We start from the raw sequence: 56,563 nt of genomic DNA on the forward strand, positions 1-56,563 counted from the left end.
CGGTAAAGAACATATTAAAATGTTTCCAACCCGCCCAAGGACTTTCCGCAATCCCCTTGAATATGTTGTAATCCTTAAACGCCATGATGATTCCGTACATCGGAATATAACTAAAGATAAAGACGAAGATAATGGCAGGAATTACCATCAATTGGAGTTCCCACTGACTCATCAGTCTAAAGAAGACTGATTTCTTCTTTGGCACGATTACGACATTTTTATTTGCAACTGCCTTTTCCATAACGTCTCCCCCGATTATTTCTTGATGTTTTTGCATCTTAGCAAAATTCAAACTTAAAAACGCTTACTTTCACATATAAATAAAATGAATTGCTTGTTCAAGTTTCCTCCTTTAAAAAATTGGTGATGCATAGCGCTTACATCAAGATGTGCCAATTTTCCTATTTTATTGTTTCATAGCTTAACTTTTAAATCTTTTTTATCATCCTAGTACAAAAGACCTTTACTTACTAAAGTAATAACCTTCTTTACTTTTTTACAAAAACAAAGAAAAATACTAGCAATTGTTACTAACATTTTAAACTTGGTGTAACAAATAGTCAATATGTACTTTAAAGAATTGTAGAATTTTGTTGAAAACAAAGAAATTTTGTAAAACAAAATCAGAATGATCCAAAATAAATAGTTTCTTTAAAAAGAGCCACATCAAACAAAGAGTGTCAGTATACTGACACTCTTTGTTTGATGTGGCCCTTATTTACTATTATTTACCAGCCATTCTTTCTTTATTCTCTTGCCATCTCTTAGTTTTGAATTCTAACAATTTGTCATATCCAACAGCTTGAGCATCTTTTTCTGCTTGATCGAGGATTTTTATAACTTCATCATCGTTCTTCGCATGAATCGCTTTTGCTCTTGCTTCGTCAAAGATATCGTTCACACGTTGTTGGATTATTCCTTCTTCAGATTCTGGAAGTGGGTTAAGATAAACGAATTCGGTAGAGTTCGCTTGCGTTTTCCATGTAATACTCATTTGATATCTAGTTTCCCAGTTTTGTTGTTCTTCTGGCAATGTCATTTCAAATGCTGTTTTAGATTTATCGATATAAACAGTATTTCCGACCCATTGGAAGGCATCCGTTGTATTCATCAACTTGGAAAGGCCTTCAACATCTGATAAATATTTATCAGTAAATATTGGTGCTTCTGCAATACCTTCAACAGCCTGTGTTCCTTCCCAATATAGGCCTTCTGGGCCCCAGAAAACAGTACGTTGACCTTCTGGACCTACCATCCAGTCAAGGAAAGCAAAGATTGCTTCAGGATTTTTAGCTGCTTTTGTAATAACACTTACGTTCCAGCCAAGCTGATTCCATGTTCCAGGAGTGATATTTTCTTTGTTCAATCCTTCTTTATGGATTGGCCAAATCATTTTAAGACCTGCATCTGGATCTTGGGCTTTCAATTGTGTATGCGCAAAGCTTGCATTTTCAGTAGGACTGCTTCCTGCATAAACTGCAAATCTACCAGTAGTTACCTTCTCTTTTACTTGGTCAGACGTTTGAGTCAAAGTATCTTGGTCAATAAGTCTTTCACGATATAGCTTACTAATATATAACATTGATTCTTTGTATACAGGGTCTGCAAAGATTGATGTTAGTTTATCACCATTAGGTACAGCACGCATACCTGGGAAATTGTTAGGGTGTCCTTCTCCAAATGCGGAGTAAAGAACTTCAATTCCATCCCCTTGGCCTGCTTCAAATGGGATAATATCAGGATATTTTTCTTTTACTTGCTTCAAGTAAGCATAAAGATCATCTGTAGTTTCAAGTTTAGGTGAACCAAGTTCTTTATAAATTTTTTCATTTACGACATAACCTGTGTTACCGTTTGGTTGTGTTGTATACCAGTTAGGGATCGTATAAATATGTCCATCTTCGGCACGAAGAATGTTAAGAGTTGATTCCCCAACCCATTCCTTAATGTTTGGATATTTGTCAATATACTCATCAAGCGGAACGAGCATATCCGCTTCACGAAGTCTGTCCAAATCCGCATCACGTTCTAGCCAAATGACATCTGGAAGCTCGTTACCAACGATCATTGTATTGAACTTTTGTGCAGCGTTACCACCGGAGCTGATTGGCTTTACGTTAACCTTTTTGTTTTCTTTAATCCACTTTGTTGCTTCATCTTCGCCCCAGTTTGGCATTGTGTACCAGTCATAGTGACCGTACATTGTATATTCTAATTCATCCTCTCCAAGTACAAAGCCTTCACTACTCTTACTGCCGGAATCTTTCGATCCACCTTTGTCGTCGCCTTTACTATCGCCACCAGCACTGTTTTTTGAACAGCCGGACAGTACACTAAAGGCCATAAGCAGAGCAACTAAAGATAAAGTCAAGAACTTCATTTTGTTTCTCATTACTTTTCCCCCTTGATTATTTTTATATTTAAAGCTTGCGCTTTAAAACAATTTGATTTCCCTTCAAAGAGCCGACCAATACCCCTTTAACGAAATACTTTTTGAAGAAAAGGTACACAAAGATGATCGGAAACGTTGCGACCATCATGGTCAACATCGATAGGGATTTGCTTGAACCAGATTTTAGTTTCTGCATATGTGCTACAGTCATTGAATCTGTCTGTGCCATTTGCTCCGTCTTAATGTTGGAGCTAAGAAGTTGCTGTAGCATCGTTTGGATTGGCAATAGTTTTGTTCCGAAATGTAGATGCTCGGTGAAAACCAGTCATTCCAGTGATAAACATGTATTAGAAAAAGTCCAAATCTCCGTAGAGATCAAACCACACTAAACTTTCCCTTTTCAAAAAAATCAGTTATTAAAACGCTTTCTTTTATTCTGAAAAAATAATAGTAAAAGCTTGTCCAAATTTCCTACTCTAAAAATGAAGAGTTAAGCATGTTCATGTCGAATGTAAAATTTTTTCAAGTTTCATAGTTTCGACATGAAATCCCTTTCAAGAATCCTGACAGCAAAACTTTTACATAAATTGCAATAAAATATTCTATTTTTTGACAAGAATTCTGTAAATTACTAATAATTGTTATTATCAGTTTAAACTTGGTGTAACAAATAGTCAATATATTTTTAAAAATGAAAATACAAAAACGCAAGGACTTTAGGCATTATTGCCTAAGACCTTGCGTTATAACTAGTAATCGATATCGATATTACATTTTTTGTCTTTCTCGGAAAGCTCTCTCTATATCGCGTTTCGCTTCTTTTTGTTTTAAATCCTCACGTTTATCATATTTCTTTTTCCCTTTTCCGAGTCCTATTAATATTTTTGCAAAACCATCTTTTAAATATATTTTCAAAGGAATGATAGAGTATCCTTGCTCTTTTGATTCCCCAATCAGCTTATTGATTTCCTTACGATGTAATAATAACTTTCTTGTTCTAAGTGGGTCATGGTTGTAACGGTTTCCTTGTTCATATGGACTAATATGGGCATTATGTAAAAATAATTCACCATTTTGTATTCTTGCAAAAGAGTCCCTAATATTTGCCTTTCCCGCTCGAATAGATTTTATTTCAGTACCTTGAAGGACAATCCCTGCTTCGTACGTATCTTCAATAAAATAGTCGTGGTGTGCCTTTTTATTTTGGGCAACTAACTTTCCTGCTCCTTTTGGCATTGTTTTTCCCCCTTGGTTCACTGAATTCGTCTTATATTATACATGAAATTGAAAAAGGTTAGAAGTAACTTCCAACCTTTTAGGATTCCATTGCGCTTATTAACGCTTGCCTCTACTACGCTTTTTCCGATTTTTAGCTGGTGAATTTTCGTAGGATTTTTTCTTATTCTTTCTAGGCGGTCTTGTAGACCATTCCCCATCTTCGATTGATCCTTGAGGACCTTTAGATGGTGATTTAGAATTTTTCTCTGATTTAAGTTTAACAATTTTCGTTTGTGGAGTTTCATCATTACGTCTACGATTTTTTTTCATTCCCACAATTTCAAAATCAATATCATGTTCTTCTTTATTTACTTTGATGACACGAACTGTAATTTCATCGCCGATCCTGAAAATATTACCAGTCCGCTCGCCAATCATCGCCAAGTGGCGTTCATCGTAACGATAATAGTCATCCGTCATATAACTGACATGTACAAGACCTTCAATCGTGTTAGGAAGTTCAACAAACATACCAAAATTCGTTACAGAGCTTATGATCCCATCGAACTCTTCGCCGATTTTATCTTCCATAAATTCTGCCTTTTTCATTTCATCTGTATCACGTTCAGCATCTACAGCACGACGCTCACGCTTTGAAGAATGGTCAGCAATCTCAGAAAGCTGTGCCTGCCATTTTGCACGAGTAGCCTCGTCCAACTTTCCTTCGATTAAATAAGTGCGGATTAATCTATGCACGATTAAATCCGGATATCTACGAATTGGAGATGTAAAATGGGTATAAAATTTTGTAGATAACCCAAAGTGCCCTATACTTTCCGGATTATATTTAGCTTGTTGCATTGATCGCAACATAACAGTCGAAATTACCATTTCTTCCGGCTTACCTTCCACCGTTTCAATTATTTCTTGCAACGCTCTTGGGTGGACGGAGTTAGCTGTTCCACGAACTACTAGGCCAAAATTTGTGATAAATTCAAAAAATCGATGTAGTTTCTCTTCCTTTGGGTCTTCGTGAATTCGATAAATGAAAGGAACATCTAACCAGTGAAAATGCTCGGCTATTGTTTCGTTTGCCACTAACATGAATTCTTCAATGATTCTTTCTCCAATAGATCGTTCTCTTATTAAAACGTCTGTTGGCTTTCCCTCGTCATCCACAATTACTTTTGCCTCTTTAAAATCAAAATCAATTGCGCCACGTTTCATTCTTTTTGTTTGTAAAATTCCTTGCAATTCTTCCATCAATTCAAACATCGGTACAAGTGGTTCGTATTTCGCCCTTAGCTCCTCATCTTTATTAATCAAAATATGATTAACATCAGAGTACGTCATCCGCTCCGTTGTTTTAATAACGCTTTGGAAAATCTCATGGTTGACGACTTCTCCATGATTGTTGATTTCCATTTCACAAGAGAGTGTAAAACGGTCGACTTTTGGATTGAGTGAACAAATCCCATTAGATAAGCGATGAGGAATCATCGGTATGACGCGATCGACTAAATAAACACTTGTACCACGTTCAAACGCTTCTCGATCAATAGGAGAACCTTCTTTTACATAATGACTCACATCTGCAATATGAACACCAAGCTTGTAATTCCCATTATCCAATTTAGTTAACATCACAGCATCATCCAAATCCTTAGCATCTGCTCCGTCAATCGTTACAATGACTTCATTACGTAAATCACGCCGATTTGGTATATCATTTTCATCTACTGTATCAGGGTTACTATTAGCATGTTCCAATACTTCCTCAGGAAACGCGAGTGGAAGTCCATGCTGATGAATAATCGATAAAATATCGACGCCTGGATCATTTTTATGGCCTAAAATTTGAATGATTTCGCCTTCAGCATTTTTTCGTTCTTCAGGAAATGCCGTAATCTTGACGACTACTTTATGCCCCTCAATGGCACCCATACTTGCATTTTTCGGAATAAAAATATCATCGGCAATTTTCTTATCATCGGGAATGACAAAACCAAAATTACGACTTTCAACATATGTACCAACGACTTCCTCAGATCCACGTTTTAATATTCGAATGACTGCTCCTTCACGTCGCGAGCCAGATGTATCATTGGCAACTCTCACTAAAACACTATCACCGTGCATAGCACCATTTTTTTCATGAGGTGGAATGAAAATATCGTCGAGACCCACTTCGTCTGGTATAAGGAAAGCGAACCCTTTTGCATGTCCAGAAAGTGTACCGCGAACAAGATTCATTTTTTCTGGGAGACCATAGCGATTACTTCTCGTCCTTACAACAAGTCCCTTTTCCTCCATTTGCACAAGCGCTTTTACAAGATTTTTAAATTCACTCGCATCCGTAATTTCAAATGCTTCTTCCAATTCTTGTACTGTAAGTGGTTTATACGCTTCTTCTTTCATATATGATAAAATTTTTTCGAAATCCAGTTCTTCCATCCTTCTGTCCTCCTTGTACGACTATACAGACCAGTCAAGCCCGTCTAAAAAATGCAGTATATCTTCATGCAGCATATCTTTCTCCGGTCCAAGTGTAATGACATGCCCCGAGTGTTCGTACCATTTAATGTCTTTATGTGCAGATTCAGCTTCTTCATAAATAATATTTGCACTATTTTCGTTAATCATGTTATCGTTTCGTGCTTGAACTACGAAAAGAGGCGCATAAGTCATGTCAACGTTTTTGCGAACTCCAGCGATTAAATCTTGAAGTGATTTTAACGTATTCATCGGTGTCTTTTGGAAATGCTTCATTTCTTCAGCGATTTGTTCTTCCGACTTTCCTTCGAACCGTTTATATTCCTTAGCATAATCTAAAATACCTTCGTACATGACTTCTTCACTTTTAATATACATAGGTGCACACATTGGAATTATTCCCTTTACAGGTACAGTGTAACCTAGTTTCAAAGAAAAAACCCCGCCTAATGAAAGACCTGCGACTGCAATTTCTTCATATCCCTTTTCTTTTAAAAATTGATAGCCGTCCATCACATCTTTCCACCAATCATCTGGACCAGTATGAACTAATTGTTCTGGTGGGACTCCATGGCCTTTATATTGTGTTGCATGACTTGTGTATCCATTTTTTTCAAGAAAGCGACCGAGCATTCTCACATCTGCGCTATTTCCTGTAAATCCATGTAGTAAAAGAACTGCTCTCTTCCCTGCTTCAAACGTAAAAGGCTGAGGCGGTTTTATTTTCATTTTGTAACACCTGCTATTCTAGTTAGTTAATATAGTTTATTTTTATCAAAGTGTCGGGGAACAATCCAGAAATATGATTTTAGCTGGTTTTTAGTTTACCCTGCTCGAATTCATTCCGAGAACAAAATAAGAGATTTGGCACTTTTCTTTCCCGCATTGGACCGTTCCGAGAACGAAATCCGAGATCTGTCACAATTCTTTCCTGCATTGGACTGATTCGGGAACGAAATCCCAGGTTTGTCATTTTTCCTTCTCGTATTATCCGTATCGAGTACGAATTCCAGCTATCTGTTTTCATTTCTCGCACTTAACCCTAAAAAAAAGAAAAACCCGGCCTCATTTTAAGACCAGGTTACATTCTTTATACTGAAAGAAATGAAACAGCAATCGTTAAAAGGAAAAACAATACGGACAACACGACAGTAATACGATGGAGAATAAGATCCATTCCGCGCGCCTTTTGCTTTCCAAATAGTTGCTCCGCTCCACCGGAAATTGCTCCAGAAAGTCCAGCGCTTTTTCCTGACTGTAATAAAACAACACCAATAAGTCCAATAGAAACAATAATTAATAAAGTGATTGCTAATGTATGCAACATTTTAACGTACACCCCCTGGAACGAACATAAGAAGATACAATAAATGTATCACAAATATATACAATTGTACAAGAGCTAAAAAGAAAGAGCCAGTTTGAAAACTGGCCCTATCTCATGGATTACTTAATATTGTAGAATGTTTTAGCTCCTAAATATTGAGCTGTGTCTGCCAATTGGTCTTCAATACGAAGAAGTTGGTTATATTTCGCTACACGATCTGTACGGGAAGGAGCACCTGTTTTAATTTGTCCCGCGTTTGTTGCAACTGCAATATCCGCAATTGTGCTGTCTTCTGTTTCACCAGAACGGTGGGAGATAACCGCTGTATAGCCTGCGCGCTTCGCCATTTCGATTGCATCAAATGTTTCTGTCAACGTACCGATTTGGTTTACTTTAATAAGAATAGAGTTTCCTACTCCTTCTTCAATTCCGCGAGAAAGTTTTTCTGTATTAGTTACGAAAAGATCGTCGCCGACAAGTTGAACTTTTTTACCGATACGCTCAGTTAAAAGCTTGTGGCCAGCCCAGTCATTTTCATCTAAGCCATCTTCAATGGAAACGATTGGGTATTTGCTGACAAGCTCTTCATACCAGTCAACCATTTCTTCAGAAGTTCTTACGATTCCTTCCCCACTTAAGTGGTATTTTCCATCTTCTTTGCTGTAAAGTTCAGAAGATGCTACGTCCATCGCTAATTTCACTTCTTCACCTGGTTTGTAACCAGCTTTTTGGATAGCTTCCATGATTGTTTCAAGAGCTTCTTCATTGGATTTCAAGTTTGGAGCAAATCCACCTTCGTCACCAACAGCTGTATTAAGACCTTTGTCTTTTAATACAGATTTAAGGCTGTGGAAAATTTCCGTACCCATACGTAATGCTTCTTTAAAAGTAGGAGCTCCTACAGGCATAATCATGAATTCTTGAATATCAACGTTATTGTCTGCGTGCTCGCCGCCGTTAACAATATTCATCATTGGAACAGGAAGCTGCTTCGCATTGAATCCACCTAAGTATTGATATAATTCAAGACCTAAGAAATCTGCTGCTGCTCTTGCTACTGCCATGGACACACCTAGAATAGCATTCGCGCCTAGTTTTCCTTTATTATCTGTACCGTCAAGTTCGATCATCGTTTTATCAATACCCACTTGGTCTGTAACGTCAAATCCGATGATTTCTTCAGCAATAATATCATTAACATTGTTAACAGCTTTTTCTACACCTTTACCAAGGTAACGACCTTTGTCTCCGTCACGAAGTTCAACTGCTTCGTATTCACCTGTTGAAGCACCACTTGGAACTAAAGCGCGTCCGAACGCTCCTGATTCTGTGTATACTTCAACTTCAATTGTTGGATTACCGCGGGAGTCTAGTACTTCGCGAGCATAAACTTGAGTAATGAATGGCATGAAAATCTCTCCTTAATAATATTTTTTAGAATAATTACTTCTCAATTAGTGTAGTTCCTGTCATTTCTTTCGGCTTATCTAAATTCAATAAATCAAGTATTGTTGGAGCTAGATCGGCAAGAATCCCGCCATCTCTTACTTTTACATCATTTTGGGTGATGATAACAGGTACAGGATTAGTTGTATGAGCCGTCATTGGATTCCCTTCAAGCGTGACCACTTCATCTGAATTTCCGTGATCTGCTGTAATGATGGCAGCTCCGCCTTTTGAAAGGATTAAGTCCACAATTTTTCCAAGGCATTCGTCAACTGTTTCAATCGCTTTTATAGTCGGTTCAAGCATTCCAGAGTGACCAACCATATCTGGATTGGCAAAATTCAAGATAATCGCATCAAATCGATCATCTTCAATTTGTTCACATAGAGCCTTAGTCACTTCATACGCGCTCATTTCTGGCTGTAGGTCGTAGGTAGCAACTTTTGGAGAATTAATTAAAATTCTTTGTTCTCCAGGGAATGGTTCTTCTCTTCCACCATTCATAAAAAAGGTAACGTGTGGATATTTTTCCGTTTCAGCAATTCTTAGTTGTGATAGCCCATTGTCTGATATTACTTGACCCAAGGTTTGATCAAGATTAACCGTTCTGAATGCTACATAGCCGTCCACAGTTTCAGAAAAATGGGTCATACAAACAAAGTAGAGGTTTTTAGGATAGTTTTCTCCTCTATTAAACGCTGTAAACTCTTTGTTTGTAAAAACATTGGAAAGTTGTATCGCACGATCAGGACGGAAATTATAAAAAATGACCGCATCTTCATCATCTACAGTGGCAATAGGCTTTCCATTGTCATCAATCATCACAGAAGGAATAACGAATTCATCAAAGATTCCATGATTGTATGAGTCTTTTACCAAATCCATTGGATCTGAATAAACCGGGCCTTCTCCGTATGCCATTGTACGGTAGGCTTTTTCTACACGATCCCAACGTTTATCCCTATCCATTGAATAGAAACGTCCGGAAATGGTAGCAAATTGGCCAACACCATATTCTTTTATTTTGTCCTGTGTTTCTTTTAAATATTTTTCAGCTGATTGCGGACTAACATCACGACCGTCTAAAATGGCATGAATAAAGACATCTTTCACACCTTCGTCGGCAGCTAGCTTCAAAAGTGCCCATAGATGGCTTATATGACTATGAACTCCACCATCGGAAAGCAAGCCGAAAAGATGTAATTTCTTTCCTGTTTTCTTCACATGCTCGATAGCTTGAAGAAAAGTATCATTTTTTTCAAACTCACCGTTGCGGATGGCGATATTTACACGTGTCAAGCTTTGATACACAATTCGTCCTGCACCAATGTTTAAATGTCCTACCTCGGAGTTTCCCATTTGTCCTTCCGGTAGACCTACCGCTTCACCACATGCCGTAAGTTGATTATGAGGATACGTATTCCAGTAACGATCGAAATTAGGCTTTTTCGCTTGAGCTACAGCATTCCCCATCGTTTCTTTACGACAGCCAAATCCATCAAGGATGATTAGTGCCACAGGTGCTTTTTTGCTCATTATATAGCCGCCTCCAGTAATTGAAGGAATGATTTAGGTTCTAAACTTGCACCGCCAACGAGCGCGCCGTCAATATCTGGTTGATTCATATATTCTTTAATGTTTTCCGGTTTTACACTTCCACCGTATTGAATTCTAATAGCTTCAGCCGCTGATTTGGAGAAGTTTTTCTCAACCACTTGGCGAATATGGGCACACACTTCGTTTGCATCATCAGAAGTCGATGATTTACCAGTACCAATCGCCCAAATCGGCTCATATGCAATAACTGTTTCTTTTACTTGATCTTCAGTTAAGCCTTGTAATGCCTTCTCTACTTGTTTCTCAACAAGCTCTTTTGTTTCATTGTTTTCTCTTTGCTCTAATGTTTCACCTACACAAACGATGGGAATTAATTGGTGGTTGAATGCTGCATGTGTTTTTTGGTTAACTGTTTCATCCGTTTCAGCAAACATTTCTCTTCTTTCAGAGTGGCCAAGAATCACATAAGAAACTCCTAGATCCTTTAGAGCAACTGGACTGATTTCTCCAGTAAAAGCTCCACTTTTTTCAAAGTGCATATTTTGCGCTCCAACTTCAACGTCCGTTCCTTTAAGGACATCTACTAATTGTCCAAGAAATAATGCTGGTGAACAAATAACAGAATCTACTTTATCTTTTGTAGGAACTTTATCTTTTACTTCATTAGCAAACTCTAAAGATTCCTGCAACGTTTTATTCATTTTCCAGTTACCGGCAATGATTGGTTTTCGCATTTTTTTCATCCTTTTCTATTTATCATCCAATGCAGCGACACCAGGTAATACTTTCCCTTCCATGAACTCAAGAGAAGCACCGCCACCTGTAGAAATATGACTCATTTGATCAGCTAGTCCAAATTGTTCTACCGCTGCCGCTGAGTCACCGCCTCCAATGACAGAGTATGTATCTTTAGCTTCTGCAAGTGCTTCAGCAATGGCTTTCGTTCCATTTGCAAATGGTTCCAACTCGAATACACCCATTGGTCCATTCCAAATAACTAGCTTAGATTCCTGAATCACTTTTTTATAAAGTTCCCGAGTTTTTGGACCGATATCCAAAGCTTCCCAGTCTGATGGGATTTCTTCAATGGATACGATTTGTGTATTGGCATTTACTGAAAAATCATCGGCAATAACTACATCAACTGGCATGTAAAAATTAACGCCTTTTTCTTTCGCTTTTGCGATAAAAGAATTAGCAAGATCGATTTTATCTTCTTCTAATAGTGACTTACCTACTTCATGGCCTTGAGCTTTAATAAACGTATAAGCAAGTCCTCCGCCAATAATAAGATTATCAACTTTTTCAAGGAGATTGTAGATAACGCCAATTTTATCTTTAACTTTTGCACCGCCAATGATGGCTGTAAATGGGCGTTCAGGATTGGAAAGAGCTTTTCCGAGAACCTCTAATTCCTTATCCATTAAGAATCCTGCTGCTGATGGAAGAAACTTTGCAATTCCTTCTGTTGAGGCATGGGCACGATGTGCGGCTCCAAAAGCATCATTGACGTATACATCTGCTAACTCAGCAAATGCTTTTGCTAGTTCAGGATCATTTTTTTCTTCGCCTGGATAGAAACGAACATTTTCAAGTAAAATAACGTCCCCTTCTTGCAAGCTAGAAATTTGTTCTTTTACATTTTCTCCAAATGCTTCATCAGCTTTCGCTACTTTTTTATTCAATAATTCACTAAGTCGAGTTGCAACTGGAGTAAGCCTTAGTTCTTCTTTTACTTCACCTTTTGGTCTTCCAAGGTGACTCGCCAAAATGACGATAGCGCCTTGCTCCGATAAATATTGGATAGTAGGCAACGCCGCTCTGATCCGTGTATCATCTGTTACTTTTCCATCACTCATTGGAACGTTGAAGTCTACTCGACAAAATACACGTTTCCCTTTTACGTCAATATCTTTAATTGATTTTTTCTCCATCGCGCTATCCTCCTTATTTCACTATGAAAAAAGAGAGGGGATTGGATCCCGCTCCCCATTTTCCATTATAAGTCTCACACTGAGAATTTCCAATGATTCGTGTGTTTCTTACAAACCTTGTTTTGCAATGTAAGCAGCAAGGTCTACGACACGATTGGAATATCCAGTTTCATTGTCGTACCAAGAAAGAACTTTTACCATATTGCCTTCCATTACCATCGTAGATAATGCATCGATAGTAGAAGAATGAGTGTCGCCGTTGAAGTCTGTTGATACAAGCGGCTCTTCAGTGTAAGCCATAATACCTTTTAATTCGCCTTCAGCTGCTTCTTTAAGCGCTGCATTAACTTCTTCAGCAGTTACTGATTTTTCAAGTTCTGCTACAAGGTCAACAACTGATACGTTTGGTGTAGGAACACGCATTGCCATACCGTTAAGTTTACCTTTTAACTCAGGAAGTACAAGTGCTACAGCTTTTGCAGCTCCCGTTGATGTAGGGATGATGTTTTCAGCAGCCGCACGTGCACGACGATAGTCTTTATGTGGTAAGTCAAGAATTTGTTGATCATTTGTATATGCATGTACAGTAGTCATCATACCGCGTACAATGCCGAATTTGTCATTTAATACTTTTGCAAATGGAGCAAGACAGTTAGTTGTACATGATGCGTTTGAAAGTACATGATGATTTGCTGCATCATATTTATCTTCGTTAACACCCATAACGATTGTGATGTCTTCATCGTTTGCTGGTGCAGAAATAATGACTTTTTTAGCTCCTGCTTCAAGATGTTTTGCAGCATTGTCGCGATCTGTAAAACGACCAGTTGACTCAACAACGATGTCTACACCAAGGTCGCCCCAACCAAGTTGCGCAGGGTCGCGTTCAGCAAGAACTTTAATACGATGATCGCCTACAACGATTGTGTCACCGTCAACAGATACTTTTTCTGCTAATTTTCCGTGAACAGTGTCATATTGCAATAAGTGAGCAAGCATATTCGCATCTGTCAAATCGTTTACTGCTACAATTTCCACTTCTGGATTATTTAGTGCTGCACGGAAAACATTTCTTCCAATTCTACCGAAGCCATTAATTCCAACTTTTACTGCCATGTTAATATCCTCCTTTAATTTCAAACATTATTTTATTTTTGGCTCTGATACACTTCTTTGTTGATTAAATCAACAAGGAGCTTTTACAAAGCCATATATTTAAAAGGATCCATCGAGAAAGCCGTTTGACAAAATATTGATTTGAATAATGCCGACTGCCATCTACGGATGCCCCTTTAAAAACTCTGATGCGGCGCCTTCATCTGTAATAAGAATCGTAGTTTTCGGTGCACCTTTCATATATGCCCGAATAGCCTTTGCTTTTGATTTGCCACCAGCAGCTGCAAGGACAAAAGGTATATCCTCCAAATCGGAAATCTGCATGCCAATAGTGGGTACTTTATGTACTATTTCCCCATTTTCGTTAAAATAATAGCCAAACGCTTCACCAACTGCATTTTCATCTATTATTTTTTTCATGGCTGTTTTACTCGTTCTTCTCCTTCCAGCCATTGTTAAGGCATCGCCAATCCCGTGAAGAACAATATTTGCCGACTTAATCATGTCTAAAACTTCTGTAATAGTAGGTTCTTTAAGTAAAGAATGGTATACCTCAAGGCCTACTTCATCAGGAACATATAACACACGATGTAAGCCGCCAGTCTTTTCTGCCATTGTAGCACAAATGACATTGGCTTGGTTTTTTACATCCTCTCCAATTCCTCCACGAGCTGGAACGAAAAGGAGTTTTCTGCCCTCTCCAATATCACTTGAAAGCATTTCGGCGGTACACGCCATTGTCGTTCCACCAGTTACAGCGATAATATTTTCCTTATCAAGACAACTACTCAATATATCCGCAGTTGCTTTTCCGATCTCCTCTTTAACGAGGGGAGTTTCATCACTATCTCCTGGAACAATGACAACTTTACTAACGCCAAGTATTTTTTTTAAGCTATTCTCCATTTCACTAATACCGGTGATCTCTCTCATCATTTCATCCAGCTCCAACAGCAGCTTCATTCCTTTAGAAGTTACCATCATCCCTGCCGTTTTAATACTAATAAGATTGCGGGCTTTAAGGAATTCTGCTTCGCTGCGAAGAACTCGTTCAGTCATGCCAAGCATATCAGCTAAAGTCCTTCGTCCGACAGGCTCGGTTAAACGGATTGAACGAAGAATCTGATAACGCTTCTGCATAACAGAAAGCATATCAGGCACGATTTGAGTTTGAATTTTTAATAATGAGTGCATAATATTGGCTCCTTTTAAACCACAGGGTCAAAATATGTCCCAGTAAGACATATTGCGTCCCATCACCAGTAAAAAAAATGGCTTAATAGCTATTTCCTATTTTATCACTCGATTACATTTTTTTCAAATCATAAATGATTTAATCTTTCCTCAATTGTTAACGTGTCTATCATACCATACTGAATGATTTCACCTTCAATTTCAATAACAGGAATCATTATACCAAATTTTTCCGTCCATTCATCACTCGTATCAATATCTCTTTCAATGATTTGAAATTGATAATCTTTCTGAAGATGTTGCAGAATCAATTTTGCGTCTACACAAAGTGGACAACGATTTCGAGTATAAAAGATGACTTCCATGTGCTCACATTCCTTTTAGAATTTATATTTTACATTTTATTATAACAGTCTAAAAAAATAAAATCCCCCTCAGAAAGAGGAGGAAAAATCTAGGTACTATCTGTATAAACCCCATAAATTGACTGACGACCTTGCATTAGAAAAATCATTGTAAAAACCACCTTTCATTATTTATTTTGATAAAAAATTAGTATGGACGATACATTGCGATTTGACGATCTTTAATTTCATCATACATCTTCTCAATTTTTTGATGATGAAGAGCTTCTTCAAGCGTAATATGGCGTCTTTTTATTGTGATTGTAAAAAATATAATATTTAATGTCATTATTATTCACCTCCTTAAAAATCATTTATATCCAAAAATGGCACAAAAAAACCGCATGAAGACAATGGCTTCTGCGGCAGTGTACACGAAAAAAAGCCACAAGAAGACACTTCTTCTGCGGCTTTAAAAGGGCATAAAAAGCCGCAGGGACATAATTCTCCCTGCGGCACGGATATTTTTTAATTAATAAATAAAAATTAAGCAGTCCATTCCCCGTAGGTCGAATTCATAAAATTATTTAATTGCACTGGATTCAGTAATTTAGCTGTTTTCATTTTTCATTCGACCTCCTTTAGAAATTTTTACTTACGATGGTAATTATAACCAAGAAAAATATGTTTGTAAACAGGTTTTGAAAATATTTATCTAAAATAAAATACCTAACTATCTTTTTGGTTGGGAAAACAAAGTTTTGAACTACCTATAAAGAACAATTCTAAGTAATTGTTGATCCTTCGTTTAAAGACTTAAGGAAACGCCTGAACGATAAAGATAAAAATACTGTAATGTGGTATCCTAGTGAATCTAAGTTTGCTTTCAATATAGTTGAACAAGTGTATGGACCTTGGATTTTGCTGAATGCGAAAAGAAAAAATGAGTGTTACCGAATTATTGGAAAAACGTTGAACAATGTTAGCCCTTCGACATCCCCCATGCGACCTTGTCCAAAAATATATGTTAAAAGAGAGCAACGATCACTCGTCACTCTCCATAGTGTTTTTAGTACCTGAATATAAACCAGAGGCTGACAGGCCTAGCATTGCCCCAACAATAATCCCCTGCTTTAAATTAAAGTTGGTGACGTAGACAACACCTATGACGATACCTAGTAGCAAAGCGATAAAAGGTAAATAGCGCTTTTTCACTCCCGCCCTTTTGCATAGTTCTACAAGTCCTAAAATCAATGGGATAATCATAACGTGATATACTTCAAACATTCTTATACACCCCCTTTTTATATTTTTATGGATAGCCCGTCCCGTCTGAAACGGCTCTTACCTTAAAGGCAATCTATCTTTTATGTCATAAAATTTTCCGATAACCATTATCGTGAATTCATTCAAAGTGTTATAAACCTGATCCTTTCGTTCGTTATTTCTTGTTGACCGAAATCTAAACAAAAACGACGGCCAATGGTCCTTTAGGAAAAAAATGTGAGTAAAATTCAATAATCATTCCCTCAATTTTTTCCCTCTTCCTGAGCTCTCTCTAAAAAAACAAAAAAGCATCTCATATGAGATTCTCATATGAAATGCTTCTACTTAATTTATCCAACAGTTTTTAATAAAAGTAGTGTCTATCTTCTTGCTCGTCTTTATATGGATAATCATTTTCTTCCTTGTTTTTCACTTTTTTCTGTTTGATTTTCTGAGTCTCTTCGGAATTTGAATCTGTATCTTTAAATAGTTTAAAGATCATTTCAAACATTTGAAGCACCTCATTTCAATAATATAGATTTAACATAGCATTTTTATATTTGGCAAACATTAATAACGTGTTAATATTACGTAATATATTTTTTAGTAGTACTTCCTACTATCAATCTCTCAGAAACAGTCTAGACCCTGAATGGGTTAATATACGCAACGTGCGTGATACACACGAATGAAAAGCACCCAAACGAAAAAGTTCCTATGCTTGTATCAAACTCAATACAAACATAGGAACTCATTGGCTTTTTGTGACGCCCTCGGAGGACGTGTATGTATGACTCTAAAACCTTGATATAATCAGGTTTTCATAAAATTATGTGTAAATTATGTGTAAATAATTTCTACCCTATATATTGTACTATTTTATTAATGGGGTTCTTTATGAGCCCCTTTCTATAGTCTTCCACAAAATCACAATAGACAATTTCTAAAATGTTTTCTAATGTAAAAGTATGGTCTTGATAAATCTCCATCATATCCCGCAATAAAAATTCACCCTTCAAAGCAAGCCGATGTTCCAGATGGGTTTCTATCAATTCAAAACCTCTAACTTCTTCAAATAGTATTCCTTTTGTCGCTTCTTCATTTTGATACGGTTTAATAGCAGCTGGCGATAAATCTCGAACGGTAAGCCTACTGTAAATATCGTGGAGGTCATTTTTCCTTTTGAAGTAACTTAGAAAATCCACATACAATATTTTTGCCAAATGGTTAGTGGTAAAATCTTTATCAATCATTTCAGCGACATCATCACAAAACGATACAGATCGTATATAAAGATAATGCGGCACATAGAATGAAAATGTATGCGTCGGGTTTCTTGGATTGTGGTATGAATTCATTATCTTCGTCCACAAGCTAAGGCCCTTCGTTTGCTTTCTAGTAAAAAGAATAAATCGCTCCTGGCCAATTACATCGATTTGACTAAACTTCACGTCTACGCCCCTCTCTGTAGGTATTAATGGTATAACCGCCGCTAACTATCCACAAATACTCTTTTACTATTCTGTGAACGACCCTTCTTTTAGAAATACCCCATTCGATTGATAATGATTGAATATTATTAAAGTCACCTTCTTTTAGAACTACATGAACAAACTCACCGTTATTATCATATTCGTAATCTTGATACTCTTTATCTCTCAATAAATCATTTTCAACAATCAAACTCGCAAAGGCAGTTAAGGACAACATATGATTCATTGCTTTTCTTTGAAGAGATTTTTTATCCTCATTTGATAACTTGAATTTAATATCTTTTTTAGCATCTGATCTCTTTTTTCTTTTTTTGGGTTGTTCTTGATTAAAATTCTGTTTAATTGCTTTTGGGCGAACTGGAAGAGTTTTTCTTCCGAATAGTGTATTCAAGGTCTCCCCTCCTGATTTTTTACCTCTCCCCCTCCTAATATCCCATGGTCTTTTGGTCTATTGGTCTTCTGGTCTCGGTGGGGGGAGGAGGATGTTACTACCCCACTATGATTTTCAGACCTCCTCCCTCAGTCTTTTTTACATGCTTTAAAGTCTGTTTTCTTTTAATGTCAGCAAGAATCAGGCTCTTTACATATCCGCTAAAATTACTGTCTTTAAGATGCTCCAACATTGTTTGGTCTTCTTCGTTTGTAATATTAAAAGAAACTGGTTTAACTCTTTTGTTCTTACTCAATCTTTACACCTCCTTGGGCTTATTTAATAAATGGTATTACTGGTGATACCGATTTATTCCACAAAAAAATAAAAGCCTCGTTCATTTGAACAGGGCTTTCTTGGTGTACACAACTCCTAGATGAGTTTATATTATTCCCATTTTTAATCTTTAAATTCCACACCAACCACATCGTCCATCTTAATCTTTTTTAAATCTCCATTCCATTCAGTGATCCAAACAGTTTTATTCAAGCTATCTATATTATGTACTCTGCCCTCTGCATCTTCAAAAAATCCATTTATCCATAATTCAAAAATAACCGGAAGATTGAACTCGTTTGCTGCAGCTAACTTTTCATCAATTTCTCTTAATTGATATTCATCCAGAATTGGCTTTTTTTCTTTCTCATATTCTTCCCACATTTCATGTAAATGACCAATATGCTCGGGCATCATAAAGCCATGCCATTTTTTCATTCCGCGGTCTTTAATGTCCATTTCTTATCCTCCCTATCAATAAGAACATTCGTTCGAAATTATTATATGCAAACATACATTCCTTTTCAACTAGGAAATGATACAATGTTTTTAGGAGGTCATATTATGCGTATATCAATTGACTTTTATATTGCCACATATGGAATTACTAAAAAGAAAAGTGAAATGTTCATTGTGTCAGATGATTTTAATGGTAAAGAGGATGCTATAAAAATTGCTAATCTTTTTATCAAGCAATTACAACGAGGATTGGAAAAGAATGAGAAGATTGAAAGAGTAGTATTTAATGAAGATGATATAACTCCATTTGTTTTTACACATATACTAAAATTGGTAAAATAATTGCGACCTGTCTATATTATGATAGGTCGTAATTTTTCATTTCAAGTTCATCGTATTATGTCAAATTAATATAAAACCTTTCAAAAAAAGGGGAAATTCGTGGTGATGTAGAAAATAATTCATAGATGAATTGTATAAAGGAGTGCGGAGTATGATATTAGAATTGATTGGAATAATATTAGGTTCATTAGTCGGTGCGTATATAGTCTTTTCGATTATTATTTTAGCTGTAGGAGGAATTACTAGGTATAGATGGAGCTTCAATAAAATACTTAATATTACACTAACATTCACTATTATATTCGCCATTTTTTGGGGAGATTATTGGGGACTTTCTCCTGACCAGACTATTATTCGTTATGTTCCAGCTATTATAGTAATTTATCTATTCGAAAGAAGAAGATTACTTACAATGAAATGTCCACAATGCAAAGAAAGAATCAAAACAAATGCAACTAAATGTAAACATTGCCAATCGATTTTATTTGAACAAACAAGCTAGTAGCCCGCAATTAAGCGGGCGTTTTTTATTGTAAGTCTGATATTTTAACCCAACTGTAAAGTTCCTTAATTAGTACGTCATCATTGCTAACTTGCTGAATGGTAAGTGATTTATTTTTATATTGATTTGGAATTGTTGCAGTGGATCTCGAGTATTTTTTAGCGCTTGATTTAATCTTTACCTTTTGAGCTACTTTAAACTTAGATTGTGTAAGTTTACTCTCAACAATTACATCAACAACAGCGCTAGCGTTATTAGGGTTAATCCAAGAGCCCGGAGTTCCATTCTTTGTGGTTACGTTGATCATACCGTCAGCAGTGTTATAAACAAAGTAATTCCCCACTTTAACAGTGGTCTTTTTATTTTTACCTGACTTAGCATCTGCAGCTGTCAGATATCCAGGAGTATCTTTTGTAACACGATGAGTACTCCCTAGCTTTGGTGCATTGGCATAATTCGGTTTATCTGACTGTTTCGGTGGTTGAATTACAGGCTCAACTGGCTTTGTTACTGGTTTTTCTTCTTTTACCACTTCTTTTATTTCTCCAGTAAAGAATTCCAGTTTTTTATCACTAAGGATTCGGTTTAGGTCAAGGTAACTTCCATATCCATCTAGTCTACCTTTATCAGTGTATTGGTGAATGTCACAAGGGTAAGCAGGTTTGCTGTTTACTGTACCATTATTAGAACCATAATGAGGGATCCACACCGCATCAGCTTCTGATAAGTCGAGATTAAAAGATTTGTAGAGATGATGGCCTACATAGATTCCTACATTCTTAGCACCAAGAGAACGTAATTTCCTTAAAAAAGCACTTGTCCCTTTTCTCATATCAGACATTGTTTTTTCTTCAACATCAAGGAACCAAAACACCGGATTAAATTCTTTAGTGCGGTTATAGAATTCACTTGCTTCCTTCTCCATATCAGCCACACTAGCTCCCCTAATCCATGCATATGCAGCTGTCGGAATACCACGTTTTTGAAACTCTTTATGATGTGTCTTATAATGTCTATCAATAGTGTTAGAACCATACTGTGTTCGGATTATGACTAAATCAATTTGCTTTGCTAACTTATCATAATTAATACTGGACGGTGGTTGATGGTGAGATATATCGAGAATTAAAGCCATTTATATTTTCCCCCTAATATTTAATAAATAAAAAAGAGCAACGATTGCTCGCCACTCAAATGTAATCACTATCTGATTTTGGTTTTCGATAACCTAAGGCTTGTTTAGAATCTTCTATGCCATCAGTTGTATGATCGACCACGACTCCAAGAAGCACCAATATAGCCAATACTGTGTTAAATATTCCTACAAGTTGCGCGCTTAGTTCTTTTGATATTTCAATGCCAAATAACATCAATATTTGTTGGGACAACAATGCTAATAGCGCAAAGAGAGCAATGATAAAGTTTTTATGTTTAAAGCGCACTTTCCAATTGATTTTTCTCAATTTTAAAACCTCCTATAATCCAAACGAAAATAATAAAAAGCCACCAATCACAGTTGCAATGATTGTGGCCCCGACTTTCCAAACGGCATTCTTGTATTCTTTTAACTGCTCCATATTACTTGCATCCATTTTACTATCCAACTCTTTAAATCCTATCTTTAAATCAGAAAGAGTGTCCATTACATGCGATAAGCTTTGATTTGACACTTGTTGGTTTGTTCTTAGATCATGCACATCATTCTCCACCCTTGCCAGCCTTTTTTTGACCTCTCGGATGTCTTCCGTATTGTGTTTTACATTTTGTTCTAATAGCTGCATATGCGCATCCACCTTTTAACCTCCTCTTATGGAGGGAAATGTGACCCCCAAACTTTTATACAATAAAAAAGCACCTCATATGAGATGCTTTACAAATGTTTTCTGAATCCTCTATCGTCTAATGAATCGTCTTTTTTGAAAATACTCACTACAAAATCCTTCACATTTACAAATAAACTAAATAAAACTGCTCCTATGATGAATACGGCTCCAAGCAAGGCAATAATTCCAATTGGTACAGAAAGTAGAGAAATAACGTGAATATAGACTAAATAGAAAATCCACAAAGAAGCTAAACCAATTAACAATTTTACAAACCAAAGTCTGTCCTTCAATTCACCAACCCCTATTCAGCTAATTGTTTACCTTGCTGTGCTATTTTCATGATAGCAACATCAATATTCTTGATAATATCTGCTTTTTGCTTTCCAGTCATATTTGGGTCAGCTACAATTGCACGCTTATATGCTTGCAATTCATTGATGTCTTTACTTAACTTGTTCATTGCTTTATAAGCTTCCGTATTTTCGTGTTCAGGGTTATTTTTCTTAGCTGAAAGATTTTCTCTCCTAAGCTTATCCATTCGTTCATAAAAATCATTTACAGACTGACTATTTCCCTCTAAATTTTTGACAACAAATCTATTAAGAATAGGCATATCTGCAACTCCGCGATCTGGCAAAGCCGGTTTATTCACTCCGAACCCTTCCGCAATGGCATCTGTACCAAATAGAGCATATTTTCCTAGTCCTCCAGTATAACCTTTAAAAACATGTTCAAGGTTACGTGGAGACTGCTTGGTTAACTTTCCTAAACCTTTAGCTAGTTCGCTTTGATAAGGGCCATATTGATCTTCAGGCAATAGGTCTTGTTCGCGTCTTGGAACGATAGGCGATTTAAAATACATGCTCTTGTTTGCATACACTTCAATCCAAGGAGCCAACGCAGTTGGAATGAATGAAGGCGTTGTCGCGTCCAATACAGTATCACCAAAATCCTTAAATGCTTTTGGATCCTTCGTCTCCATGTAACTTAGTAATCTTTCATAGGATGTACCGAAAATTACACCAATCTCAAAAGGTTTTGGCAATTTGTATATTTGGTCATCGACTTTAAAATGCCAGAATAAATCTCTTTCACGTTGCGGAATTTCCTTATACCATTCTTGATCGTGGTTCATAAAATACAAAGCAACCGAAGGCATAGTGATACCTGTTGTTGCTCTTATCATAGCACCTTTTGGATTGTCTTTAAAAGTTCTTACCATTTTATCAACTGATTGAATGGCAGCATTAAAGAAAGCAGTCATTTGGTTATATTGCCTTCCGAGACTTCCAGCTCGGTTGAAATCAATAATATCACGAGATTCAAACGCTGCTTCTTGTGGAGAAGCTCCTTTTTTTAACGCTTTCTCAAACACTCCAACACGAGTAGCTTCTTCTGTCATTTCTGATAGTTTACGCAATGGTTCTAATACTGTATGGATTGGGCTCTTTACGCCTTCCTTTACTTTTTGACCAAGTGACTGTTTAATCATCTTACGTAAATCTTGTTGCAGATATTCACGGTCAAGAGTAGATAATACAGAGTTTGCTCCACCTGCATTTTTCCATTGCTGATAGACCTTGTCTTTCGAGACTACATGTTTCATTCCTTTAGCCATATCAACAAATGGGATAAATCCGTAACGAGAGTTTACTAGTGCAGCCAATTGATCTCGGAAAATATTTACTGGTCCGAAATCAGGAGAAAGTACCGCTCCCGTTCGCAACATGCGAGTAGGTACGCCTAGCACTTTTAAAAACAAATGCTGTTGCTGTGTATCGAGTGATAGCATAGATTTATACAAATCTTCTTGAAGCTCCATTTCTACCTTTTTACCATCCCGATATACATAAACTTTGTTACCTTCACCGGTAAAGAGTTTGTCAATTGCTTCAGCTTTTCCTTCAGTTATTTCAGCGCTGGCATCACCTAAAGCCTTTCCTACATCATCAACAGATAATCCTTCGCCATTCTTAGCCACACGCCCCCATGCATTGTCACCAGATTGCTCTACCAATTCAAGAAGCGAACGTCCTACTTTATTACGTTCGGCCATATTTAGGGTAAGATAAGTGTTTTTTACGATACTTTCAATCGGATTGATGATTTCCCTCTCTGATCCAGTACGCTTTTTGAACGGTTCTCCTAGATTAGCATATGTCTTTTTTGGATTGGTCAAAGGTTGAAATCCTCTAACCTTTTCGTCTTGGACACGGAACATAGGAATGTAATTTGGATTTTCGTCACGAAGTGATTTGACCGACTCTTTATCCAAGACTCCTGCTTCAGCCAAGTTATCCATTAAGCGATTGTTATACTTAATCAGTTCAGCATGTGCGGCTTTAATTTCTGGTGATTCTGATTCGATTTGACGAATCGCAGCATCTGCTAATTGACGGTCACTCATACCTTCGACGTCTTTTGGTTTAATTCCTGCTACTAAACCTTTTTCATCGTAATCAAGTGCACGTTTAGCCGTACTATAAGCAAGAAAATCATCCATTTTCTTTTCAATAGGTTTAATAATTTCTTGAAGAGAATTACCAATTTTCTTACCATCTTCAGAATACACCCCACTTCGTAAATATGTTTCTGCTTTTCCAGCTACTCCTCGAGCTAAACGAGCCTTCTTATAAGGGTTTTTGTCGAATTCTAGGTTTTTTCCGCCTAATTGTTTAGCTGCCTTTTCCAATGGATATAAATCCTCTACCCATTGAGTATAGAATTTTTCAAATGACCATTTGTTTTTTTCTTTTTTTCCATCTTTATTGATTTGACGTTTAACAATTTCTTTCGGATTGTCAATATCAATAGGTGTTCTATCGATTGGTTTAGCAACTTTCATTGGCGCATCTTCAGAAAAAGCAGTAATAGCTTCAAAATCTTTTCCAGAACTTTTAAGAGCAGGTGGTTTTACTGATTCCGATGTTGCCGCTGCTTGTCTGATTGCCTCAAATTCTTGAGGTTGATTCTTTTCTGCTCTTTTTAGTATGTCAAACCTACTTTTCAATGTTTCATATTGTCCAAGCGAATCATCTATCGATGCCATAATGGAAGATTTATCTTCTTCTAAAGCATTTATTATAGGCCTTAAAGCCGGTTCTTGAGCAGGATCTTGACGAACCATCATTGTCAATTCTTCCATTTGACCATCAATCTCCTGAACAGCTTTAGGTCTCCAAGGTGGCAGAGAGCCTATTTCATCCTCAAAACCTTCCCTTACCTGAATTTCTGCTAGTTCACGCAATTCAGCGTTAGTCGGCCTTCTATTATGAACGGCATAAAAATCTTGGTACCATTTTGGATTATTGGATACTCTACCAAATGCACCTGTGACATAACCTTCACGGTCATATGTGAGTCCACCAGGAGTCGTTCCTTTACCCATAGATGATTTTAGATATTCATATTGTTGCTGGACAGCTTGCTCAAACTCTTTTTTATACTCATTTACAGAGGGGATAACTTCTTTCAAGCTAGCTTGTGTCTTTGCGATTTCATTAGCAATATCAGAGCTATTCATCCTCACATTATTGCCGTCAGGCATAGTATACGAATCAGGCAACAAGCTATTAGCTGTAGGATGTTCAGTACTAAAAAGAGAACTTCTTCTCAATGGTGATAATCTATCCAATAATTCAGGAGACACTTCACCATCGAACTTTGGAAAATCACCAGGTATCGCTCTTTCAAAACCTTTTCTAGCCAATCTCCCCAAACCGAATAAAGCAGGGTCTAAAACAGCACCACCAGCTATACCTAAACCAGTACGAAGCAAATGGTCTTTTAAATCATTCGCTTCAGGGTTAGCAAGTTCATTAGCTGCGGAAATCCCACCTTCAGCCGCTCCACCTGCAATTGCTCCTGTAATAGCTTTTCTTGCATAAGGATTAGCGATATTAGCAAGCTTAGGGATTTTATTTACTGCAAGCTCAGCCGCTTTATAACCTTTTGAATAAGGAGCTGCAAATGCACCTAATTCCCCTAATATATTCAAGGCTTTAGTTTCCAAACCTCTATCTTCTTGGGCAGCAGCTATAACAGGGTTAACTACTTCTCCGTATTTCTTTTTTTGGTTTTCAGCCATCAATTCAGTGTTTTTTGGAAAAATAGCATCTGTTGCACCTTTGGATACGGGAACAATGAAACGGTCAACAAAACCTAATAATCCATCACGCTTTCCATCTCCATCGACATCTTTTCCGCTAAAAAAATCTTTCAGCTTAGTAATAGCATTACGATCATCGGATTTTTTTGACTCTTTCTTTTGTGTTTCTTTTTTTGTCTCGTTTTGGCTATATTGGGAAATAAGTTCTTCCGTTGTTGGTTTTCGGTTTGCCTGTCGTTTAACATCTTCAGTATGCTTTTTAGCTTCACGTTCTGAACGGAAAAAACCATCAGAAGTAGCATTAAACATTGCATCTATAAAATCGTTGACGTTATAACCCATTTCTTTAATTTGTGCCTTTAGTCGAGGGTCGTTACGTATATTCTCCGCATTACGATAGGCACCATCTTTTCTTGCAGCCGACTTTATTTCAGGGTTGTTCCAGTATTCAAGTGCATCATCATAAGTTTTCTTTTTTTCCTTTTTCAACGCTTCCTTTTGAGCCTTTTCCAACTCTTTCATGCGTTTGTTGTATTCTTGTTTAGCGAAAGCTGCCTTAGCTTGAGATTCGCCAATGCTCCGGGCAGTAGCAAGGCCGGCATCAAACGAGCCAGCCCCGTATCTTTCGTCGAATATTTTTTTATATTTATTCTCATCAAAGGCCATTATTCCACCGCCTTAATACCACTTGTTTTTATCCCAGAAGGCTAAAGCCTTTTCAGGAGTGCCATAACGATCTTTAACATATTGCGCCATCATGACTAGTTGGTGAACAGGATTGCTATAATTTAATCCTGTTTTCTTCTCATAACTAGATCTAGTAGCGTTTAAAAATTGAGCGTACCCGTGTGCAGTACTGTTGGGATTCTTTGCGCTCGGATTCCAGGAAGATTCTCTACCTACTAGTTCTGTTAATCCTGCTGTCCAATTAGCAGGTACACCCATTTGAATCGCTTGCTGTAAATGTCCATTGAAATTGTTTATGGAATTAGAGTTGCCTGCTGATTGCGTCTTGTAGTAGTTTGAGTACCCCCCCCCCCCTGTTGCGCCGGAAAACCCGAATTGTTATAGTAATTTTGCTGAGATTGATTCATAGAATTTTGTAAATTACCTTGATATTGCATTTGATACATTCTCCAAGCAGCTTCTTCACCATATTGTTTTTTAGCCCATTCTAGTTGGGCTTTTTCAGAAGCAGACATATTATTAAACGCATATTCTCTCCACTTTCTTTCTGCTTCCGCTTCCTTTTGGCGATTATCAAATTCTTTCTGTCTCCAATCGTCATCAATCTTGTCTCGACCGCGCGAATAGTCTACCTGATCTTGATAACGTTGATCTAAAATTGAATCTCGACCACGAGAGTAATTAGTCTCGTCTTGATAACGTTGGTCCAGCATAGAGTCTCGACCACGAGAATAACCTATTTCATCTGCCCTCATCCCAATTTCTAATAATGCTCGAGCCCTCTCTGCTTCTAATTGATTAATATATGCATTTTGAGCATCAGGGTTTTGAGCGTCTGTGATTCTGCGATTAAAGTCATCCATGGTTTGTTGTTCTTGGAGATTCAAAGTATTTAACGAATTTTGACGTTCATTGTTTAAGGAAACATTAGCAGTAACATTCTCACCACTAGAAGAAAGACCATTAGCCGCCATAGCTTCACGTAGCCTTTGTACGTTCTGAGCGTTAACAGCATCCGTTTGGTTTCTCGCTTGTTGGTATTGAGGAGCAACTTGCTCTTTTTGCTGATTAATCTCAGCAACAGCTTTATCCTGTGCTGCTTTCAATCTTTCAAGTTCTGCGTTTTTTTGTTGATCATACATATTGTTTATTTGTTCTTGTTGGTTTTTCGTATATGCTTCCTGATCAAAAGCAGGCGTTTGTGTCTGTACAGGTGGCGGCGGTGTCTGTACAGTCGTTGTCGTATTAGGTTTAGTCGTTGTTGTCGTCGTTGTCGTTTTTTTGTTGTTTGTTGTTTTTTTGTTGTTTGTTGTCGACGTCTTAGGTTTTGTCGTTGTAGTTTGAGTATTTTTCGCCTGTGCTTTCAACGCATTCATTAATTGGATATTTTGGGCAGCTGTCCCCGTGTAATTATTAATTTTGTGTGTTTGAGCAAGTTTAGACCTGTTCGCAAAACTACTATCCATTTTTTGCGACTTCATGTAATCGACTACAGACGTATTTACATTTAAGTTCATTATTTCACCCCTTTGAGGCATAAAAAATACACCTATTTAGGTGTTGTGTTATTGCACTTTATGATCCTAATGGCTGTTAAGAAGTTAGAATCTGCTCTACGATTTCACGTAAATTTCCGACATTCGGAACATCATCCATCGTATATTTCCCTGCTAAAATTAATACTGCATATGATTTAGCAATTGCACTATCAGTTGTAAAAGTCATTTTCAACATCTCCTTTAAAAATTTATAGATTAATTTAATTATCGAGAACACTAGAAACTACCTTACGTAAATTCTGGAAGTCTGGGACATCTTCAATCGTTTTAAGACCGTTTTGAATTAGGAGAACATAATCTTGGACTATTTTGCTATTTTCGTTAAACATTAAGCCATCCCTCCTATAAACATTAACATCATCTCAAAGAGTTCAGCGTTAGCTTGTGCTTGATCTATTCTTAATTGCTCAACTTCTGTTAATGGCTTAGGTGCATTTTTCAATGCTTCTATTTCCTCTTGCGACATATCTTCAATCCACTCTGTGCCAGTCCACTTAGGACGATACATTCCATCCGAAGGTGCAAGTTCTACACAGTTTTCGGGAGTTTCTTCTACATCTTCGTCAATTATTACTGGTTCTATATAGAATCCTTCTGAATTTATTTTATAGACTTGTTTCATGATTTCCCCCCCAATTATTCAGTACTGAAAGATATATTAGAAAGAGATAAGTAAGTTCCAGTACTTGCGCCTTGTAAACTAACGGTTCCAGTTGTTGATATAAATAGCGTGGCAAAAGTATTAGAACCACTGTTTACAATTGCATAAAAACCTTGTTTCGGTCGGAATGCTGCGGGTAATGTAAACAATAATATTCCAGCATCTTTTGTTCCTCCAGTGATATAACCTCGTAAGCGTACGATTCCGAATTGGTCGAGGCTATATCCCGTTGTATAACTTGAAAAATTTGTCCAGCCATTTTGTAAAACTGCATTAACCCATTCATCTTGTTTAGTTGTTGCTAGTTGTACCCAATCAGTCCAGCCTGAAGGTGTATAAGTCCTTGTAAAAGTTAAGTTGTTTGTGTAAGATTGAAAGATTTGCGTTGGCCTTGTTGATTTTGCAATATGGATCAAAGTTCCACCACTCGTTACACCTGGCGGCATATTTAATGTAGTTCCTGAACAATTATAAAATCCTGTTTCCCCGTTTGTAGATAGGTTGCAATTGTTAATAATTGGAGGTGCTGTACCTAATCCAAAACCTTTTGCATATTCAATCGCATTTTTTTCTGATGTGTTCCATGCTGCTCTTTCTGCACTTGTAATATGTCGAACATTATCCGCCTTATGATCAGTAACTTCTTGCTTGATTTCGTTAATTGCATTAACAGCACTCGACTTATCTTTTGTAATTAGAGTAGACATAGATCCAACATTAGATAGAGAAGTATTGATTTTGTTTGCTAACACTGCATTAAGTTTAGGCTCACTTATACTCCCGTCAGGAATGGAACCTATAGCAGATGCAGCTATTTGAGATAACATCCATGCCAATTGTTTTTGAACAGTATCACCACTATTTGGATTTAAAGGCGTTGCTTTAATGAGATCAGCACCGCTATTACCCGAAGTGATGCTCTGCAATTGATTCTTAGTGAAATATCGATCATCGTGGTCGGACGATTTCTTATGGTTATCGACCAAGAGCTTTAATGATACCAAAATTGACTGTACTGTTTCCCCTGCCAAACCATCAATTAGAGTGGCATTGACATAATCGGCACCACTGGAGTTTTTCACTTTCGATTTAAGCTTGTCCCTTACGCTTTTAAGCATTGCTTGAATAGTAGAACCGTCCACGTCTTGTATAGCGTTCGTGCCAATGTTACTAGCTCCATCTTTTGAATTAAGTGTCGAAATGAGCGAGTTTAAAGCTGTTCTCAGTTCGTCCCCCCTGCTATCAAACAAAGCCTTTATTTGTTGAGCAGTATACTGAGAATAAAGTGCATCTTGCTGATCACTATGTTTAAAAGTAAAATCTTTCATTTGTGATAACGGCATATTACCACCTACTTTCTGTAATTTTGGAGGATATATTTCAATCCCAAACTTTCGATTTTTAAACTTTCGTCAATTCGATTATTCTGAATAACTAACTGATAGTAAACTACCTTCTTAGCCTTAACTTTCTTAACGATCATTGTCGGTTGTTCGGAGGCGTTATAAGAGAACAATGAGTAAATAAATGTTGAATAATCAAATAGTTCTGTTCTCGTACTATTGATAAACTCTGTTTTCGCATCAAATATCTTGTCATTATAAAAAGATTTTCCATAGTGCATGATGGAATAATCCGGTAAATTCTCCTCGTTTCTCGGGAAACTTACTTTGTCACTTACATAATAAAAATCACATGAAGTATGCTTACCAGGAGCAATTGTAGCAAACAATTTCTGTATTAATTTATTTCTTTCCGCTGACCCAAAGCCAATCTTTGCCGACTTCCAATAAGCATTAATGAATTTCCCATCATCGTTATACGGAAACATGTCTGTTTCTTTTTTGAACCGATAGATTAAACCATTTACAGAACTGCCAAAATACAAATCCCCATTCATCTCTATGAAACAATCCGCATGGATATTGTCATAAAGATACCATTCGTCAATAGCGTAATCGAATACATATACATTTCCATTGACAGCAAGCCAATATTTCTGATCATAATCAATGGATATAGCATTTTCGAGATTTGGTTCTCTTAATAGTTTTGCATCGACAGCTTCTGAAATACGCTGTACATTTCTCTCGTCCCTAACATTGGAAGCGACAAGCATATAAATACCATCTCTCGCTAGTGATACAGGGTTATTCTCGACAATTTGTATAGAGTTTGTAGCTATTGTCCCCACCTGGTCGTTAATAGGCTTTGAAGGGAAACTAGACACTCCATCGGATAAGTCAAATGTTATTTGATGCTTTCCATTCGCTCTTTCAACCACTAAATAATCATATTGCTTTGAAAATCCCATAACCTTATCCCAATATTTATAGAATCTATTCTCAGGGAAATAAGAAGGATCGTATAATTCGCTCGACCATATATATTCAGGCATATCCTTATTGCCACTAACAAACACTCTAGTATCGTTTGAACCGCCAAAAAGCACATGTAATCGACATTTTTTGATACGTTCCGGGAAACCCGATTGAGTTTTATAAGCAGTAATCACGACATTGTTTGTCCCTTTGTCCGGAGCTGTTGAAAAAGTGACTTTGCCAGTAGAACGATCGACTGTGAATCCAGAATCTTCATTCATGGTAGTACCATTTACGACAGCCGTTAGCTTTGTTGTAGCCAATCCAGTTAAAGAAAGTTGGAATACAGTGGCTGTTCCATCAGCACTAAACGAATCTTTAAACCCACTGCCTAGCAAGTTGAAATCCTCATACGGAATACCACCGCCTTCTGGGTCCTTACTAATCGAAATGGTAGGGATATATGGAGTAACGGCTTTTACAGTTGTTCCATCATATTCTAGATAGTTCACACCATCCATAATGTAGCACTTCCCATTCATCACAAAAAACGAAGTACGGTTATTTGACACTCCAGTGGATAGCACTTTCGGTGGATCTAAATCAAGTAATAACTCGTCTGCCCAAGTCATAATTCACCATCCTTCCGTAATAAAAAAACATCCCATTATGAGATGTTTTAATATAGATTATTAAGTTTTTCTTACGTCGCAGTTTGTTCCGATTGCACAGCATTTATCTTGTTGTATTTATCTCTCTTTATTTTATCATCAAGTATCCAAGCGCTTCTCCCTGCCACAATGATAAAAATAAGAAACTCTGTGTTGAAAACCATTGTACTTGATGTAAAAAATCTTAATATCCACATTACCGCTATTACCCAAATCCAGGCTTCTTCCGGGCTTAATTTAAACTTCCTTAAGTGTAATGCAGGCCTAATTAACAACATGTATGCCATTAAAAGCATAATTGGACCAGTCATAAACAAAGTATTCAAAATACCACTGTCAACAATAAAATCAACTGATTGGGAATATCCATATCCAACAGGGAAAAAGGAAAAGAAATCCCCTATTACGAAATCAATAAATTCCTTTAAATCAGCACTTCTTGTGTCTGCTGAAAATCTAATTAAAAACCCATTAATTGCATTGTTTATTAAGTTTGTTGGCGGAAGGAGGAACCCGCTTTTTGATAGTAAATAAACGACTAGCCAAGCTGCAATTGCTATCAAGGTAATTCCCACCATAAATACCCTTTTTATTTTACCAGTTTTATATAGATACAAGAGTATTCCAATAGTTGTTATTACCAAAACCAATCGCATCTCCGTTAAAAGAGCAAGAAGATACTGGAACAATATCAACAATGTTACTGTCATAAATGCACTTTTCTTTTTCTTTGTCTTTTTACTACCCCAGTACAACCAGTATATCAAAGTAAACTGTAAACATATTGTAGATGTCCATAACCACTTTAGAGCAACAACTCTGCTTGTCATACCCAGTTGCGAAAAAAATGCATAATACTGAGCTAATCCATAAAAAGCTGTCAGTATTGAAAGTATCGTCAAGATCCTTATTGCTTTCTCAATTGAATGCCAATTTCTTGGGTTGTAAGCATAAAAAAATAACGCAATACCAACCACTGTATAAGGGCCTAATTGGACACTACCGTTTGATAGACTAGTAAGATAACTTAATGGGTCATCAGATTTCAGTAGCAAATAAGGAATTAATGTAATCATAACAACATAAAAAATATTTCTTTTATTGTTGAATATGGATTTCAAGTTAGTAATAATAATGAGATAAATCCCCGCAAAAACGACGATAAGGGAAATTTGTGTTGCTAAAACGTTTGTATTGGAAACCACTTCTTCAAAGGATACTTGAAAAGTAGAATACAATTCAGCGTTTCTGTATCTACTAAAGACTGTTGAAGACCATAATGCTACATAAGAAAAGATTACAACTACGATAAACAAGAAATTTGCAAATGAAAATCTACTTCTGATTGCTGGATTATCCAATCCTATCTCCCCGCCTATTCCTTCAAATTCCTATTTATTGTATCTAAGCAAGGAGAAAATTGGAAGCTTTTTCAAAAAAACTATGCAGCAATTACCTGAGTATTTTCAGATTGGGTGATTGTCGCAGAGTCGATTCCGGTTGCACCGGTGCGAACTAAACTAGAATTAATTGTATCTCCAGATGAGTATAGCTGCATATTATCTTTGACAATCGCATTAGCAATATACCCAGCAAGGTTAATTCCTCCTAAAACTCTATTAAAGGTATTCCCGCATGCTCTAAATGCTTTTTGATACATTGCAACTACTCCATAATTTGTTCCGTCGCTATGGACATCATTATCTACTATCCTGTTCCCAAATTTATAAGATGTTGCAGTTAAATCAATAGCAGGATTATTACCTTTAGGTCTTATAGTGTTTTGTGAAATAGTCGTGAATTCAGCGGTGTATAAAGTTAAAGAAGCATTTCTTAATTTATTGCCTGATACGATAGTCACATCTTTAAATATAGAGCTTCCAGTTGCAAAAATACCGTGCCCTGTTATTTGTTGTACGGCATTATTAGAATCTATATATGAAGTTTTGCATTCAATTTGATTCGTTGTAAAACCAGTATTCTGTAAAACTCCTGCTATAGGATTAATATATATCCCGTACCTAGGTAACAAGCCATTTCTTTCATCTTTCGCCATTATATTTGAATCTATAACAGAATCGTATAAATTGTCTATATAAAAGCCAGTTACGTCTGAATTTATTTGATTACCTTGAATAATCATATTTCTATTCTTACTGCCGTTATTTTCAGCAAATACTATCCCAGCATTTCTCGGTTCGTGGATACCCTGTTTGACTGTTTTTAATCCCCTGATAATGTTGTTTGATATGATGCTATTAGAACCACTCCATAAAATACCTTGAAAAATAGGATTACCACTGGAATAAGGAATTTCGTAAAAATCCTCAATTATATTGTTAGCTATAATAACACCATTCGCAAACTTTCTTGGGTTAAACGACTTTACTGACCTGTTGTCATAATACGCTACATTTATGCCAATCGCATGATTACCAGAGTTTATCGTCCCTCTAATATCTCGAATGATGTTGCCTGTAATTATTAAGCTTTCTACATACCCTAATTCATCCGAAGATGTATTAGTCTGATCATCAGTTAAAGACACTTTTGCTTCAATTCCTTGTAAAGTGACACCTTGAATCCTATTTCCGGAAATAATAGTCCTGTCACCGGAGCTAAATACGTCGATTGCATCAGAAAGGGTATTAATTAAGTCATTGTCTAATATTTTTCCACGCGACTTATAAGATACGTGAATTAATTCGTCCTCATTAAGCCAATTCCCGTCGATAAAATTTCCCTGAACCAAAAAATCCTCACACAACGCTAATTGAATTCCACCAGAAAAAATTTGACTATTTTTAATACGAAGATTTTTTATTTTGGTTTCTAGAGTTACTCCAGAAGCATTAATACCTAATCTTTTGGTCTCATTTAATGGAGTTACAGTAGTTCCAGGATAAATCTTTACATTTTCTATATCAATATCCTCTGTTGCTTTTTCTATAGTAACTGAAACGGACATATCTGTGTGTATTTCTAAATTTTTTAAATCTACTTTTTTGGTACCCATCGGAAAAACAATGGACTTACAATTGATTTTGGATGTGCTGTCTTTACCTACAATCGAACAATTGATACTAATTTGTTTTAAAGGCTCATTCACAACGTCTACACTTAATATCCCATTAATGGATTTTGTGAAATTAATTGCATCTTGTAAACTCGCAAACTGCGCTGCATCTACAATCTTTCTGTCACCAAGTTGTTTCGAAGTTTCCGCCAACTGCGACGTAACTTTAATATAATCATCATCTAAACGAGTTTTTAAATTCCCCTTATCAATTCCTTCTGAATTAACTGCAGCCTGTCTCGACATTGCATCAGAATCTGTTACTCGATCAACAATTACATTCAATTCCTGTTGCGTATTTTCAGCCGTATCCTTTGCTTTAGCAGCTTCATTTTTTGCTTTTTCTGCTTCTACTTTCGCTTCAGCTGCCTCTGCTCTCGCTGAAGAAACATTGTCATTTGTTCGTGATGTTATGTTAAATAAATCATCAATTTTAGGCTGCACATCAGTCAGGATTGTGCTATTAGCACTATTTAAATCCTTTTCTATACCGTCAAGTTTATCTTTTTGGCGTTTAAACTCACCGTCAATTAAATCCGAATTCGAAGCCATTTCAGTAATTGTGTTTTGCTTTGTATCCTGTTTATCCCATTTATATAATTTAAGATAACTTGTTTTACTAGCCATTATCTACCCCTCCCACTTCTCATTTAAGTTATCATCCTCCCAGGTTTGCGATCGAGTATTCAGCGTTGGAACACCCTCAGTACCATACAATTTACCACCATGGGAAATAATAGTTTTGTTATTCCAATGGAATATTCCATTGATTTTACCTGCGCCCAAGGACTGAACATACACCCTTTCATATCCTGTACGCTTTTTCAGCGCCCCTCTCTCGTCAATATTCATATTTAACATATCGGGAGATTGGGATTCGTCGATTTGAGTAGGGGTAACACTAGTATTCATGCCTTTAAATGGCTCAATTTTTAAAAGTGGAGGTTCGGGAGGTGGATTAGATCTAAATGTAACCATCTTTTTCCCTCCTAGAATCTATAATCTGCTTGGATATAGTTCGGATAATCATCATTTCTTTTTGAGATGTTTGCAAGTTTTGAATAATAAAGGTTTAATAATCTATCCGACATCATGCTATTTTCATCTTGCATAAGCATCCCACCTATAAAATAAGGAATGAGCTGTTGAGCATGCAATTCTACTTCAAATTCATAGGTGTCCTCGGTGCTTTTTGATAATTCCTGCGGATATTTAAAATAAAAATGTTCAAATTCTCCTGCAATCCCTTTTCTTAAAAACAATTTACGGTTTTCTATACGATACGCCGAAAACCTTTCATCATTTAGGTTGATGTAACGATGATCTTTAAAGTCATCAGGCAAATCATATTTAAAGTAACCTTCTTCATTGGTTGGATTCTGTTCAAAAATATAGGAAGATTCAATCCCTATCCTGTCGCTAATTTCCATTTGAGCATCACTAGCAAATCGATTCATACGATTTAAATAATCGGCATTCTCCCCATCAGGAATGGAAACCCCATCCACTGAAAATTCATCAATCAGGGACAGGGTCTTTTTCTTGGCTTCACCTAGATTCATAGGTAATCACCTACAGTACTTGAATTTGTTTATTTTGCTCAAACTTAATCTTTTTGTTAGCCTTTACTGTCTCATCATAGCTGTATTTCCATGCTTTATAGATGGATTCAGGAACATCAAACTGTTGTCCACGAGGAATAGCATAAATAACCCCATTCACACCGACCGGAACAACATCATCAGGGTTTAATGGATCTTCAGGAATGAAAATAGGAACTTTCTTTTCCTTTGATAATCGCTTTTTCATGGACATCTCCAACTTAGCAAGTTCAACTTCAGCTCGTTTTTCTTCCTCTGCTTCTTTTTTCTCTGCTGCTATTCTAGCTTCTTCCATTTCCTTTTGCATTTCTACTTGCAATTCTTCTTTTAATTGTTGTTTCAACGCTTCTATATCAATAGTTTGTTCTACTTTTTCATTATTTTGTTCTTTAGCCACTGCAATTCCTCCTAATAATCAAATAAAAAAGAGGGGAAAAATCCCCTCTTACTGTGTAGCTCCACTTTCGTAACGTACAATACACAATTCATTTAGACGAAGGGCTGTGAAAGCCGATTTCCAAGCGAGTGTCCAACGTTGATTCATTGGGTCATTTCCGTTTTCACCTAGACCTTTAGCGATGATGTCAGGCTTAGAAGAACCTTCAATATCAGGTACACCATAAGCACCTTTACCAATGATAATAGTTGCGTATACATCTGCACCAGTAGCACCTGCCCCAACAAATTTAGGAGCATGATCGTATTCCAAGAAATAAATTCCATCCATTTTACCAATCATTCCATCAACACGATTTTTTGTATTGACATATGTGTTTTGGCTCACCCATTCAGGGTCTTTCATCAAGTCTGTGGCTACATCTGTATGAATAAAAGCCAAGTAACCACTTGAACCGTCTGGAAGCTTGATAGGTCTTACTTTATTTCGCTTCATAGAGCGACGAATTTTCAATACGTCGGCACGAGTGATTTTATCAGCCGCCCCCACTTGATCACGTGTAGTTTTTGCACCTGCATAGAATACGTTTGTTCCTGCAGCAACAATATCACGAACGATAATATCAGTAGATTCCCCAGCATTTTCACCAAGCAACTCTGTTGTTTCTGTGATAATCGGATCAAGAGCTGTCATATCAACCCAATCCGTACCTTCAACCCAGTTACCATATTGCTTAACAGTTGCAGTCAGCTTTGTAATATCAAGGCTCACGTTTTCAGGCGTTACACCTTCTGTAATTGCTGTAGTAGAAACAGCAAGGGGATTTAAACGACGGAAAGACGTAACATCTCCTGCACGTTTAGGGATGTTCTTCTTCTCACCATATTTCATCATAACTAGTTCTGGAAGCAAACGCTCCAACATCGTACGTTGGTAAAATTCCGCTTGTTCCGCTGATAACGCATTATAACCTGATGCATTATTTCTTAAAGTATTTGTTACATTTGCCATTTAGATTTTCCTCCTATAAGCTCCGAACCTCACCATTTTTCACTTGGCGCAGCAATGTTTCAAAATCAGATTTAGGCATATCTTTAATGCTTGTTTGATGTTGGACATTACCTTCGCCTAGTGATCCGGCTGAAGATTGGGCGTTTAATTGTAATTTTTGTATTGCTTCTTGCTCTTTTTGTTGTCCTAAAGACTTATAACTGACACGTAAATAAGCATCTAATAAAGATAATCCTCGTTGCTCCTTTAGCTGCCACACCTCATTAGGAATTTCTTCAGCCTTTAAACCAGGGAACTCAGAGAATAACTCATCTGCCTCACGTCGGAAAATGCTCTGTTCCTCGGCTTGTTGTTTCATTTGCCTAGCATACTGAATATCAGGATGTTGCTCCAAAAATTGATTGAACGTATCAGGATCAATGCCTGCATCGCGGTAACGTTGCTGTTCTTGCTCCTGTTCAGCTTGGTCTAAAGCTAGTAGCATTTCTTCATGGGACTGGTAGCCCGTGAGTTGCGCCACTCTGTTTAGATGGTTCTCATACTCGCTTGCACGTTGCGATACTTTTTCATAGTTGAGGCCCTTCTGAATATAATCAGGAGCTTCATCATATGGTACTTGTCTTTCTTCTTTGTTGTATTTAACAGTAAAATAATTTTGTTCCTGCGTGGTGACAGGGTCTTGCGTTTGAATCTGTTCTTGATTAGCACCTTCTTGACTTTCTACGGTATGGTTGCCGTTTAAAATTTCTTCCATTCCAATTCTCCTTTCGAGTATGGTTGCTCGAATAATTTAATGAATACAGGGCTAACGACTCTCACGACAGCCCCAAAATAAAAACACCCACATCACATAGGTGCTTGTTCTTCCGGTTGTTCTTCCGGTTGCCCTTCCTGCTGCGCTTGCATCATTTGCGCTTTAATTTGTTCTTGTACTTCTGGTGGTGCCGACATAAAGGCTTGCTGTTCTTCAGGCGACAATTGCTGAATCATTTGATCAAACATATCGTCTTGCTGTTGTTCAGCTTCTTCCTGTTTCTCCTGAATGGATTTTAATAAGCGATCCTTGAATGGAATAACATTCTTTGGTGCAAACAACAGATATTGTTCTAAATCGATATGCCCCATATCAAAAAGCTTATCAAGCGAAGTCATCATGAGTGATTCACTGTAACTAGAAGATGGTCCAATATCGATTTTTAACCTCATATCAATGTCCTTATAGTCTGAACCATTGAACTCTTGGCTATATTCTTCACCATCTTCATCTTCAAGAGCAATCATGCGAGTAGTGTTATAGTAAACTTTCCAAAACTCTGACCACACTAAGCCAACGTCTTCCATAGCTTGATAGAAACGACGCTTAATAGATTCAATTGGAACGCCTGCCGCCTTTTGTAAGAGCATGATGGCCGTTGCGTTTAATTGGGAAGTATTTTGTTCACCAAGCGCATTTTCATTCGCTCCAGTTATGGCTTTCGTGTAGGTCATGAAGCTATCTACTAGCATTGGAGCATCCCCTGAAATATTCCCAGGGTTCATATACTGAATTGAATTATGAATAGATGCCCCCGATTGACCTTGAACATTAATCACTTCACCCGGTGTGTTACTGATCGGCTGTCTTACCATCGTTTTATCAACTATCAGCTTTGGCCATCCAGTTAATTGAACAGAAAGTAATTGCATAGCCATTAGGAAGTTAATAGCCTTTTGGTTAGGGATTAATCCTTCTGTATCACCAACACCGAATATAGACTTTTTTCGTCTCTCCCATTGCATAACGACTAGGGGATAACGTTTCAAATTACTGTTTGTTTTAGGCTTAATTACCACACCGCTAGCCACTTTCATAAAAAACACTTGTCCATTTTCTTTCCAGTACTTTGTAAGTACCGTTACCTTGTCATTAGTGGACAATTCTTTTTTAGCCATATCATAAGCCTGATCATTCGTTTCACCATCAGGACGTATCAAAGTTATAATTTCTTTTGATACCTTGCTTTCTTCTGCCTGTTTACGGACATTTTCAACCAATTCCCGATGAGTAATGATAATATATGGTTGATGTTCAACAATTCTATTCTGCGGATTACCAGGAAAGAAATTAACAGGATCAATGACCTCTCCTTGCATTTCACCCATGAATTTCAGTTTATTCCCACCAGTTACAGTTGCATCCCAATAATAATGCCATATGGCTGTGCCAACATTAGAAGCACTTTCGAGAGCTTCTTCGTTCAGTTCACCTTGCTTGATGTTCTCCCATGTACTATCAGCATACTTAGTAAACAAATCAGCCGCTTGCACTTCTGGCGGTTCAATAGTTTCACCTGTTTCTGGGTTTTTTGTTTCCTCATCAGCTTCAAGTGCAGTAAAGACCATTTTAATGTTCTCATTCATGACAGAAGCAACTTTATGATTTTCAATCTGTCGAATAATGTTGAAAACAGGTCTAGGAAGATTTTTTGTTTTATCCGTCGGTGCTGGCCACTGATCACCCGCCTTAAATCTTTCATATTCTGCCCAGCTCGACAGAAATCCCATTTGTTTCTTATACTGCAAGCCTTCTTTATACTGCTTTTCTACAGTACTGGCTTGTTCGAGGATAGAATCTAGCTTTGCCATTTACTCACCTTCCTTCCTGCACACCATTCACCCATTCATCAAGAATATTTGCTACATCATCTTCTTGTTTTGAATCCAAAATAGGTTGAATAGGATTTTCCATAGTAGGCGGCTCCTGCTTTGCAGTTTGAATCTGCCACCTTAATCCTAGTTGCACACTTTTTAGCACTAAAAAACCCACGACAAAGGCTGTCAATGGGATGCATAAGGATAATATGATTGTCATAGTTACCACTCCATGTATTCATGTTCCGGTTCTTCAGTATTGAACATCCAGTGAGGTTCGTCTTCTGGATCAACTGGTAAATCTGCGTAGAAATAATATAGTCTATTTAAGGCTTGGCTCATAGAGTCTACATCATCATCATTTTTTCCATTAGGGAACGAAGCACATTCTTCTACAAAGTCATGTACCCATTCAGCATGACGAGGGATAAATACATTCCCTGCTTCGATATACGGAGATACAGCGTTAACCCTCGCAACCTTACCACCTTGCGGATTAATACCGATAATACCACCTATTTTATTTTGTAACATCGATATGATCGCTGGACCATTAGCCTTATCTTCAACCAATATCGCACTAACATTCGGATGTTTCTTTTTCATGTTCATAATTGCTTGTAATGTAGTAGGGAAATTCATTCTTGCTTTTACTCTGTCTTTTAAAAATGAGTTAGCTCCAACCTTTCCCCATACTTGAATTGAAACGTAATCCGAATCGTCTTTATCTTTAAACGTTGCATCTACACTCATGATCTCAATTGCTAGCGTTGGGAGCTTATTGTAATACTTCCACCATTCACGCTTCAGGATATTACCTTCTTGCGATGTGGGTCTACCCTGATATAACGAGTTAAAGGATGAAGGGTACCTTTCCCTTTCCTCAATGAAAGCTTTTCCGTATCGCTCTGGCCATAAAGCTTCTCCAAGTTCGCGACCTAGAATATCATTTTCCTCTGCTTTTAACGGAAAGTTATATACTTGCCAGTTCAAAGGCTCTCCATATTCAGGATTAAGTAAGCGACCTTGCAGATCATCCTCATGCCATCGAGTTAATATAAGAATAACAATTGCCCCAGGATGCAAACGAGAAGAAAAAGAGTCTATCCATTCTTCCCATATTTTATCTCGGAGTGTCTGGCTGTCTGCTTCCTCACGGTTCTTGATAGGGTCATCAATTATCATGAGGTCTGCACCTTGTCCAGTGATACCAGATAACGCCCCTCGGCTAATCATTCCACCAATGTTGTTATCCAACGACCATTCATCATGTGCCGAACTGTCCTTCGCAATCTCAATATCAAATAACTCTTTTCCAAATTGCCGCACCTTTTCTTTATTCTTCTTACCGAACCTACGAGCAAAGGTGTCATTATAGGAAATTTCAATTACTCTATCTTCTGGAAAGTGGCCTAAGTAATAACTCGGTGCAGTCTCAGTAATCGTCATTGACTTACTGTGACGCGGTGGCATGTTTATTGCAATGTATTGAGTTTCTGAGGGAATTAACCCATCCTGCATCTTCTTTTTCTTATCTATGGCTGCTTGAATAACGTTAGTAATATATTCAATGTGTGGAGCTGTCTTATATCTACCTTCGTGAGTGTATATGACATAATCCAAATAATTCTTTCGGGCGAGTTCCTTTTTTACCTCATTCAGAGTTGGAAGTCTTAGAGAGGATCTCTTCAAGTTGCTTCAACTCCTCTACAGACAAATGACTAAGTTCATCGGTAGTTTTAATGTTATGTGTAGTTTCTCCGCTTGTTTCAATAGAAGACTTATCTTCCCACCCAAAATTATTTTTCAGGTTGAACATTACACCAGTTGCAATTTTAGGTTTCCATAGCGATTCTTCTACAAACATTTCAATTTTCGCTTTAGCTGCGCGTATCGTGTCAATAAACTCGTCACGTTGTTCGTAATTAAGCAAAGTCTGTCTGTTAGTTCCCAAATAATACGCAAGTCCAGAAATGGTATACGGACGTGGGTTTGGTACTTCTATCGGCTCTCCTGATTTTGTGAAGTGTATTTCCGTCCTACTATCACAGGAATCGAAATACGCCCGGATCATTTCATCCAGTTCTGCAGCACTTTCAAATTTTAATGGTCTACCTATATTGTTCTTCACATCATTCACCGCCTCCATTAAAAAAAGCACCCCATCTAATTAGACAGAGTGCTTTTAATAATCATCCCACAATATCACAATATCACTTAAAAACGAACAATCCAAGGCGTTTTTCTTCCTTTTTACCTCCCGAATTCGGACATTTAAATAAGATTTAACGCATCAGCCACAACGGCAATCATTTCACCTTTTAACCTGTAATATCTTTTCTCGTTCAATCCCATATCACTATAAACATCTGTATCATATTTCCCTTGTATGTATCTTTGTTCCCATATTTCTTGTTGTTCCTTTTTTAAAGATTCATATACAAGAGATAGTTTTCTTCGAGTGATCACGTATTCTTCGATTTCCTGATTGGCGATTGCAAGGCGTTCTGTTTCACTGTGAAATTGATTCCCTCTTTGTGATTCACTTGCTTGATAGTTTGCTGTCATTCTAGGCTCCAGGTCTAGCTTCTTCGATTCAATGATTGCTTCTATGTTTTTATAGCTACTCATTAGCTTCTCTGCCTTGCGCCTTGATTCTTTAGTTAAGTTAGTGTTGAAGAAAGCTAACTGCACACAATCACCCCTTATCTTTATGCACATCTTCCGCTAGCTGCTTGATTGCCATTTTGTCATATCCAATGTTAAATTCCTGTTGATTGACTTGTTCCTGCAATTTGTCAACCCGATCCCATAGATGAGACGTAACAAACATTAGCCCTAGTAATACTAATCCGAGTAATGCAATGCATATGGTCGTCATTTATTCGTTTCCTCCATCCCTTTCAAAAAGTGTTCATGGATTTTCCAAGCTGTTTTCTCTCCGATACCTGGAATATCTTCTAACGTTTGCATCCTTTCACTCAAAAACTTGTGGAAGATGTCCGTTGCTTCTTGATAACCTGCTTGTTTGCCTTGTTCATGCGCTTTTTGAAATACCGGATTGCGTTTGGTTTTTGGTTTTAGGTGGTAGGCGTTCATCTTGATTCCCTACCTATCTCTGCAAGTGCATGAAATGTATTTCGTTTGACATCCTCAAGTAGTTTAAATACTTCATGAGGAGAATGCCCCTCATCAACAAGTCCGGCCATGCCTGCGACAATCAACTGTAAATTTAAGTTAGAATCTAGTTTTCTTTTAAAATCATGAGCACTCATTGCAGATCGTCCTCCAACTCCCCTTAATCCTCTTATGGCTGCCTTCACCATTACGGACCATCTCACCGCATTTATGGCAGATGCCTTTATATTTCAATGGATTCACTCCTTCGCTTTTTATTCGAAGTGCGACATATCTTTATTTGATTTTTAATTCTCTTTGACAAGTCCAACAGATTGGTTGTTCGTGTTTAAATCCACTAAAATTCCATACAATAGCTTGGTCTGTTTGAATACCGCAAGGACAATTTTTCAGTTCATCAGTTTCTTTAATTATCACCATTAATAACTACCTCCTGTGTCGCATTTTAAGTCTACTCTTCATTATCACTGTTATAGCTAACTAAGGCAGGGATGAGTAAAGCCCATAAAGCACCGATTTTTCCGGTAACTATGATAGCTACACTTATTGCGATTGCTGATGAAATCCATATAAAAGCGTACGCAGTTGTTCCTTTCATTGAATTAACCTCTCCTCACGTCAGTAATTGTGTCAAAACTTCATCACTCCACCAAAAACGCTACTAAGCTATTCCCATCATCTTTCCTGCGCTTGGCATATGATGGAGTGGTCATAAATCGAATCGTGTTTTCTTTCACACCTAAGTGTTCAGCGCATTCTTTTAGAGTACCTACCGTGACGAACTCATCGCCGCGGTAGATTCCGTATATTTTTTCTTTTTTCACAGCAGATCACTTTCTTTAACGAAAACCCCATTTATCATCTTGCCTGTACGAAATCGAATTTCTTCGTATGTCATTTCAACACAGTCTTTTATGTCTAAACCTAGTTGCATAGATAAGATTTTTAACACCACATACATATCTCCAATGGAGTCGATTACTTGAGCTTCATTCCCCTTCACCATCCCTTGGCATAACTCCCCAAACTCCTCACCAAGCTTCAACATCTGTTTATTAGGATCAGCCGTATGCAAGTTTCTTTCCTTTGCCCACTGTTCAATTTTTGCTGTTAAATGATTCATATCCATAACCTAACTAACTCCTTCAACGCGGCATTTTCTTTTTGGTAGTTTTGCATTTTAATATTTAGAGACTGTAAGGCATAATCTTTATTTGTAATCTCATAATCCTTTTCAATTATCTGACGTTGCAAAGTGATGGTTTCATTTTCCAAATCTGAACAGGCAGACTTTAAATTTTCTAATTCTGAATTATCTTCCACTTTTGCTAATGTCAATCTAGAAGTTAAATCTTCGTTTTCTTTTTTCAGTTCCTTGAGTTCGGCAATAGCTTGTTTTAATTCTTTATCAAAAGTTTGAATTGGCGCTTGCTTAAATTCGCGCTTTTCCTTTTTTACTTCCGCAGCCGGACCCTTTCTTAACGACAAATTAGTAATTTCGTCTTTTGTTAGATTTTCTTTTTTCCATTTACTAAGGCTAACATTGTTCATTCCGTACCTACCCATAATCCTACGATCTGTCCAGCCGTCTTTCTTATGATTTATATACAGTTCCTTTGTGAGTTTGTGATACAAAATTCCGTCATGTAAAACAGTTGCACTGCTAGTCATTTCACTAATTCCTCCCCTTTAATTGAATTAATGGCCCACTTCAAATAAACAGCTGCTTTTTCTAAATCCTGTACTCCGTTCTTATGTTGATATCGCGATACATATTTCATGACGTTACCGACACAATAGCCTTCAAATAATTCTTTCGTGAGTTTGTCCTTGATGTAGTCAATTACTTCGATATTTCCAACGGTGTAATGGCTTGGCTGATTTACGGCATCCTCAAAATTAATATTTGCGTTATACACTTTATTGATTTCTTGCAATCTGTTCAGCCTCCCTAACCAATGTCCCGCACCATATTTCATCCAGTTGCAAAACCTTTTCCAATACTTCCGTTCCATCTTCATAATCCCCAACATGCAATGTTGTAGAATGACCATCCGTTGAAAACATTCTAGTTTCATTGAACTTAATATTTTCTATCTTTTTGCTTTTTAATGACCTGCTCAGTTCTCCGATTACAATAGATTGCTTGTTTGTTTTAGAATCTTTAAATAAAGCAAATCTAATCCTTGCAGGAAATTTCACCATTTTATTTAAACTAACTAAAAAATCTGCTTCGAAATTTTCTTTTTGATTCACGCCGCATCCTCCCCCTTAACCTCATTTTCTTCAAAACGGTAAATCATCATCCTTAATATCAACAGACTGTGCATCATTCACAAATGGATAATCGCTGTTTGTTTGATTGGTAGTTTGATAGTTTCCTTGCTCCTTCTTTGTATCAAGGAACTGAACACTTTCAGCGACTACTTCTGTCACATATACACGTTTTCCGTCCTGTCCATCATAGTTGCGAGTTTGGATTCGTCCATCTACCCCTGTAAGAGAACCTTTTTTCAAGTAATTAGCTGCGTTCTCTGCTGACTTTCTCCATACGACGATGTTTATAAAATCTGCTTCGCGTTCTCCCTGCTGATTGGTAAAAGTACGATTAACAGCTAAGGTAAATGTTGTTACCGGAACACCATTAGGCGTGTATCTTAAATCAGGATCTTTTGTCAATCTTCCAACAAGCACGACTCTATTCATATTGATTACCTACCTTCACTTTATATAGTTCTTCCAGTTCTTCATCTGTCATCTTTTCTAATGCTTCTTCGATGTATTTTGTAGACATCATGATTTGCCATATCATGTAGTCTCGTTCTTTCACTGGTTTCAATCTCCCTCTTGTGATATGGATTTGATAATGTCTTTTAGAGCATTTCTGGCTCCTGCATAAGTCTCAGCAATTCCTCGCCATGTAATGTAGTCGCCTTCATATTCAGCCGCTTTAGTTAATTGAGCACCTTTTGATATTCTAGAAAGATATTGGGCATCTACTCCGGTTTTGCCCTCATCTCTCATTTTCTTGTACTCTTGGCCTTGGGCGATTTCTGCCATTCCTTCGTAATATTTTTGTTGTTTTTTATGAAATGCAGCTATGTTCCAAGCTTGCCTTTCGGCTTTCGTGTAAAGATATTGCAATTTCCCTATTTCATATGGAGCTAGATGATCCATACGATTATCTAACTCTTGGATTTCTTTAATTACATTTTCATGAGATTGCTCATATCTATTCAGCTGATCCATTCAGTTTTTTAGCCTCCTTTTCCATAAATTCTTCAAAGGCTTCTTCAGTAGTGTTTGGAATTAGATTTCCTAAAAACAAATCATATTTATCACACCAGTAGAATGGCCCGTACAATGATTCATGAAGTTTTTCCAATCGTTTTCTGATATTCTCATTTTTGTGCGGGCTGTTCTCACCTCGGTGATGTTCGGAGCAAAGGAATCTGATGTTTCGCCACTGGCCACGACCTCCATCACTCCGAAACTTAACATGATGTGCTTCAAGTCCTGCTGTCGTCCCACACAAGAAGCAATATTCTCCATGCTGCCTTAGTGCTTCGTTGTATTCTTTTGAAGTAATACGTCCTCTTGTGGAACGTTTGGGAATTAATCGATCTTTATATATTTCAGGTTTCAATGGTTGGTGTCTCTTCTTTTTCTTTTTTGGGTACCTTTTCTTTTTTGGTGATGGTTTCTCTTTAACGTTTAATTGTTCCGCTTTTGAATAAGGACGAAAACTCATATTGCAACAATTCCAAATTTCGCTCTAGCTTCAGCGATTCTAATAAGATTCCGTTGATGCTCCTGTTCCAATAGACATTTTCTGATGTATCTTATATTTTCAGATGATTCACAAAGGCAAACTTCTACCACTGTCACTCCAGGGAACAATTCTTTGTAATATCGTCCCATCCCCCTGCATTTAGAACACATGTTTACCACCCCTTCAAGCGATAGTCTTTTCCTTCAAATTTGATTAATCTTGTTCCATTCATCATCCTGCTTACGATCCTGCCGCCATGTGTTCCGTATTTATAAGCAAGTTCTTTACTTCCTAGATTCGTAGTGAAAACATTAGGCTTGTCTATACGAGAATTGATGATTTGAAAGATTCTATCCGCTGCCCAAGATTCTTTCCCTTCGTCATTTTTTACGTACTCAGCTCCTAAATCATCTAGTATTAAGAGATCCGCATCCTTGCAAGCTGTTAAAATATCAGACTCTTTATATTCGCTATTTCCATAAGAGCCTCGTAATACGTTTAGGAGTTCAGGCATCGTAATGAAAATGACTACTTTCCCTAAATCCCTCACTCTTTTTGTTATCGAGAAGGCAAGGTGTGACTTTCCCAAACCATAAGAGCCTTGTAACAATAAACTGTTATAGCCAGTTAAATCATTAAAATGATTCGCGAACCACTCACATTTTTCTTTTGCTATTTTGGTTAAATCGTTCTGCGGTTCATAGTTATTAAAAGTAGCTTTATCTAAGTCGTCAGGAATAAGCGAGTATTTTTTAAAGATGATATCTGCTTTCCTCTTGTCCATATCCTCTTTGTAAGCAATGACTTCATCTTGGAGCTTTCTGTCCTCGCATACTAAACAAATACTAATTTCTAAACCATCTCTTTTAATAATGTTTACTTTAGATCCACAACCATCGCATACTCGTTCCCCGATTATTTGAAAGTTAAAAGAGATTGCTGTATTGATCGGTTTCAGTTTTCACACCGCCTTTTTGATTGAGATAGGATTCAAACTTTGTGCCGAATAATGTCTCTGGACGCAAATACATATTCATTTTGTTGTCGCTTAGCCATTCTTTTGTTTTAATGTCGATTACTGTTTTAAAATCATTTAAACGAAAACCTTCGTTCCATCGTGCTTTTATGAGGTCTTTCGTCTTTTTTGTCGCATGACGGTAATTTGTGTTAGCTACATCGTTGAGATAGGTCACTATCTCGACAAAAGGTATATCTAATGTATTATTAGTTGTATTATTAATTACTGTATTATTATCTTTAAACTTATCTTTAATAGGGGTATTAAACTTTTCTTTAATAGGGACATTAACTATTCTTAAATACCTATTAAAGATTTCTTTGCTACCATCTTTGTATTGGATTTCAGAGGTCAGATAACCATTGTCTACCAACTGGTTAATCCATTTAGATATAGAAACCTTGCTGACACCATATAGATCTGCAAAGTAAGAGTTACTTGCCCAGCAGTAACCTTTTTCGTTACATAGGGCAGTAATCTCTCCGTAAAGGAGTTTCGCGTTAGGCGTTATCTCTTGGTCATATCGAACATTAGCGGGAATTATCGCATAGTAGCTTTTTTTCAAAATATACACTTCCTTCCGTGTTGACTAAGCACGGTTTCAATTTCATCCCACTTTTCTCTAAAACTGTTATACTTATTTTTGGAAAATGGATTAAAAGGAACATAGACGCCATATTTTTTGTCTTTTATGTAATTTGGACTCATTATGAAAAAATGGGCATCTCCGTCATCCTCTAATCCAACTAGAATGACTAAGTCACATGTTTTTTCTAGGAGTTTTCTGGTCCTTCCAGTTCTCAATCTAACCCTTGTATCCGAAACAATATTCTTATTGCCTGACTTCTCCGAGAGTGCGAAGTAAAATCTATTTCCTTCATGTAAAGAAGAAGTCTTTACTTCGATTCTCAATTTCTCGTTTACTAGCAAATCAAAAGGGCTTAGCTTGTCATGGTCGTTCATGTTAACGACATCATATCCTCTACTTCTCAACTCTTTTTCGACCAACTCTTCACCGATTTCACCAAGCGTTTTTCTAGCGTGTATTCCAAATTCATTTCTTTTTTTAACAACAGTAGTCCGATCAAGGTTATACATTTCCGCAATCACTCTATCTGTTTTTCTTAAATCGGTATAGAGATGGCGTAATGTCTTGGCATCAATACTTCTCCATGATTTCCTTATTTTCATCATCCCCTATCGACAAACGTTGCTGTCATTCTGCTTTTTGACAACATCTTCAGACGGAGTTCATTATTTCAGTGGTAAATTCAACAGATTTTGAATATTTCCACTTCTATCGACGGCATTTTTCGCACATTACACCAAAAATAAAAGCTATTTCCTCTTCATTTCACTTGCGATATAGCCAATGACGTACCACACGAAAAGGATCAGCCCAGGATAACCTATCAGCCACATACCACGTTCAAATTCGGTCATACTATCACCCTTTCTAACAGCATTTGCAGTCATGAGAACTGTATAATCAATGAATATCGACAGCATTTTTCGCAATAAACTTTAAAAAATATAGCCATTTCGGCTAATTACTGGAGGGAGCAATCAAGCCCCCTTATTCCCCTTCTTATTGACATTTTGGATCCATATCATCAATTGCTCGATAACAGCATCGGCTTGGACCATATTCAACCTTGTAACGTCATCAATCTTTAACACCTTGTAAACCGCCTCTACAGACTGATTGCGAGCCTTGGCAAATTCCATAGCCTTTGTTTTAATAATGCCGACTTGTTCTGCTGTAATAGGAACGTTCTCAGATTGACTTGTCTCACGTTGCTTCGAATCTATTGATTCACTATTTCGTTCATCTGTTCCGGTATCGGCTTCTGGATCGTCACCAGTAGGAATCATGAAGGCTTTCATTAGCGCATATTTCTGTGCGCCAGTAATCGCCTTATACACAGCCTTATCTCCTGCATCTTGCCCTTCACCAATAGAATGGAACGTAATTTCTTCACCTGAGTCACCATCAATGAATCTGAACTCCATCATTATTGTTGCTATATATTCTGTTTTTCCTTTAGCGTTAATGTGTTCTCTATTTGAATGTGAAACGACATTAGGAATCATCATGATATTTCTAGCAGCCAATTCTTCCCTTACTTTTTCGGAAACATCAGATTCAGTCGCATATTTATAATTGTGAAACTTGTTATGTCCGCGTTTTTGGATATATTTAACTTCTTGCATAACTTCAGCGAGTTTTTTCACAAGCGTTTTAGACAATGTAACTACCTCCTGTTATAATGTCCGTAGAGAGTTTTTTAAGAGGGCCATTCGCAGTGGCCCTTATTCTAATTTCAACGTGAATTTATCTTCACGTTCGATTGCAACGACACCTGGAACAACTTCCCCATCTTCGTTAATCATTTTTCCGTCAACCACTTTATGAGTTTTCTTAATGCCAGCCCAATCAACCGTTTCTTTGATTTTGAAGAATCCGATTTTCCTTGCGTATTCAAGCAGATGTTCTTCGTCCTTTTGAAACTCCGGCTCTTGTTTTTTCAAAGAGATAGATCCATAAGGGAGATTTATTGTTTTCTTAGGCTTTTTACCTGATTCCATTTGCTTTTCGACTTCACTACGAATGTATAGCTCCAACTGGTTTGAATAATGCTCCTGCTTTTCAATGTGTTCTTTTTTCGCTTCTTCGCCCCATGCCTTGATTTTTTCAATCTTTGCTAAAAACGGAGCAATTTGCTTTTCAATGATTGAATCGATGTCCTTCTTTTGGTCCTCAAAAAACGCAATCCTTCTTTGAGCTTCAGCAGCAGTTTCTAAATCATTTACAACGAAAGGCTGAAAACTTTGTTCTTCTTCATGGTTGATTCCTTCAAGCACTTCTTCTATTGCTTTCATTCTTCTTCGTCCTCCTTCTTATTTTCGTTTTCAATTTCCCACTGGATATAATCCCAGGATGGATAGCCAAACGATTCCATATTTTCAATGACTGGGTGATCTCTCAATTTCTCTCACCACCACTTCTACACCAAATTTTTCTTTTGCCTCTTGTTCCCTAACGATTGAAAAAAATTTCACTCCGTCAATTTCACTTGAAAATTCAAAAGGAAATTCTCCATATTCCCTACGTCTGCGAGTCAATTCCAAATCAGCATTTAAAATACCATTGATTCCAACATGACATTCCCACTTACCTAAAGCGGAGGATATGGAAATAATGCCTGTCCCTTCTTTTAAATCATCAATTTTTTTCAGTAACTTTGTAATTGCTACATACCTTTCTTTTTCAGTCATACTCTTTCACTCCTTAAATATTTGATTGAAGTACTTGTCCAAAAACTCAGCCATTTTAGAAGCTTGAAATGTCCAAGTCTGTCCTTTGCTTTTTGGATAAAATACGAATCCCCCAAGATCGGAATCAAGCATTTTACGAAAACGCACAGGAAGCAAAATATTTTCTTTTATCCATTCTGATTTTTTTCCAGTGCGCTGCTCGAGATCTTTCATGGTCCAGTAGACACCCGACAATGATTGCTGCTTTAATTCCTCCAACTCTACTTTTCTAATAAGAACAGAATCTTCCGGAATAGGAATAGCAATACTTACATTTAACGTTTGCATGTTGTATCACTCTCCAAAACTTCGGTAATCTCGAAGTTTTCATCAAAAAAAATTTTGTCAGCTGACAATCCAAAACGGTTCTTGATGAGGTACATTTCATTAGACTTGAACGGTGTATCCCCATTTTCTTTGTTAATATACGTTCTTTTGTCCACTTTTATCAGTTCTGCCATGTCCTGTTGAGTAAGGCCAAAGAACATTCGAAGCCTTTTAAGATTGCTAGTATTACTCAATTTTTTACCTCCTTTTCCAAATCTTAACTTCATGTTACTCGAAGTTTTAATAGAAGTCAACAATAAATTTCAACTAACTCGAAATTTTTTGTGTGAATGTTTGTTATGTATGATAAAATAACTATGATTAATATGTATTTGGAGGTGATAAAGTGAACGAAAAAGAACTCAAAATATTTATAGGAAACAAAATTAGAGAGTATAGAAAGCAAATGAAAATGACACAAAAAGAGCTTGGAGATAGAGCTGGCGTGAAGCATAACACCATAGCAACATACGAGAAAGGACACAGTTCTCCTGATCAGAACGTTATCTTTCTTTTAGCCCAGGCACTAGATCGTCCTGTAGATGACTTTTTTCCTAATCATCGAGAAGAAAAATATCTTAATCAGCTTCCTGAGCTCACAAATGCAAATTTAGACTTCGAGGAATTGCTGTTTTTGAATGAAATAATTGAGAAAACCCTTTCTTTAGAAGGCGAAGAAAGGGCAAGGTTTTTAGAAAGCATTAAATTTACGGTTGAGTATTACAAGAAAATGAACGGCAATTAAGTTAAATAAATTTCAATTTAGTTTCATTAGTTTTTTTTCAAGAGTTTAACAAATTCAATTAACAGTAACAATTCATCATTTGAAATTGCTCTCACCGCCCTTAGTTGAAATATTCCAAAAATGAACTGAATGAGGTGTCTGCTATTTGGCTTGGACAGTCGGTAGATGCCTACTTCGCGAAAGATTAAAAGCAGTTGATATGAGCCAACAAGAATTAGCTGACAAACTTGAAGTCAAAGTACAGCAAATTAACAAATATGTTTTAGACAAACAGAAAATGTCATATCAAACAGCTGCAAATATATCTTTTATTGTCCATTGTGATATGAAAGATTTATACGAATGGATCTGGACCGAGTAGGTTATGATCGAGTAGATTATCTATCTGTCTACTCGCCGACTATATTCAGCCGAACGGCTTAATTTGATTATAGCATGGAAAAATTGTAATAAAACGCGATTTTTGTCACATAATAGTAATTTTTGTTCTATATTTATGATAACATAAAAGGAACATATGTTCTACGTTTTTAGGAGGAAATTTTATGGCGAGCTTTCAAAAGAGAGGAAACACTTGGCAATACACGGTTAGCGCTAAGCCTAAGCCTATTCGAAAAGGTGGATTTCGTACTAAAAAAGAAGCACAAGTAGCAGCAGCTGAAGTTGAAGCCGATTTGCAAAAAGGCATTTTGCCACATTTGAAAATGGAACCAATTGACGAGTATTTTGAGAAGTGGTTAAAAGTTTATAAAACAGATATATCTCAAATAACGCTTAGACGTTATAAGAACACATTACAGACCCTTAAAGACCATTTTGAAGGTAAACCTATACAAAGCATTTCCAAACGCGACTATCAGCAATTTCTGAACGAATACGCCAAAACACACGCAAAGGAATCCACAAGGAAATTAAATGTTCACATTAGGTCTTGTATTAAGGATGCGATTGACGAAGGAATACTAAGAACAGATTTTACACGAGGGGCAATTGTTACTGGAAATGTGGAAGCTAAAAGACCGGAAGAAAAACATCTTAATTATGATGAAAGTCAAAAATTAATAAATGAATTATACAATCGTCTGGACCGATCGCTTGGATATTATTTATTGTTGCTAGGGATAACATCTGGAATGCGGTTTGCCGAAATGGTTGGATTGACAAGAAAAGATTTTAATTTCAAAACGAATGAAATAACCATCAACAAAACATGGGATTACAAAACGGGTACAGGATTTACCAAAACCAAAAACGATCCATCTAATCGCATAATCAAAATGGACGATGACACCATGAATGCTTTTAAGGATTTATTTAAAAAATTGCCATCAAATATTCACGGGCTCGTTTTTTTTAGTCCAGGCAATAATAAAAATGTGCTCACTAACGAAAATGTAAATAAAATTTTAAAAAGAACTCTTACGGATTTAAAAATTAATCCAATCAGCGTACATGGACTTAGACATACTCATGCCAGTATCTTGCTTTATAGGAAAATTTCTATTTATTACGTGTCCGAAAGACTTGGACATGCCAGTATCGACACCACTCAACGCCACTATGCACACGTCATTAAGGAACTCCGAGAAGAAGACACGAACAATACAATTACTATTTTTAAAAATATTCGTGCGTGCTAATCACATGTGTAAAATATGTGTAAAAAATAATCTTTTTCAATCGGTTCTAATCAAATTCTCAAAAATAAAAAAACACCACAAAAGCTTTATTTCAAAGCATTTTGAGGTGTTTTCCAATTCGTTAATCTTGACCAAAAGAGACTACATAACGCCCTCGGAGGGAATCGAACCCCCAGTACAAGAACCGGAATCTTGCGTGTTATCCGTTACACCACGAGGGCATATTTTTTAATCGTACGATAAAAAATTATATGATAAAAAGTTGACTATTGCAAGCAATTTACGTTTATTATTGTTAGATCTGGTAAATATAATATGATATAAGTAAAGCGCAAGCACCTTGCTAATCGACGTAAAACTTTAAGTTCCAAGACTAACGATATAAGGAAAAGGACAGGAAGTTTGCTAGAAGATGGCTGATTGTGCTAGACAAATAATGAAGGTGAATCATTTGACCTTTATTGACCATCAATGTATGATGTAAATACATAATGTAATATTGCCAAATAGGCGATAAAAGGAGGAGAACATTTTGCATTTAATACCTACAGTTATTGAACAAACAAACCGCGGAGAACGTGCATACGATATTTATTCTAGGCTATTGAAAGATCGTATCATCATGCTTGGTAGTGCTATTGATGATACTGTTGCGAACTCAATCGTTGCTCAGTTGTTATTCTTGGAAGCAGAAAATCCTGAAAAAGATATTTATCTCTACATTAATAGTCCTGGTGGAAGTATTACTGCAGGAATGGCGATTTACGACACGATGCAATTTATTAAGGCTGATGTACATACCATCTGTATTGGTATGGCGGCATCCATGGGTGCATTTTTACTTGCAGCTGGAGCAAAAGGCAAACGTTTTGCCCTTCCAAACAGCGAAGTAATGATTCACCAACCGCTTGGTGGAGCACAAGGTCAGGCAACTGAAATTGAGATTGCAGCCAAACGTATTCTCCACATGCGCGAAAAATTAAATAAAATTCTTGCAGAGCGCACTGGACAACCAATGGAAGTGATCCAACGCGACACTGATCGTGATAATTTCATGACCGCTGAAAGAGCAAAAGAATATGGATTAATTGACCATATTATTCAACGCCATGATGATTTGTCTAAAAAGTAAAAAAGGGAAAATGATTTGATCCCTTAAATTAAGCAGGTGAAAAACATCACCTGCTTTTTTATTATTTTGGCACCACTAAAAAGGCAATACCCTGATTGGGGGGCGTTCGTTAGACGAATTTGCATGGCTTAAGACCTCAATATCCCTTTTGAGGACGTTCGTCAGGCGAAATTACATGGCTCAAGACCTCAATTACCCGATTGAGGACGTTCGTCAGGCGAAATTACATGGCTTAAGGCCTCAATTACCCTTTTGAGGCGGTTCGTCAACCAAATTTGCATGGCTTAAGACCTCAATAACCCTTTTGAGGTCTTGAGCCAACCAAATTTACATGACTCAAGGCCTCAAAGCAAAATGAAAAAAAAGAAGAGATCAAAATCTCTTCTTTTTTCATACTTCTTGAAATTGAATATTGTGGAGCCTTGAGAATAACCCACCTTGGTTCACTAGCTCTGTATACGTTCCATCCTCAGCAATACCGTCCTCTGTTACAACAACTACTCTATCTGCATCTCGAATAGTTGCTAAACGGTGAGCGATGACTAATGTCGTTCTATTTACCGCTAGTTCATTCAATGCTTGTTGAATGATTTTTTCCGTTTCTGTATCAAGGGCAGAGGTTGCCTCGTCCAAAATTAAGATAGGTGGATTTTTCAAAAACATTCTTGCGATGGCAAGACGTTGTTTTTGTCCTCCAGACAACTTTAAGCCCCGTTCCCCTATTTGTGTTTCGTAGCCATCTGGTAATGACGCAATAAAATCTTCTAAATGGGCTTTACGCGCCGCATCTCGAATTTCCTCTTCTGTTGCATTTCTTTTTCCATAGGCAATGTTTTCGCGGATTGTACCTGTAAATAAAAAGACATCTTGTTGGACGATTCCAATCTGTGAGCGAAGTGAGTGCTTCGTCATATCTCGAATATCAATGCCATCGATGGAAATGGAGCCTTCTGTCACATCATAAAAACGAGGAATTAAAGAACAAATCGTCGTTTTTCCTGCTCCAGACGGTCCAACAAAAGCAATCGTTTCGCCAGCACGTATTTTTAAATCAATGCCTTCAAGTACCGATTTATGGTCATCATAATGGAAATGCACATCATTAAATTGAATGTCACCCATCAACCCTTTTATA

At 37.1% G+C, this 56,563-nt stretch carries 74 protein-coding genes, 1 tRNA gene and 2 pseudogenes (1 of these 77 running past the window's edge); 6 read left to right on the forward strand and 71 right to left on the reverse strand.

The annotated features are described in order from the left end of the window. The 21 genes and pseudogenes from KHA93_RS11445 to KHA93_RS11545 all read right to left on the reverse strand — a co-directional run. Window positions 1-172: pseudogene (locus KHA93_RS11445) on the reverse strand (sugar ABC transporter permease); the annotation flags it as partial. Window positions 173-724: 552 nt separating this feature from the next. Further along, on the reverse strand, window positions 725-2,392 hold the full coding sequence (locus tag KHA93_RS11450) for an extracellular solute-binding protein (RefSeq protein WP_213110842.1): 1,668 nt from the start codon (window positions 2,390-2,392) through the stop codon (window positions 725-727). Window positions 2,393-2,420: 28 nt separating this feature from the next. Next, window positions 2,421-2,734, reverse strand: a pseudogene (locus KHA93_RS11455) (carbohydrate ABC transporter permease); the annotation flags it as partial. Window positions 2,735-3,160: 426 nt separating this feature from the next. Then, the gene (smpB, locus tag KHA93_RS11460; protein ID WP_213110844.1) at window positions 3,161-3,628 is read right to left on the reverse strand and encodes an SsrA-binding protein SmpB; all 468 of its coding nucleotides are present in this window, start codon (window positions 3,626-3,628) and stop codon (window positions 3,161-3,163) included. A 99-nt stretch (window positions 3,629-3,727) separates the two neighbouring features. Next, a complete protein-coding gene (gene rnr, locus KHA93_RS11465) occupies window positions 3,728-6,064 on the reverse strand; it encodes a ribonuclease R (protein ID WP_213110845.1) in 2,337 nt (778 codons plus the stop codon). Window positions 6,065-6,085: 21 nt separating this feature from the next. Further along, complete coding sequence (locus tag KHA93_RS11470; RefSeq protein ID WP_213110846.1) at window positions 6,086-6,832, reverse strand: alpha/beta hydrolase; 747 nt, start codon at window positions 6,830-6,832, stop codon at window positions 6,086-6,088. 361 nt (window positions 6,833-7,193) lie between these two features. After that, window positions 7,194-7,427 (reverse strand): preprotein translocase subunit SecG, encoded by a 234-nt coding sequence (gene secG / locus KHA93_RS11475; RefSeq protein WP_213112887.1) that lies wholly within the window; start codon window positions 7,425-7,427, stop codon window positions 7,194-7,196. A gap of 122 nt (window positions 7,428-7,549) precedes the next feature. Next, window positions 7,550-8,839 carry a phosphopyruvate hydratase gene (gene eno, locus KHA93_RS11480; RefSeq protein WP_213110847.1) on the reverse strand — a complete coding sequence of 430 codons (1,290 nt, stop codon included), beginning with the start codon at window positions 8,837-8,839 and terminating at the stop codon, window positions 7,550-7,552. A gap of 34 nt (window positions 8,840-8,873) precedes the next feature. Continuing rightward, window positions 8,874-10,412, reverse strand: a complete 1,539-nt coding sequence (gene gpmI, locus KHA93_RS11485) for a 2,3-bisphosphoglycerate-independent phosphoglycerate mutase (protein WP_213110848.1) — start codon at window positions 10,410-10,412, stop codon at window positions 8,874-8,876. Then, complete coding sequence (gene tpiA / locus KHA93_RS11490) at window positions 10,412-11,167, reverse strand: triose-phosphate isomerase (RefSeq protein WP_213110849.1); 756 nt, start codon at window positions 11,165-11,167, stop codon at window positions 10,412-10,414. The genes gpmI and tpiA overlap by 1 nt, the downstream gene beginning before the upstream one ends. 15 nt (window positions 11,168-11,182) lie before the next feature. Next, window positions 11,183-12,367 carry a phosphoglycerate kinase gene (locus tag KHA93_RS11495; RefSeq protein ID WP_213110850.1) on the reverse strand — a complete coding sequence of 395 codons (1,185 nt, stop codon included), beginning with the start codon at window positions 12,365-12,367 and terminating at the stop codon, window positions 11,183-11,185. Window positions 12,368-12,475: 108 nt separating this feature from the next. Further along, window positions 12,476-13,483, reverse strand: a complete 1,008-nt coding sequence (gene gap / locus KHA93_RS11500; RefSeq protein ID WP_213110851.1) for a type I glyceraldehyde-3-phosphate dehydrogenase — start codon at window positions 13,481-13,483, stop codon at window positions 12,476-12,478. Between the two features lie 162 nt (window positions 13,484-13,645). Further along, window positions 13,646-14,677, reverse strand: coding sequence for a sugar-binding transcriptional regulator (locus tag KHA93_RS11505; protein WP_213110852.1), 1,032 nt, complete (start codon window positions 14,675-14,677; stop codon window positions 13,646-13,648). Between the two features lie 128 nt (window positions 14,678-14,805). Then, window positions 14,806-15,042 (reverse strand): glutaredoxin family protein, encoded by a 237-nt coding sequence (locus KHA93_RS11510; protein WP_213110853.1) that lies wholly within the window; start codon window positions 15,040-15,042, stop codon window positions 14,806-14,808. A gap of 187 nt (window positions 15,043-15,229) precedes the next feature. Then, window positions 15,230-15,370: a YrzI family small protein gene (locus KHA93_RS11515; RefSeq protein ID WP_213110854.1), complete on the reverse strand. Its 141-nt coding sequence runs from the start codon at window positions 15,368-15,370 to the stop codon at window positions 15,230-15,232. Window positions 15,371-16,065: 695 nt separating this feature from the next. Then, complete coding sequence (locus KHA93_RS11520; protein WP_213110855.1) at window positions 16,066-16,308, reverse strand: hypothetical protein; 243 nt, start codon at window positions 16,306-16,308, stop codon at window positions 16,066-16,068. A gap of 343 nt (window positions 16,309-16,651) precedes the next feature. Continuing rightward, entirely contained in the window at window positions 16,652-16,798 is a 147-nt protein-coding gene (locus tag KHA93_RS11525) for a hypothetical protein (RefSeq protein ID WP_213110856.1), read from the reverse strand. A gap of 346 nt (window positions 16,799-17,144) precedes the next feature. Beyond that, window positions 17,145-17,738, reverse strand: a complete 594-nt coding sequence (locus KHA93_RS11530; protein WP_213110857.1) for a hypothetical protein — start codon at window positions 17,736-17,738, stop codon at window positions 17,145-17,147. Beyond that, window positions 17,728-18,171 (reverse strand): hypothetical protein, encoded by a 444-nt coding sequence (locus KHA93_RS11535; protein ID WP_213110858.1) that lies wholly within the window; start codon window positions 18,169-18,171, stop codon window positions 17,728-17,730. The genes KHA93_RS11530 and KHA93_RS11535 overlap by 11 nt, the downstream gene beginning before the upstream one ends. A 97-nt stretch (window positions 18,172-18,268) precedes the next feature. Next, on the reverse strand, window positions 18,269-18,466 hold the full coding sequence (locus KHA93_RS11540) for a hypothetical protein (protein WP_213110859.1): 198 nt from the start codon (window positions 18,464-18,466) through the stop codon (window positions 18,269-18,271). Between the two features lie 143 nt (window positions 18,467-18,609). Then, window positions 18,610-18,945 (reverse strand): YolD-like family protein, encoded by a 336-nt coding sequence (locus tag KHA93_RS11545; RefSeq protein ID WP_213110860.1) that lies wholly within the window; start codon window positions 18,943-18,945, stop codon window positions 18,610-18,612. Between the two features lie 105 nt (window positions 18,946-19,050). On the opposite strand from KHA93_RS11545, the gene KHA93_RS11550 reads away from it, so the two are divergent. Both KHA93_RS11550 and KHA93_RS11555 read left to right on the forward strand, forming a co-directional pair. After that, window positions 19,051-19,287: a hypothetical protein gene (locus KHA93_RS11550; protein ID WP_213110861.1), complete on the forward strand. Its 237-nt coding sequence runs from the start codon at window positions 19,051-19,053 to the stop codon at window positions 19,285-19,287. Between the two features lie 151 nt (window positions 19,288-19,438). Beyond that, entirely contained in the window at window positions 19,439-19,789 is a 351-nt protein-coding gene (locus KHA93_RS11555; RefSeq protein ID WP_213110862.1) for a hypothetical protein, read from the forward strand. A 25-nt stretch (window positions 19,790-19,814) separates the two neighbouring features. Here the strand turns inward: KHA93_RS11555 and KHA93_RS11560 are convergent, their stop codons facing one another. The 48 genes from KHA93_RS11560 to KHA93_RS11775 all read right to left on the reverse strand — a co-directional run bounded on the left by KHA93_RS11560 (window position 19,815) and on the right by KHA93_RS11775 (window position 52,105). Further along, window positions 19,815-20,924 (reverse strand): glycoside hydrolase family 25 protein, encoded by a 1,110-nt coding sequence (locus KHA93_RS11560; protein ID WP_213110863.1) that lies wholly within the window; start codon window positions 20,922-20,924, stop codon window positions 19,815-19,817. Window positions 20,925-20,979: 55 nt separating this feature from the next. Then, a complete protein-coding gene (locus KHA93_RS11565; protein ID WP_213110864.1) occupies window positions 20,980-21,252 on the reverse strand; it encodes a phage holin in 273 nt (90 codons plus the stop codon). A 12-nt stretch (window positions 21,253-21,264) separates the two neighbouring features. Then, complete coding sequence (locus KHA93_RS11570; RefSeq protein ID WP_213110865.1) at window positions 21,265-21,570, reverse strand: hypothetical protein; 306 nt, start codon at window positions 21,568-21,570, stop codon at window positions 21,265-21,267. Between the two features lie 89 nt (window positions 21,571-21,659). Further along, window positions 21,660-21,905: a hypothetical protein gene (locus KHA93_RS11575; protein WP_213110866.1), complete on the reverse strand. Its 246-nt coding sequence runs from the start codon at window positions 21,903-21,905 to the stop codon at window positions 21,660-21,662. Between the two features lie 11 nt (window positions 21,906-21,916). Continuing rightward, entirely contained in the window at window positions 21,917-26,389 is a 4,473-nt protein-coding gene (locus KHA93_RS11580) for an LPD38 domain-containing protein (RefSeq protein WP_213110867.1), read from the reverse strand. A gap of 12 nt (window positions 26,390-26,401) precedes the next feature. Then, window positions 26,402-26,668 (reverse strand): aggregation-promoting factor C-terminal-like domain-containing protein, encoded by a 267-nt coding sequence (locus KHA93_RS11585; RefSeq protein ID WP_213110868.1) that lies wholly within the window; start codon window positions 26,666-26,668, stop codon window positions 26,402-26,404. 35 nt (window positions 26,669-26,703) lie between these two features. After that, window positions 26,704-27,948 (reverse strand): DUF3597 family protein, encoded by a 1,245-nt coding sequence (locus tag KHA93_RS11590; protein WP_213110869.1) that lies wholly within the window; start codon window positions 27,946-27,948, stop codon window positions 26,704-26,706. Between the two features lie 55 nt (window positions 27,949-28,003). Next, window positions 28,004-28,135 carry a CD1375 family protein gene (locus KHA93_RS23510; RefSeq protein WP_267917329.1) on the reverse strand — a complete coding sequence of 44 codons (132 nt, stop codon included), beginning with the start codon at window positions 28,133-28,135 and terminating at the stop codon, window positions 28,004-28,006. A 34-nt stretch (window positions 28,136-28,169) separates the two neighbouring features. Then, window positions 28,170-28,298, reverse strand: a complete 129-nt coding sequence (locus tag KHA93_RS23515) for a hypothetical protein (protein WP_267917330.1) — start codon at window positions 28,296-28,298, stop codon at window positions 28,170-28,172. Next, complete coding sequence (locus KHA93_RS11595) at window positions 28,298-28,591, reverse strand: YomQ N-terminal domain-containing protein (RefSeq protein WP_213110870.1); 294 nt, start codon at window positions 28,589-28,591, stop codon at window positions 28,298-28,300. The genes KHA93_RS23515 and KHA93_RS11595 overlap by 1 nt, the downstream gene beginning before the upstream one ends. Before the next feature lie 14 nt (window positions 28,592-28,605). Continuing rightward, complete coding sequence (locus KHA93_RS11600) at window positions 28,606-29,973, reverse strand: pyocin knob domain-containing protein (protein WP_213110871.1); 1,368 nt, start codon at window positions 29,971-29,973, stop codon at window positions 28,606-28,608. 8 nt (window positions 29,974-29,981) lie between these two features. Continuing rightward, complete coding sequence (locus KHA93_RS11605; protein ID WP_213110872.1) at window positions 29,982-31,583, reverse strand: hypothetical protein; 1,602 nt, start codon at window positions 31,581-31,583, stop codon at window positions 29,982-29,984. A 71-nt stretch (window positions 31,584-31,654) separates the two neighbouring features. Beyond that, complete coding sequence (locus KHA93_RS11610; protein WP_213110873.1) at window positions 31,655-32,983, reverse strand: hypothetical protein; 1,329 nt, start codon at window positions 32,981-32,983, stop codon at window positions 31,655-31,657. Window positions 32,984-33,063: 80 nt separating this feature from the next. After that, a complete protein-coding gene (locus tag KHA93_RS11615; protein WP_213110874.1) occupies window positions 33,064-35,325 on the reverse strand; it encodes a hypothetical protein in 2,262 nt (753 codons plus the stop codon). A gap of 3 nt (window positions 35,326-35,328) precedes the next feature. Next, on the reverse strand, window positions 35,329-35,676 hold the full coding sequence (locus tag KHA93_RS11620; protein WP_213110875.1) for a hypothetical protein: 348 nt from the start codon (window positions 35,674-35,676) through the stop codon (window positions 35,329-35,331). Window positions 35,677-35,687: 11 nt separating this feature from the next. Continuing rightward, window positions 35,688-36,260 carry a hypothetical protein gene (locus KHA93_RS11625; protein ID WP_213110876.1) on the reverse strand — a complete coding sequence of 191 codons (573 nt, stop codon included), beginning with the start codon at window positions 36,258-36,260 and terminating at the stop codon, window positions 35,688-35,690. Window positions 36,261-36,270: 10 nt separating this feature from the next. Further along, complete coding sequence (locus KHA93_RS11630; RefSeq protein WP_213110877.1) at window positions 36,271-36,696, reverse strand: hypothetical protein; 426 nt, start codon at window positions 36,694-36,696, stop codon at window positions 36,271-36,273. Between the two features lie 48 nt (window positions 36,697-36,744). Further along, on the reverse strand, window positions 36,745-37,707 hold the full coding sequence (locus tag KHA93_RS11635; protein ID WP_213110878.1) for a N4-gp56 family major capsid protein: 963 nt from the start codon (window positions 37,705-37,707) through the stop codon (window positions 36,745-36,747). Window positions 37,708-37,720: 13 nt separating this feature from the next. Further along, window positions 37,721-38,461 (reverse strand): hypothetical protein, encoded by a 741-nt coding sequence (locus tag KHA93_RS11640; RefSeq protein ID WP_213110879.1) that lies wholly within the window; start codon window positions 38,459-38,461, stop codon window positions 37,721-37,723. Window positions 38,462-38,553: 92 nt separating this feature from the next. After that, a complete protein-coding gene (locus KHA93_RS11645) occupies window positions 38,554-40,332 on the reverse strand; it encodes a portal protein (protein ID WP_213110880.1) in 1,779 nt (592 codons plus the stop codon). A gap of 4 nt (window positions 40,333-40,336) precedes the next feature. Then, entirely contained in the window at window positions 40,337-40,558 is a 222-nt protein-coding gene (locus KHA93_RS11650; protein WP_213110881.1) for a hypothetical protein, read from the reverse strand. Window positions 40,559-40,560: 2 nt separating this feature from the next. Continuing rightward, the gene (gene terL / locus KHA93_RS11655; RefSeq protein WP_213110882.1) at window positions 40,561-42,030 is read right to left on the reverse strand and encodes a phage terminase large subunit; all 1,470 of its coding nucleotides are present in this window, start codon (window positions 42,028-42,030) and stop codon (window positions 40,561-40,563) included. Then, window positions 41,993-42,469 carry a terminase small subunit gene (locus tag KHA93_RS11660; RefSeq protein ID WP_213110883.1) on the reverse strand — a complete coding sequence of 159 codons (477 nt, stop codon included), beginning with the start codon at window positions 42,467-42,469 and terminating at the stop codon, window positions 41,993-41,995. Before KHA93_RS11660 ends, terL begins: the two co-directional genes overlap by 38 nt. Window positions 42,470-42,612: 143 nt before the next feature. After that, complete coding sequence (locus KHA93_RS11665; RefSeq protein WP_213110884.1) at window positions 42,613-43,032, reverse strand: ArpU family phage packaging/lysis transcriptional regulator; 420 nt, start codon at window positions 43,030-43,032, stop codon at window positions 42,613-42,615. 4 nt (window positions 43,033-43,036) lie between these two features. Then, complete coding sequence (locus KHA93_RS11670) at window positions 43,037-43,219, reverse strand: hypothetical protein (RefSeq protein WP_213110885.1); 183 nt, start codon at window positions 43,217-43,219, stop codon at window positions 43,037-43,039. Next, window positions 43,216-43,437 carry a hypothetical protein gene (locus tag KHA93_RS11675; RefSeq protein ID WP_213110886.1) on the reverse strand — a complete coding sequence of 74 codons (222 nt, stop codon included), beginning with the start codon at window positions 43,435-43,437 and terminating at the stop codon, window positions 43,216-43,218. The genes KHA93_RS11670 and KHA93_RS11675 overlap by 4 nt, the downstream gene beginning before the upstream one ends. Continuing rightward, window positions 43,434-43,679, reverse strand: a complete 246-nt coding sequence (locus KHA93_RS11680) for a hypothetical protein (RefSeq protein ID WP_349772280.1) — start codon at window positions 43,677-43,679, stop codon at window positions 43,434-43,436. The genes KHA93_RS11675 and KHA93_RS11680 overlap by 4 nt, the downstream gene beginning before the upstream one ends. A gap of 73 nt (window positions 43,680-43,752) precedes the next feature. Next, window positions 43,753-43,896, reverse strand: a complete 144-nt coding sequence (locus tag KHA93_RS11685) for a hypothetical protein (protein ID WP_213110887.1) — start codon at window positions 43,894-43,896, stop codon at window positions 43,753-43,755. Between the two features lie 31 nt (window positions 43,897-43,927). Beyond that, window positions 43,928-44,074, reverse strand: coding sequence for a hypothetical protein (locus KHA93_RS11690; protein ID WP_213110888.1), 147 nt, complete (start codon window positions 44,072-44,074; stop codon window positions 43,928-43,930). Between the two features lie 43 nt (window positions 44,075-44,117). Further along, window positions 44,118-44,300 (reverse strand): hypothetical protein, encoded by a 183-nt coding sequence (locus KHA93_RS11695; RefSeq protein WP_213110889.1) that lies wholly within the window; start codon window positions 44,298-44,300, stop codon window positions 44,118-44,120. Further along, entirely contained in the window at window positions 44,297-44,605 is a 309-nt protein-coding gene (locus tag KHA93_RS11700; protein ID WP_432806313.1) for a MazG-like family protein, read from the reverse strand. The genes KHA93_RS11695 and KHA93_RS11700 overlap by 4 nt, the downstream gene beginning before the upstream one ends. Next, a complete protein-coding gene (locus KHA93_RS11705) occupies window positions 44,596-45,147 on the reverse strand; it encodes a hypothetical protein (protein ID WP_213110890.1) in 552 nt (183 codons plus the stop codon). The genes KHA93_RS11700 and KHA93_RS11705 overlap by 10 nt, the downstream gene beginning before the upstream one ends. Next, complete coding sequence (locus KHA93_RS11710; RefSeq protein WP_233711131.1) at window positions 45,144-45,413, reverse strand: DUF3310 domain-containing protein; 270 nt, start codon at window positions 45,411-45,413, stop codon at window positions 45,144-45,146. Before KHA93_RS11710 ends, KHA93_RS11705 begins: the two co-directional genes overlap by 4 nt. Further along, window positions 45,397-45,732, reverse strand: coding sequence for a hypothetical protein (locus KHA93_RS23240; RefSeq protein ID WP_233711132.1), 336 nt, complete (start codon window positions 45,730-45,732; stop codon window positions 45,397-45,399). The genes KHA93_RS11710 and KHA93_RS23240 overlap by 17 nt, the downstream gene beginning before the upstream one ends. A gap of 30 nt (window positions 45,733-45,762) precedes the next feature. Beyond that, window positions 45,763-46,182 (reverse strand): single-stranded DNA-binding protein, encoded by a 420-nt coding sequence (gene ssb / locus KHA93_RS11715; protein WP_213110892.1) that lies wholly within the window; start codon window positions 46,180-46,182, stop codon window positions 45,763-45,765. Beyond that, window positions 46,175-46,306 carry a hypothetical protein gene (locus KHA93_RS23520; protein ID WP_267917336.1) on the reverse strand — a complete coding sequence of 44 codons (132 nt, stop codon included), beginning with the start codon at window positions 46,304-46,306 and terminating at the stop codon, window positions 46,175-46,177. The genes ssb and KHA93_RS23520 overlap by 8 nt, the downstream gene beginning before the upstream one ends. 5 nt (window positions 46,307-46,311) lie before the next feature. Continuing rightward, window positions 46,312-46,725 carry a hypothetical protein gene (locus KHA93_RS11720; RefSeq protein ID WP_213110893.1) on the reverse strand — a complete coding sequence of 138 codons (414 nt, stop codon included), beginning with the start codon at window positions 46,723-46,725 and terminating at the stop codon, window positions 46,312-46,314. After that, entirely contained in the window at window positions 46,709-47,227 is a 519-nt protein-coding gene (locus tag KHA93_RS11725) for an HNH endonuclease (RefSeq protein WP_213110894.1), read from the reverse strand. Before KHA93_RS11725 ends, KHA93_RS11720 begins: the two co-directional genes overlap by 17 nt. Further along, window positions 47,224-47,397, reverse strand: coding sequence for a hypothetical protein (locus KHA93_RS11730; RefSeq protein WP_213110895.1), 174 nt, complete (start codon window positions 47,395-47,397; stop codon window positions 47,224-47,226). The genes KHA93_RS11725 and KHA93_RS11730 overlap by 4 nt, the downstream gene beginning before the upstream one ends. A 23-nt stretch (window positions 47,398-47,420) precedes the next feature. Beyond that, the gene (locus KHA93_RS11735) at window positions 47,421-48,032 is read right to left on the reverse strand and encodes an ATP-binding protein (RefSeq protein WP_213110896.1); all 612 of its coding nucleotides are present in this window, start codon (window positions 48,030-48,032) and stop codon (window positions 47,421-47,423) included. Window positions 48,033-48,174: 142 nt separating this feature from the next. Beyond that, window positions 48,175-48,831 (reverse strand): conserved phage C-terminal domain-containing protein, encoded by a 657-nt coding sequence (locus tag KHA93_RS11740; protein WP_233711133.1) that lies wholly within the window; start codon window positions 48,829-48,831, stop codon window positions 48,175-48,177. Continuing rightward, on the reverse strand, window positions 48,828-49,460 hold the full coding sequence (locus KHA93_RS11745; RefSeq protein ID WP_213110898.1) for a hypothetical protein: 633 nt from the start codon (window positions 49,458-49,460) through the stop codon (window positions 48,828-48,830). The genes KHA93_RS11740 and KHA93_RS11745 overlap by 4 nt, the downstream gene beginning before the upstream one ends. Window positions 49,461-49,604: 144 nt before the next feature. Beyond that, entirely contained in the window at window positions 49,605-49,775 is a 171-nt protein-coding gene (locus KHA93_RS11750; protein WP_213110899.1) for a hypothetical protein, read from the reverse strand. A 57-nt stretch (window positions 49,776-49,832) separates the two neighbouring features. Further along, window positions 49,833-50,516, reverse strand: a complete 684-nt coding sequence (locus tag KHA93_RS11755; RefSeq protein WP_233711134.1) for an ERF family protein — start codon at window positions 50,514-50,516, stop codon at window positions 49,833-49,835. Window positions 50,517-50,579: 63 nt separating this feature from the next. Continuing rightward, complete coding sequence (locus KHA93_RS11760; protein WP_213110900.1) at window positions 50,580-51,149, reverse strand: host-nuclease inhibitor Gam family protein; 570 nt, start codon at window positions 51,147-51,149, stop codon at window positions 50,580-50,582. Between the two features lie 84 nt (window positions 51,150-51,233). Further along, entirely contained in the window at window positions 51,234-51,545 is a 312-nt protein-coding gene (locus KHA93_RS11765) for a hypothetical protein (protein ID WP_213110901.1), read from the reverse strand. 6 nt (window positions 51,546-51,551) lie between these two features. Then, on the reverse strand, window positions 51,552-51,872 hold the full coding sequence (locus KHA93_RS11770; protein ID WP_213110902.1) for a DUF771 domain-containing protein: 321 nt from the start codon (window positions 51,870-51,872) through the stop codon (window positions 51,552-51,554). Then, entirely contained in the window at window positions 51,860-52,105 is a 246-nt protein-coding gene (locus KHA93_RS11775; RefSeq protein WP_349772281.1) for a helix-turn-helix transcriptional regulator, read from the reverse strand. The genes KHA93_RS11770 and KHA93_RS11775 overlap by 13 nt, the downstream gene beginning before the upstream one ends. Before the next feature lie 152 nt (window positions 52,106-52,257). Here KHA93_RS11775 and KHA93_RS11780 point away from each other — a divergent pair, with 152 nt between their 5' ends. The 3 genes from KHA93_RS11780 to KHA93_RS11790 all read left to right on the forward strand — a co-directional run bounded on the left by KHA93_RS11780 (window position 52,258) and on the right by KHA93_RS11790 (window position 54,296). Continuing rightward, window positions 52,258-52,656 carry a helix-turn-helix domain-containing protein gene (locus KHA93_RS11780; protein WP_213110904.1) on the forward strand — a complete coding sequence of 133 codons (399 nt, stop codon included), beginning with the start codon at window positions 52,258-52,260 and terminating at the stop codon, window positions 52,654-52,656. A gap of 145 nt (window positions 52,657-52,801) precedes the next feature. Continuing rightward, a complete protein-coding gene (locus KHA93_RS11785; RefSeq protein WP_213110905.1) occupies window positions 52,802-53,017 on the forward strand; it encodes a helix-turn-helix transcriptional regulator in 216 nt (71 codons plus the stop codon). A gap of 184 nt (window positions 53,018-53,201) precedes the next feature. After that, window positions 53,202-54,296 (forward strand): tyrosine-type recombinase/integrase, encoded by a 1,095-nt coding sequence (locus KHA93_RS11790; RefSeq protein WP_213110906.1) that lies wholly within the window; start codon window positions 53,202-53,204, stop codon window positions 54,294-54,296. 149 nt (window positions 54,297-54,445) lie between these two features. Here the strand turns inward: KHA93_RS11790 and KHA93_RS11795 are convergent. After that, a tRNA-Arg gene (locus tag KHA93_RS11795) sits at window positions 54,446-54,517 on the reverse strand. A 311-nt stretch (window positions 54,518-54,828) separates the two neighbouring features. Between KHA93_RS11795 and clpP the strand changes: the two genes are divergently transcribed. After that, entirely contained in the window at window positions 54,829-55,428 is a 600-nt protein-coding gene (gene clpP, locus KHA93_RS11800) for an ATP-dependent Clp endopeptidase proteolytic subunit ClpP (protein WP_213110907.1), read from the forward strand. A 390-nt stretch (window positions 55,429-55,818) separates the two neighbouring features. Here clpP and KHA93_RS11805 read toward each other — a convergent pair whose 3' ends face one another. Further along, window positions 55,819-56,563: the 3' end of an ABC transporter ATP-binding protein gene (locus KHA93_RS11805; protein WP_213110908.1), read on the reverse strand. The gene runs 974 nt beyond the window's last position; only the last 745 of its 1,719 coding nucleotides appear in the window; its start codon lies off the right edge, out of view — the gene reads right to left on this strand; its stop codon occupies window positions 55,819-55,821.

The sequence above is a fragment of the Lederbergia citrisecunda genome (genome assembly GCF_018343695.1).
GTDB lineage: Bacteria > Bacillota > Bacilli > Bacillales > Bacillaceae_C > Lederbergia > Lederbergia citrisecunda.

Excerpts from the sequence above, each read along its gene's own strand:
- KHA93_RS11450 (WP_213110842.1), bottom strand. The coding sequence starts at position 2,392 with ATGAGAAACAAAATGAAGTTCTTGACTTTATCTTTAGTTGCTCTGCTT.
- smpB (WP_213110844.1), bottom strand. The coding sequence starts at position 3,628 with ATGCCAAAAGGAGCAGGAAAGTTAGTTGCCCAAAATAAAAAGGCACAC.
- rnr (WP_213110845.1), bottom strand. The coding sequence starts at position 6,064 with ATGGAAGAACTGGATTTCGAAAAAATTTTATCATATATGAAAGAAGAA.
- KHA93_RS11470 (WP_213110846.1), bottom strand. The coding sequence starts at position 6,832 with ATGAAAATAAAACCGCCTCAGCCTTTTACGTTTGAAGCAGGGAAGAGA.
- eno (WP_213110847.1), bottom strand. The coding sequence starts at position 8,839 with ATGCCATTCATTACTCAAGTTTATGCTCGCGAAGTACTAGACTCCCGC.
- gpmI (WP_213110848.1), bottom strand. The coding sequence starts at position 10,412 with ATGAGCAAAAAAGCACCTGTGGCACTAATCATCCTTGATGGATTTGGC.
- tpiA (WP_213110849.1), bottom strand. The coding sequence starts at position 11,167 with ATGCGAAAACCAATCATTGCCGGTAACTGGAAAATGAATAAAACGTTG.
- KHA93_RS11495 (WP_213110850.1), bottom strand. The coding sequence starts at position 12,367 with ATGGAGAAAAAATCAATTAAAGATATTGACGTAAAAGGGAAACGTGTA.
- gap (WP_213110851.1), bottom strand. The coding sequence starts at position 13,483 with ATGGCAGTAAAAGTTGGAATTAATGGCTTCGGTAGAATTGGAAGAAAT.
- KHA93_RS11505 (WP_213110852.1), bottom strand. The coding sequence starts at position 14,677 with ATGCACTCATTATTAAAAATTCAAACTCAAATCGTGCCTGATATGCTT.
- KHA93_RS11510 (WP_213110853.1), bottom strand. The coding sequence starts at position 15,042 with ATGGAAGTCATCTTTTATACTCGAAATCGTTGTCCACTTTGTGTAGAC.
- KHA93_RS11515 (WP_213110854.1), bottom strand. The coding sequence starts at position 15,370 with ATGACATTAAATATTATATTTTTTACAATCACAATAAAAAGACGCCAT.
- KHA93_RS11520 (WP_213110855.1), bottom strand. The coding sequence starts at position 16,308 with ATGTTTGAAGTATATCACGTTATGATTATCCCATTGATTTTAGGACTT.
- KHA93_RS11525 (WP_213110856.1), bottom strand. The coding sequence starts at position 16,798 with ATGTTTGAAATGATCTTTAAACTATTTAAAGATACAGATTCAAATTCC.
- KHA93_RS11545 (WP_213110860.1), bottom strand. The coding sequence starts at position 18,945 with ATGGACATTAAAGACCGCGGAATGAAAAAATGGCATGGCTTTATGATG.
- KHA93_RS11550 (WP_213110861.1), top strand. The coding sequence starts at position 19,051 with ATGCGTATATCAATTGACTTTTATATTGCCACATATGGAATTACTAAA.
- KHA93_RS11555 (WP_213110862.1), top strand. The coding sequence starts at position 19,439 with ATGATATTAGAATTGATTGGAATAATATTAGGTTCATTAGTCGGTGCG.
- KHA93_RS11560 (WP_213110863.1), bottom strand. The coding sequence starts at position 20,924 with ATGGCTTTAATTCTCGATATATCTCACCATCAACCACCGTCCAGTATT.
- KHA93_RS11570 (WP_213110865.1), bottom strand. The coding sequence starts at position 21,570 with ATGCAGCTATTAGAACAAAATGTAAAACACAATACGGAAGACATCCGA.
- KHA93_RS11580 (WP_213110867.1), bottom strand. The coding sequence starts at position 26,389 with ATGGCCTTTGATGAGAATAAATATAAAAAAATATTCGACGAAAGATAC.
- KHA93_RS11585 (WP_213110868.1), bottom strand. The coding sequence starts at position 26,668 with ATGGGTGTACCTGCTAATTGGACAGCAGGATTAACAGAACTAGTAGGT.
- KHA93_RS11590 (WP_213110869.1), bottom strand. The coding sequence starts at position 27,948 with ATGCCTCAAAGGGGTGAAATAATGAACTTAAATGTAAATACGTCTGTA.
- KHA93_RS23510 (WP_267917329.1), bottom strand. The coding sequence starts at position 28,135 with ATGACTTTTACAACTGATAGTGCAATTGCTAAATCATATGCAGTATTA.
- KHA93_RS23515 (WP_267917330.1), bottom strand. The coding sequence starts at position 28,298 with ATGTTTAACGAAAATAGCAAAATAGTCCAAGATTATGTTCTCCTAATT.
- KHA93_RS11595 (WP_213110870.1), bottom strand. The coding sequence starts at position 28,591 with ATGAAACAAGTCTATAAAATAAATTCAGAAGGATTCTATATAGAACCA.
- KHA93_RS11600 (WP_213110871.1), bottom strand. The coding sequence starts at position 29,973 with ATGCCGTTATCACAAATGAAAGATTTTACTTTTAAACATAGTGATCAG.
- KHA93_RS11605 (WP_213110872.1), bottom strand. The coding sequence starts at position 31,583 with ATGACTTGGGCAGACGAGTTATTACTTGATTTAGATCCACCGAAAGTG.
- KHA93_RS11615 (WP_213110874.1), bottom strand. The coding sequence starts at position 35,325 with ATGGCTAGTAAAACAAGTTATCTTAAATTATATAAATGGGATAAACAG.
- KHA93_RS11620 (WP_213110875.1), bottom strand. The coding sequence starts at position 35,676 with ATGGTTACATTTAGATCTAATCCACCTCCCGAACCTCCACTTTTAAAA.
- KHA93_RS11625 (WP_213110876.1), bottom strand. The coding sequence starts at position 36,260 with ATGAATCTAGGTGAAGCCAAGAAAAAGACCCTGTCCCTGATTGATGAA.
- KHA93_RS11635 (WP_213110878.1), bottom strand. The coding sequence starts at position 37,707 with ATGGCAAATGTAACAAATACTTTAAGAAATAATGCATCAGGTTATAAT.
- KHA93_RS11640 (WP_213110879.1), bottom strand. The coding sequence starts at position 38,461 with ATGGAAGAAATTTTAAACGGCAACCATACCGTAGAAAGTCAAGAAGGT.
- KHA93_RS11645 (WP_213110880.1), bottom strand. The coding sequence starts at position 40,332 with ATGGCAAAGCTAGATTCTATCCTCGAACAAGCCAGTACTGTAGAAAAG.
- KHA93_RS11650 (WP_213110881.1), bottom strand. The coding sequence starts at position 40,558 with ATGACAATCATATTATCCTTATGCATCCCATTGACAGCCTTTGTCGTG.
- KHA93_RS11670 (WP_213110885.1), bottom strand. The coding sequence starts at position 43,219 with ATGACGACCATATGCATTGCATTACTCGGATTAGTATTACTAGGGCTA.
- KHA93_RS11675 (WP_213110886.1), bottom strand. The coding sequence starts at position 43,437 with ATGAACGCCTACCACCTAAAACCAAAAACCAAACGCAATCCGGTATTT.
- KHA93_RS11685 (WP_213110887.1), bottom strand. The coding sequence starts at position 43,896 with ATGGTGATAATTAAAGAAACTGATGAACTGAAAAATTGTCCTTGCGGT.
- KHA93_RS11690 (WP_213110888.1), bottom strand. The coding sequence starts at position 44,074 with ATGAAAGGAACAACTGCGTACGCTTTTATATGGATTTCATCAGCAATC.
- KHA93_RS11700 (WP_432806313.1), bottom strand. The coding sequence starts at position 44,605 with ATGGATATGAATCATTTAACAGCAAAAATTGAACAGTGGGCAAAGGAA.
- KHA93_RS11705 (WP_213110890.1), bottom strand. The coding sequence starts at position 45,147 with ATGACTAGCAGTGCAACTGTTTTACATGACGGAATTTTGTATCACAAA.
- ssb (WP_213110892.1), bottom strand. The coding sequence starts at position 46,182 with ATGAATAGAGTCGTGCTTGTTGGAAGATTGACAAAAGATCCTGATTTA.
- KHA93_RS11720 (WP_213110893.1), bottom strand. The coding sequence starts at position 46,725 with ATGGATCAGCTGAATAGATATGAGCAATCTCATGAAAATGTAATTAAA.
- KHA93_RS11725 (WP_213110894.1), bottom strand. The coding sequence starts at position 47,227 with ATGAGTTTTCGTCCTTATTCAAAAGCGGAACAATTAAACGTTAAAGAG.
- KHA93_RS11730 (WP_213110895.1), bottom strand. The coding sequence starts at position 47,397 with ATGGGACGATATTACAAAGAATTGTTCCCTGGAGTGACAGTGGTAGAA.
- KHA93_RS11735 (WP_213110896.1), bottom strand. The coding sequence starts at position 48,032 with ATGGACAAGAGGAAAGCAGATATCATCTTTAAAAAATACTCGCTTATT.
- KHA93_RS11745 (WP_213110898.1), bottom strand. The coding sequence starts at position 49,460 with ATGATGAAAATAAGGAAATCATGGAGAAGTATTGATGCCAAGACATTA.
- KHA93_RS11750 (WP_213110899.1), bottom strand. The coding sequence starts at position 49,775 with ATGCTGTCGATATTCATTGATTATACAGTTCTCATGACTGCAAATGCT.
- KHA93_RS11760 (WP_213110900.1), bottom strand. The coding sequence starts at position 51,149 with ATGAAAGCAATAGAAGAAGTGCTTGAAGGAATCAACCATGAAGAAGAA.
- KHA93_RS11765 (WP_213110901.1), bottom strand. The coding sequence starts at position 51,545 with ATGACTGAAAAAGAAAGGTATGTAGCAATTACAAAGTTACTGAAAAAA.
- KHA93_RS11770 (WP_213110902.1), bottom strand. The coding sequence starts at position 51,872 with ATGCAAACGTTAAATGTAAGTATTGCTATTCCTATTCCGGAAGATTCT.
- KHA93_RS11790 (WP_213110906.1), top strand. The coding sequence starts at position 53,202 with ATGGCGAGCTTTCAAAAGAGAGGAAACACTTGGCAATACACGGTTAGC.